45 protein-coding genes, 4 tRNA genes and 3 pseudogenes are annotated in these 47,060 nt (G+C 72.3%); 34 read left to right on the top strand and 18 right to left on the bottom strand.

The window, feature by feature from the left end; genetic code table 11:
• Positions 1-997: M28 family metallopeptidase (locus K7G60_RS27375; protein WP_225803616.1), on the bottom strand; the 997-nt coding region annotated here is incomplete at its 3' end.
• 367 nt (positions 998-1,364) lie between these two features.
• On the opposite strand from K7G60_RS27375, the gene K7G60_RS27370 reads away from it, so the two are divergent.
• Positions 1,365-2,024, top strand: coding sequence for an NADPH-dependent F420 reductase (locus K7G60_RS27370; RefSeq protein WP_225803615.1), 660 nt, complete (start codon positions 1,365-1,367; stop codon positions 2,022-2,024).
• On the opposite strand, the gene K7G60_RS27365 is transcribed toward K7G60_RS27370, so the two are convergent.
• Positions 1,961-2,614 (bottom strand): DUF4291 domain-containing protein, encoded by a 654-nt coding sequence (locus K7G60_RS27365; RefSeq protein ID WP_225803614.1) that lies wholly within the window; start codon positions 2,612-2,614, stop codon positions 1,961-1,963. The genes K7G60_RS27370 and K7G60_RS27365 overlap by 64 nt on opposite strands.
• A gap of 119 nt (positions 2,615-2,733) precedes the next feature.
• Between K7G60_RS27365 and K7G60_RS27360 the strand changes: the two genes are divergently transcribed.
• The gene (locus tag K7G60_RS27360) at positions 2,734-3,051 is read left to right on the top strand and encodes a DUF6401 family natural product biosynthesis protein (protein WP_225803613.1); all 318 of its coding nucleotides are present in this window, start codon (positions 2,734-2,736) and stop codon (positions 3,049-3,051) included.
• A gap of 121 nt (positions 3,052-3,172) precedes the next feature.
• Here K7G60_RS27360 and K7G60_RS27355 read toward each other — a convergent pair.
• From K7G60_RS27355 to K7G60_RS27345, 3 genes and pseudogenes are all read right to left on the bottom strand, one after another.
• Positions 3,173-3,750, bottom strand: a pseudogene (locus tag K7G60_RS27355) (hypothetical protein); the annotation flags it as partial.
• 86 nt (positions 3,751-3,836) lie between these two features.
• The gene (gene rarD, locus K7G60_RS27350) at positions 3,837-4,802 is read right to left on the bottom strand and encodes an EamA family transporter RarD (protein WP_374115696.1); all 966 of its coding nucleotides are present in this window, start codon (positions 4,800-4,802) and stop codon (positions 3,837-3,839) included.
• Between the two features lie 155 nt (positions 4,803-4,957).
• A complete protein-coding gene (locus tag K7G60_RS27345) occupies positions 4,958-5,824 on the bottom strand; it encodes an SDR family oxidoreductase (RefSeq protein ID WP_225803611.1) in 867 nt (288 codons plus the stop codon).
• 96 nt (positions 5,825-5,920) lie between these two features.
• Here K7G60_RS27345 and K7G60_RS27340 point away from each other — a divergent pair, with 96 nt between their 5' ends.
• From K7G60_RS27340 to K7G60_RS27325, 4 genes are all read left to right on the top strand, one after another.
• Complete coding sequence (locus K7G60_RS27340) at positions 5,921-6,301, top strand: helix-turn-helix domain-containing protein (RefSeq protein ID WP_225803610.1); 381 nt, start codon at positions 5,921-5,923, stop codon at positions 6,299-6,301.
• An 83-nt stretch (positions 6,302-6,384) separates the two neighbouring features.
• Positions 6,385-7,227, top strand: a complete 843-nt coding sequence (locus K7G60_RS27335; protein WP_225803609.1) for a hypothetical protein — start codon at positions 6,385-6,387, stop codon at positions 7,225-7,227.
• Entirely contained in the window at positions 7,224-9,458 is a 2,235-nt protein-coding gene (locus tag K7G60_RS27330; protein ID WP_225803608.1) for a bifunctional serine/threonine-protein kinase/ABC transporter substrate-binding protein, read from the top strand. The genes K7G60_RS27335 and K7G60_RS27330 overlap by 4 nt, the downstream gene beginning before the upstream one ends.
• 4 nt (positions 9,459-9,462) lie before the next feature.
• Positions 9,463-11,643 carry a bifunctional serine/threonine-protein kinase/ABC transporter substrate-binding protein gene (locus tag K7G60_RS27325; protein WP_225803607.1) on the top strand — a complete coding sequence of 727 codons (2,181 nt, stop codon included), beginning with the start codon at positions 9,463-9,465 and terminating at the stop codon, positions 11,641-11,643.
• A gap of 45 nt (positions 11,644-11,688) precedes the next feature.
• On the opposite strand, the gene K7G60_RS27320 is transcribed toward K7G60_RS27325, so the two are convergent.
• From K7G60_RS27320 to K7G60_RS27300, 5 genes are all read right to left on the bottom strand, one after another.
• On the bottom strand, positions 11,689-12,741 hold the full coding sequence (locus K7G60_RS27320; RefSeq protein WP_225803606.1) for a 2-oxoacid:ferredoxin oxidoreductase subunit beta: 1,053 nt from the start codon (positions 12,739-12,741) through the stop codon (positions 11,689-11,691).
• The gene (locus K7G60_RS27315; RefSeq protein WP_225803605.1) at positions 12,734-14,671 is read right to left on the bottom strand and encodes a 2-oxoacid:acceptor oxidoreductase subunit alpha; all 1,938 of its coding nucleotides are present in this window, start codon (positions 14,669-14,671) and stop codon (positions 12,734-12,736) included. The genes K7G60_RS27320 and K7G60_RS27315 overlap by 8 nt, the downstream gene beginning before the upstream one ends.
• Before the next feature lie 324 nt (positions 14,672-14,995).
• Positions 14,996-15,709 (bottom strand): response regulator transcription factor, encoded by a 714-nt coding sequence (locus tag K7G60_RS27310; RefSeq protein ID WP_225803604.1) that lies wholly within the window; start codon positions 15,707-15,709, stop codon positions 14,996-14,998.
• A gap of 317 nt (positions 15,710-16,026) precedes the next feature.
• The gene (locus K7G60_RS27305) at positions 16,027-17,313 is read right to left on the bottom strand and encodes a sensor histidine kinase (protein ID WP_225803603.1); all 1,287 of its coding nucleotides are present in this window, start codon (positions 17,311-17,313) and stop codon (positions 16,027-16,029) included.
• 202 nt (positions 17,314-17,515) lie between these two features.
• Positions 17,516-18,697, bottom strand: a complete 1,182-nt coding sequence (locus tag K7G60_RS27300) for a sensor histidine kinase (RefSeq protein ID WP_225803602.1) — start codon at positions 18,695-18,697, stop codon at positions 17,516-17,518.
• 228 nt (positions 18,698-18,925) lie between these two features.
• Here K7G60_RS27300 and K7G60_RS27295 point away from each other — a divergent pair, with 228 nt between their 5' ends.
• The 13 genes from K7G60_RS27295 (at position 18,926) to K7G60_RS27235 (ending at position 30,894) form a co-directional block, all read left to right on the top strand.
• Positions 18,926-19,354 (top strand): NADH-quinone oxidoreductase subunit A, encoded by a 429-nt coding sequence (locus K7G60_RS27295; protein WP_123454568.1) that lies wholly within the window; start codon positions 18,926-18,928, stop codon positions 19,352-19,354.
• Positions 19,345-19,908 carry an NADH-quinone oxidoreductase subunit B gene (locus K7G60_RS39260; RefSeq protein WP_225803601.1) on the top strand — a complete coding sequence of 188 codons (564 nt, stop codon included), beginning with the start codon at positions 19,345-19,347 and terminating at the stop codon, positions 19,906-19,908. Before K7G60_RS27295 ends, K7G60_RS39260 begins: the two co-directional genes overlap by 10 nt.
• On the top strand, positions 19,905-21,401 hold the full coding sequence (locus K7G60_RS27285) for an NADH-quinone oxidoreductase subunit C (protein ID WP_225803600.1): 1,497 nt from the start codon (positions 19,905-19,907) through the stop codon (positions 21,399-21,401). The genes K7G60_RS39260 and K7G60_RS27285 overlap by 4 nt, the downstream gene beginning before the upstream one ends.
• Positions 21,398-22,366: a complex I subunit 1 family protein gene (locus tag K7G60_RS27280; RefSeq protein ID WP_225803599.1), complete on the top strand. Its 969-nt coding sequence runs from the start codon at positions 21,398-21,400 to the stop codon at positions 22,364-22,366. Before K7G60_RS27285 ends, K7G60_RS27280 begins: the two co-directional genes overlap by 4 nt.
• 107 nt (positions 22,367-22,473) lie before the next feature.
• Complete coding sequence (locus K7G60_RS27275) at positions 22,474-22,965, top strand: 4Fe-4S binding protein (RefSeq protein ID WP_225803618.1); 492 nt, start codon at positions 22,474-22,476, stop codon at positions 22,963-22,965.
• Positions 22,962-23,528, top strand: a complete 567-nt coding sequence (locus K7G60_RS27270; RefSeq protein WP_225803598.1) for an NADH-quinone oxidoreductase subunit J — start codon at positions 22,962-22,964, stop codon at positions 23,526-23,528. The genes K7G60_RS27275 and K7G60_RS27270 overlap by 4 nt, the downstream gene beginning before the upstream one ends.
• On the top strand, positions 23,528-23,887 hold the full coding sequence (nuoK, locus tag K7G60_RS27265; RefSeq protein WP_225803597.1) for an NADH-quinone oxidoreductase subunit NuoK: 360 nt from the start codon (positions 23,528-23,530) through the stop codon (positions 23,885-23,887). Before K7G60_RS27270 ends, nuoK begins: the two co-directional genes overlap by 1 nt.
• Entirely contained in the window at positions 23,884-25,863 is a 1,980-nt protein-coding gene (locus tag K7G60_RS27260) for an NADH-quinone oxidoreductase subunit L (RefSeq protein WP_225803596.1), read from the top strand. Before nuoK ends, K7G60_RS27260 begins: the two co-directional genes overlap by 4 nt.
• A gap of 27 nt (positions 25,864-25,890) precedes the next feature.
• Entirely contained in the window at positions 25,891-27,444 is a 1,554-nt protein-coding gene (locus K7G60_RS27255) for a NuoM family protein (RefSeq protein ID WP_225803617.1), read from the top strand.
• The gene (locus K7G60_RS27250) at positions 27,441-28,955 is read left to right on the top strand and encodes an NADH-quinone oxidoreductase subunit N (protein WP_225803595.1); all 1,515 of its coding nucleotides are present in this window, start codon (positions 27,441-27,443) and stop codon (positions 28,953-28,955) included. Before K7G60_RS27255 ends, K7G60_RS27250 begins: the two co-directional genes overlap by 4 nt.
• Positions 28,956-29,002: 47 nt before the next feature.
• The gene (gene mscL, locus K7G60_RS27245; protein ID WP_225803594.1) at positions 29,003-29,452 is read left to right on the top strand and encodes a large conductance mechanosensitive channel protein MscL; all 450 of its coding nucleotides are present in this window, start codon (positions 29,003-29,005) and stop codon (positions 29,450-29,452) included.
• Positions 29,453-29,635: 183 nt separating this feature from the next.
• Positions 29,636-30,499, top strand: a complete 864-nt coding sequence (gene htpX / locus K7G60_RS27240) for a zinc metalloprotease HtpX (protein WP_225803593.1) — start codon at positions 29,636-29,638, stop codon at positions 30,497-30,499.
• Positions 30,496-30,894, top strand: a complete 399-nt coding sequence (locus K7G60_RS27235; RefSeq protein WP_225803592.1) for a YccF domain-containing protein — start codon at positions 30,496-30,498, stop codon at positions 30,892-30,894. Before htpX ends, K7G60_RS27235 begins: the two co-directional genes overlap by 4 nt.
• Positions 30,895-31,123: 229 nt before the next feature.
• Here K7G60_RS27235 and K7G60_RS27230 read toward each other — a convergent pair whose 3' ends face one another.
• From K7G60_RS27230 to K7G60_RS27215, 4 genes are all read right to left on the bottom strand, one after another.
• Positions 31,124-32,362: an APC family permease gene (locus K7G60_RS27230; RefSeq protein WP_225803591.1), complete on the bottom strand. Its 1,239-nt coding sequence runs from the start codon at positions 32,360-32,362 to the stop codon at positions 31,124-31,126.
• Positions 32,363-32,372: 10 nt separating this feature from the next.
• Positions 32,373-33,002, bottom strand: a complete 630-nt coding sequence (locus K7G60_RS27225; RefSeq protein WP_225803590.1) for an alpha-ketoglutarate-dependent dioxygenase AlkB — start codon at positions 33,000-33,002, stop codon at positions 32,373-32,375.
• Complete coding sequence (locus tag K7G60_RS27220) at positions 32,999-33,496, bottom strand: methylated-DNA--[protein]-cysteine S-methyltransferase (RefSeq protein WP_225803589.1); 498 nt, start codon at positions 33,494-33,496, stop codon at positions 32,999-33,001. The genes K7G60_RS27225 and K7G60_RS27220 overlap by 4 nt, the downstream gene beginning before the upstream one ends.
• 106 nt (positions 33,497-33,602) lie before the next feature.
• Positions 33,603-34,094: a YajQ family cyclic di-GMP-binding protein gene (locus tag K7G60_RS27215; RefSeq protein ID WP_123454594.1), complete on the bottom strand. Its 492-nt coding sequence runs from the start codon at positions 34,092-34,094 to the stop codon at positions 33,603-33,605.
• Positions 34,095-34,266: 172 nt separating this feature from the next.
• Here K7G60_RS27215 and K7G60_RS27210 point away from each other — a divergent pair.
• Positions 34,267-34,348: transfer RNA gene (locus K7G60_RS27210), tRNA-Tyr, on the top strand.
• A gap of 62 nt (positions 34,349-34,410) precedes the next feature.
• Here K7G60_RS27210 and K7G60_RS27205 read toward each other — a convergent pair.
• Together K7G60_RS27205 and K7G60_RS27200 are read right to left on the bottom strand one after the other, a co-directional pair.
• A complete protein-coding gene (locus K7G60_RS27205) occupies positions 34,411-35,067 on the bottom strand; it encodes an NAD(P)H-binding protein (RefSeq protein WP_225803588.1) in 657 nt (218 codons plus the stop codon).
• Positions 35,068-35,069: 2 nt separating this feature from the next.
• Positions 35,070-36,350, bottom strand: a complete 1,281-nt coding sequence (locus K7G60_RS27200) for an amidohydrolase family protein (RefSeq protein ID WP_225803587.1) — start codon at positions 36,348-36,350, stop codon at positions 35,070-35,072.
• Positions 36,351-36,556: 206 nt separating this feature from the next.
• Here K7G60_RS27200 and K7G60_RS27195 point away from each other — a divergent pair.
• From K7G60_RS27195 to K7G60_RS27170, 6 genes and pseudogenes are all read left to right on the top strand, one after another.
• Positions 36,557-36,629, top strand: a tRNA-Thr gene (locus tag K7G60_RS27195).
• A gap of 44 nt (positions 36,630-36,673) precedes the next feature.
• Positions 36,674-36,746: transfer RNA gene (locus K7G60_RS27190), tRNA-Met, on the top strand.
• A gap of 89 nt (positions 36,747-36,835) precedes the next feature.
• On the top strand, positions 36,836-37,000 hold the full coding sequence (gene rpmG / locus K7G60_RS27185; RefSeq protein ID WP_003956487.1) for a 50S ribosomal protein L33: 165 nt from the start codon (positions 36,836-36,838) through the stop codon (positions 36,998-37,000).
• Positions 37,001-37,084: 84 nt separating this feature from the next.
• Positions 37,085-37,537 carry a MaoC family dehydratase N-terminal domain-containing protein gene (locus K7G60_RS27180; RefSeq protein ID WP_030687915.1) on the top strand — a complete coding sequence of 151 codons (453 nt, stop codon included), beginning with the start codon at positions 37,085-37,087 and terminating at the stop codon, positions 37,535-37,537.
• Positions 37,538-37,539: 2 nt separating this feature from the next.
• A complete protein-coding gene (locus K7G60_RS27175; protein ID WP_225803586.1) occupies positions 37,540-37,968 on the top strand; it encodes a MaoC family dehydratase in 429 nt (142 codons plus the stop codon).
• Positions 37,969-38,017: 49 nt separating this feature from the next.
• Positions 38,018-39,094: pseudogene (locus tag K7G60_RS27170) on the top strand (UDP-N-acetylmuramate dehydrogenase); the annotation flags it as partial.
• Positions 39,095-39,712: 618 nt separating this feature from the next.
• Here K7G60_RS27170 and K7G60_RS27160 read toward each other — a convergent pair.
• Together K7G60_RS27160 and K7G60_RS27155 are read right to left on the bottom strand one after the other, a co-directional pair.
• Positions 39,713-40,732: an adenosine deaminase gene (locus K7G60_RS27160; protein WP_225803584.1), complete on the bottom strand. Its 1,020-nt coding sequence runs from the start codon at positions 40,730-40,732 to the stop codon at positions 39,713-39,715.
• Positions 40,733-40,850: 118 nt separating this feature from the next.
• Positions 40,851-42,077, bottom strand: coding sequence for a pyridoxal phosphate-dependent aminotransferase (locus K7G60_RS27155; RefSeq protein ID WP_225803583.1), 1,227 nt, complete (start codon positions 42,075-42,077; stop codon positions 40,851-40,853).
• Between the two features lie 204 nt (positions 42,078-42,281).
• On the opposite strand from K7G60_RS27155, the gene K7G60_RS27150 reads away from it, so the two are divergent.
• The 8 genes and pseudogenes from K7G60_RS27150 to K7G60_RS27115 all read left to right on the top strand — a co-directional run.
• A tRNA-Trp gene (locus K7G60_RS27150) sits at positions 42,282-42,354 on the top strand.
• A 103-nt stretch (positions 42,355-42,457) separates the two neighbouring features.
• Positions 42,458-42,742, top strand: a complete 285-nt coding sequence (secE, locus tag K7G60_RS27145) for a preprotein translocase subunit SecE (protein ID WP_225803582.1) — start codon at positions 42,458-42,460, stop codon at positions 42,740-42,742.
• A gap of 43 nt (positions 42,743-42,785) precedes the next feature.
• Positions 42,786-43,646, top strand: a complete 861-nt coding sequence (gene nusG / locus K7G60_RS27140) for a transcription termination/antitermination protein NusG (RefSeq protein WP_225803581.1) — start codon at positions 42,786-42,788, stop codon at positions 43,644-43,646.
• Positions 43,647-43,804: 158 nt separating this feature from the next.
• Positions 43,805-44,239: a 50S ribosomal protein L11 gene (gene rplK, locus K7G60_RS27135; protein ID WP_030687894.1), complete on the top strand. Its 435-nt coding sequence runs from the start codon at positions 43,805-43,807 to the stop codon at positions 44,237-44,239.
• A 103-nt stretch (positions 44,240-44,342) separates the two neighbouring features.
• On the top strand, positions 44,343-45,071 hold the full coding sequence (rplA, locus tag K7G60_RS27130) for a 50S ribosomal protein L1 (protein WP_225803580.1): 729 nt from the start codon (positions 44,343-44,345) through the stop codon (positions 45,069-45,071).
• 113 nt (positions 45,072-45,184) lie between these two features.
• Complete coding sequence (locus K7G60_RS27125; protein WP_225803579.1) at positions 45,185-46,015, top strand: hypothetical protein; 831 nt, start codon at positions 45,185-45,187, stop codon at positions 46,013-46,015.
• 250 nt (positions 46,016-46,265) lie between these two features.
• On the top strand, positions 46,266-46,796 hold the full coding sequence (gene rplJ, locus K7G60_RS27120) for a 50S ribosomal protein L10 (RefSeq protein ID WP_225803578.1): 531 nt from the start codon (positions 46,266-46,268) through the stop codon (positions 46,794-46,796).
• 111 nt (positions 46,797-46,907) lie between these two features.
• Positions 46,908-47,060 (top strand): annotated as a pseudogene (locus K7G60_RS27115) (50S ribosomal protein L7/L12); the annotation flags it as partial.

Genomic DNA, 47,060 nt, shown 5'->3' with positions numbered 1-47,060 from the left:
CGGACACGTCCGCGGTGTTCTCGAAGACCGTGCCGGTCGGCGGGGTCGTCGTCCCCGAGGACAGGTTCCAGACCGCGTACGCGACGGCGTCCGCGTTCCGGTCCAGGGCGGTGTCGTTGATGTTCGCCGTGGTGTCGCAGGACGAGTGGTAGCAGCGGTCGAAGGCCTGGCCGGCCGTACCGCCCCACTTCTGCGCCTGTGCCGAGGTCTTGGTGTAGTCGGCGCCGGAGAACAGACCGCCGACCGGGATGCCCGCGTTCTTGAAGGGCGCGTGGTCCGAGCGGCCGTCGCCCTCGGTCTCGATCTCGGTGGGGATGCCGAGCCCGGCGTAGTAGTCCTTGAAGGTCTGCTCGATCACCGGGTCGTCGTCGTAGACGAAGTAGCCCGGGTTCGGCGAGCCGATCATGTCGAAGTTCAGATAGCCCTTGATCTTCGAACGCTCGGTGCTGGGAAGGTTGTTGACGTAGTACTTCGAGCCGACGAGCCCGAGCTCCTCGGCGCCCCACCAGCCGAAGCGCAGGTGCTTCGTCGGCTGGAGCTGGGCGCGGGAGACGGCGAGCGCGGTCTCCAGGATCGCGGCGGACCCGGAGCCGTTGTCGTTGATGCCGGGACCCGAGGTGACCGAGTCCAGGTGCGAGCCGGACATGATCACCTGGTTCGGGTCGCCGCCCGGCCAGTCGGCTATCAGGTTGTAGCCGGTGGCGCCGTTGTAGCTGAACTGCTGGAGCGTGGTGGTGTATCCGGCGGCGTCCAGCTTCGCCTTCACGAAGTCGATCGAGGCCTTGTAGCCGGTACGGCCGTGGGCGCGGTTGCCGCCGTTGGCGGTGGCGATCGACTGGAGGTCCGCCAAGTGCTGCTTGACGTTGGCCAGCGGGATGTCGGGCGCGGCGACGGCCGCGGCCGGGCTGGCGGAGGCACTGGTGCCGGTGAGTCCGGCGAGGGCGAGCGCCGCGAGCGCGGCGGCCGCGGTGGCGCGTCTGGGCACGGAGATGTTCATGTGGGGGCTCCGGATTCCGAACGGGGATGGGACGGAACGTGCGAGACGCCTCGGGCGTGGGTGCCACGAGGCGGCTGGAGCTGTGCGAGTGCATGTGCGGTGTTCGGTTGTTCTGCTGTGCGTGCTGAATGTTCAGTGAAAATTTGACTCCGCGTCAAGAGCGGAAACCGGTCAGGTGTGTTCGCTCACCGGACAGCGGCCCGGGAACGTGGTATGACGCCCCGTCACGGGACGCGGCGGATCGCGGCCGGACGGTAGAGGGCCGATGCGGGAGATCCCGGGACGGGACGGCGCGGGACGGACGTGGGGGCCGTCCGGGCACTAGGGTCGGGCTCCCCGGCCCGTCGTCCCGAAGGAGCGCACGCACATGAAGATCGCCGTACTGGGAACGGGCGAGGTCGGGCGCCGGCTCGCCACGAAGCTGGTCTCGCTGGGGCACGAGGTGGCCATGGGATCCCGCACGGCGGACAACGCCGACGCCGCCGAGTGGGCGGGGGAGCACGGCGGGACGCACGGGACCTTCGCCGACGCCGCGGGCCCCGCCGAGCTGGTCGTCAACGCGACCGGCGGACTCGTCTCCCTCGCCGTCCTGCAGGCCGCGGGCGCCGCGAACCTGCGCGGCAAGGTCCTGATCGACGTGTCCAACGCGCTCGACTTCTCGGAGGGCTTCCCGCCCAAGGTCGGTCTGCCCGACGGCAGGAGCGTCGCCGAGCAGCTCCAGAGCGCCTTCCCCGAGACGCGCGTCGTCAAGACGCTCAACACCATGACCAACACCGTCATGGTCGAGCCCGGCCGGGTCCCCGGACACCACAACGTGTTCCTCAGCGGCGACGACGAGGAAGCGAAGGCCGTGGTCGCCGAGCTGCTCGCCTCCTTCGGCTGGGCCGCCGACCGGATCATCGACCTCGGCGACCTGTCGAGCGCCCGCGCCACCGAGCAGCTGCTGCCGCTGTGGCTGCGCCTCTACGGGTTGCTGGGGACCGGCGACTTCAACTTCGGTGTGGCCGGGCCCGGGCCCGGGGCCTGAATCCTCAGGTGGTCCAGGAGGCCCTCCGGCTCCGGGTAGGGCTCCTCACGGGGGAGCAGCCGGCCGGCGGCCTCCGTGTCGCCGGCCCGGACCAGGGCGTGGACCTCGTGGGCGAGGGCGGTCACGTCGGTGACGGAGACCGTCCACTCGTCCGCGTACCGGCGGGCCGCCTCGCCCGACAGGCCGAGCTGGAGCGAGCGGTACGGGAGGGGCCGCAGGTGGAGGTCGCGCTCCGGGTCCCACTGGACCCGGGCGGGCGCCTCCCTCAGCTGCCGCTTCCAGGACTTCTGGTCGGCGTGGAAGCCGCGCTCGTAGTGGGAGAGGCAGGCGTTCCGCAGGGCCCACTCGAAGCCCTCGCGGGTGATCTCCACGGCGAGGACGGTCTCCTGGCCCTCCTTCGCCCCCCAGCCGGAGCGGTACATCATCCACAGGAACGACGGCTTGATCCACGTCATCCGGTCCCGCTTCCAGGCCTCCGGGAAACGGCCGTCGCGGGCGGCGGGCAGCCCGATCGCGGGCCGGTACGCCTGGTAGACGGTGACCGTGCGCTCGGTGCGGAGCGCGCGGATCCGGTACTTCGGTTCTTCCATGCGCCTCAGGGTGCGGGGCGACCACCGGGCGGGGCCACCGGATTTCCGCGCTCCCGGGAGCCGGAAGCTGCGACGAACGTCACGGTCTGGACCCTTTGGTGCGCACCTAATGTGGAGGGATGAACGATTCGCCCGGCAGCCCGCTGATCGAGGTCGCCGCCACGTACATGCCCCGGCTCTCGGAGTTCTCCTTCGAGCCGGGTCTCGTGGCCGCCGTCGACCAGCACGCGGCGGCCGTGTGCGACGCGCTGGTCCCTCCCCGGCGGGGCCCGGAGGGCCGGACCGTCCGCCGGGAGGAGCTGGCCGACTACGTCCTCGGGTTCACCGACCGGCTCTCCGAGGTCGACTGGACCGAGCCCGTCGGCCACGACTTCGCGACCCTCCGCCTGACGGCGGTCTGCTGGCTGATCCGGGAGCACGACCTGCTGGGCGTGTGAGCGCCGGGGCCTGTGCCGGGTCCGTGGACGGCTCGTGGGACTCCCGCGCCTGCATCGGGTCCATGGGCGGCTCCTGGGGCCCGCCCCGCTCCTCCCGTTCGCGCCGCGTCGCGCGCTCCTGTGCCGACGGCATCCCGCTCCGGGCGTCCCCGCGGCCCCGCCGGCAGGCCGGGATCCGGTCCCTCGCCCGGCCGGTCTCCTGCTCGGCGGCCGACGGCCGGCGCTCCCAGCGGTCCCGCATCGGGGTGACGAGACCGCCGCCGACGCCGACGATCACGACACCGGCGATCATGGCGAGCACGGCCGTGAGCACCGGGCCGGTGATCGCGGTCGCGATCCCCGCCTGGCCCGGCGCGGCGATGACGCCGAGGCCGACGACGAACGCCCAGGCCGCCGTGGCGAGGACCTTGCCGTAGGAGGCCTGCCCCGGCGCGCCCTCCACGATGTCCCGTACGGCGCGGGCGATGGCCATGGCGACGACGACGATGACGCAGGCGACGATCGCCCGCGGCAGCCGGGCGACGATGCCGTTGATCACGAGGCTGACCGGGTTGGGGCCGAAGACCCGAGGGCCGGCTGGAGGGCGATGAGCAGGATCGCGAGGAACCCGATGAACTCCGGTACGAACTCGGCGACGGCGGACCAGGCGTCCGTGAATCCCCTGCCGAAGTCGACCGAGAGGGCGAGGGGTTGCGACATGGCGCCATCACTCCGCTCAGGAGGGCCCCGTACCGCCGGGGCCTGGACTCCCGACCCGACTACGCGCGCGTGCCGCCCGCCCCCCGTCAGCGTCCGGGGTGGGCCGATGGGGTGGAAACCGCCGTGGCCCCGGTCTCCCCGCCGGCGTGTCCGGTCGCGGGAGCGGTCGTCGCGGGGGCGGCTTCCGTACGTGCGGCGGAGACCGCCGCCTCGACCGCGGCACGGCTCTTCCGGGCCGTCCGGAGCGCGTCCCAGGTGAGGATCGCCAGCGCCAGCCAGACGAGGGAGAAGCCGGCCCAGCGCTCCGGCGGCATCTCCTCGTGGAAGTAGACGACGCCGAGCAGGAACTGGAAGGTCGGCGCGAGGTACTGGAGCAGTCCGAGCGTGGACAGCGGTACGCGGATCGCCGCCGCCCCGAAGCAGACCAGGGGGGCCGCCGTGACGAGGCCGGTGGCGGCGAGCAGCGCCGTGTGGCCGGCGCCGTGGGTGCCGAAGGCCAGGGTGCCCTGGGCGCCGAGCCAGACGAGGTAGCCGAGGGCGGGCAGGAACTGGACGGCGGTCTCGGCGGCGAGCGACTCCAGGCCGCCGAGGTTGACCTTCTTCTTCACCAGGCCGTAGACGGCGAAGGAGAACGCGAGGGTGAGCGAGATCCACGGTGGCCGCCCGTACCCGACGGCCAGGACGAGCACGGCCGAGAAGCCGACGCCGACCGCCGCCCACTGCGCGGGGCGCAGCCGCTCCTTGAGGACGAGGACGCCGAGGGCGATGGTGACGAGCGGGTTGATGAAGTAGCCGAGGGAGGCCTCGACGACGTGGCCCGTGTTCACGGACCAGATGTAGAGGCCCCAGTTCACGGTGATGACGGCGGCGGCGACGGCGACCAGGCCGAGCTTGCGCGGGCTGCGCACGAGTTCGGCCGTCCAGCCCCAGCGGCGCAGCGCGATCAGGGCGGCGCCGACGAAGACCAGGGACCACACCATCCGGTGGGCGAGTATCTCGACGGCTCCGGCGGGCTTGAGGAGGGGCCAGAAGAGCGGGACCAGTCCCCACATGCCGTAGGCGCCGATCCCGTAGAGCAGTCCCGCTCGTCCGTCGTTCTTCTCGGTCTTCACCCTGGACCTCCCGCCCTGTGCCGCGCTGTCCTGTCGAAGGTAGCGCCGCACGGGGCGGGTTGTCATGGCCGTACCGCTATACGGTCATGACAGCGTCACGAGGCGGCGAGCGCCTCCTTGATCGAGTCGGCGATCGGGGTGGTCGGGCGGCCGGTCAGCCGGGCCAGGTCGCCGGTCCGCAGGGCGAGCGCGCCGCCCGCGACGGCCCGGTCGACGTCGACCAGGATCTCGGCGAAGGGCCGCGGGACCCCGGCGCCGGTGAGGATCTCCAGGTGGGTCGCGGCGGGGACGTCGCTGTACGCGATCTCCCGGCCGGTCTGGGCGGCGACCTCGGCCGCGTACTCGGCGAGGGACCAGGCGGTGTCGCCGCTCAGCTCGTACGCCCTGTTCAGGTGCTCCTCGGCCGGGCCGGTCAGGACGGCGGCCGCCGCGGCGGCGTAGTCGGCGCGGGAGGCGGAGGCGATCCGGCCCTCGCCGGCGCTGGCGACGACGGCGCCGTGGGTCAGGACCGGGGCGAGGTTCGCGGTGTAGTTCTCGGAGTACCAGCCGTTGCGGAGGAAGGTGTACGGCAGGCCGGACGCGAGGATCAGCTCCTCGGTCGCCTTGTGCTCGTCGGCGAGCGTGAAGTCGGCCTCCGGGCCGCCGAGGACGCCGGTGTACGCGAGCTGGGCCACGCCGGCGGCCTTCGCGGCGCTCACCACGGCGGTGTGCTGGGCCACCCGCTGTCCGACCTCGCTCCCGGAGATCAGGAGCACCCGGTCGCCGGCCTCGAAGGCGCCCGCCAGGGTCTCCGGCTCGCTGTAGTCGGCGACGCGGAGCTCGACCCCGCGCTCGGCCAGGTCGGCGGCCCTGGCCTTGTCGCGGACGACGGCGACGACGGACTCGGCGGGGACGCGGGCCAGCAGCTCGCTGATGACGAGGCGTCCCAGCTGACCGGTGGCGCCGGTGACGACGATGCTCATGGGTCTCTTCTTCCCGTGGGGTGCGGTGGACGATGCACTCACCGTACGACGTGCGCTAACCATTCGAAAGTACCCACTTTGAAGTAAGGTACTGGCATGGGAGTAAGCAAGCCGCCGAACGTGAACGAGCCGATGTGCCCCTCGCGCCTCGTCCTGGAGCACGTCACCAGCCGCTGGGGCGTCCTCGTCCTCGCGGCCCTCCTGGAGCGCTCCCACCGCTTCAGCGAGCTGCGCCGCACGATCGGCGGCGTCAGCGAGAAGATGCTGGCCCAGACCCTCCGGACCCTGGAGCGCGACGGCTTCGTCCACCGCGACGCCAAGCCCGTCATCCCGCCCCGCGTCGACTACGGCCTCACCGCCCTCGGCGAGGAGGCCGCCCGGCAGGTCTGGGGGCTGGCCCGCTGGAGCGAGCGCAGCCTCGGCGCGGTGGAGGAGGCGCGTGTGCGTTACGACACGGTGCGTGCGGTGTCCCAATGACGTTGTAGCCCGCGCGAGTTGATCTGCGGAGCCGTACGATCTGCTCACCGATCGGGGGAATCCGTGAAGACCGTGGGGGAGCTGTGGCGTACGGGGACCGAAGACTGCTGCGTGCCTGCTGTGCCGTGATGGTGGGCGGGCTGATCGCGACCGGGTGCAGCAGCGGTGGCGAGGGCGAGAAACCCGGAGGCAGGGGCGGCACGAGCGGGACGGCGGCCCCGACCAAGGCCCCGGCCGCGACGCCCACTCCCACACCGACCGCCTTCGACTTCACCCCGGACCCGAAGCGCGCGCCGAAGACCGAGGCCGAGGCCAGGCGCCTCGCCCTCGCCGTCGTCGCGGGACCCGACGCCTGGGGCCCCGAGTACGTCAAGCGCAGCCCGTACCTCAGCGACCCGGAGTACTGGCCGGTGCTCGATGAGACCTGCTCCTGGGAGACCGGCAGCCGTCCCTCGACGGTGCTCTACAGCGTCACCGCCTACAGTGAGATCCCGGCCGCCGGCGGCAAGGGCAACCTTCGGGTCGCCTCCACCGTCACCGTGCACCGCACCGCGACCGACGCCGACTGGGAGATGGCCTCCACCCTCGAAGAGGCGCTGCGCTGCCCCGACCAGCAACTGCGCGCCGGCGAGCGCATCTCCGGGCTCATCTCGGTCGGCAACTCGTTCGGCAGAGACGGCATGTACACCGCCGAGGACTCCCTCGGCGAACGCGGCTTCTACGAGCGCGACGACGTGAAGGGGAAGCAGCAGTACGGCTGGACCCAGTCCCGGATCGGCCAGGTCACCGTCGCCGTCGTGGTCAAGGGCGCCGCAGGCTACAGCGAGACGGCCACGGCCACGACCACGGGCACGATCCAGCCCCAGGCCAACGCCCTCGTCACCATGCTGCATCGCGTCCAGAAGCAGTTGGAGGTCCAGTCGTGAGCACCGCCGCCCCGCAGCCGGGACCCCGGCCCGGCGACCTCCAGCCCCTCCTTCCCTCCGACCCCTCGACGATCGCCGGCTACCGGCTCCTCGGCCGGCTGGGCGCCGGCGGCATGGGCGTCGTCTACCTCGGCCGCACCGCCGCCGGCGAGCTCGCCGCCGTCAAGGTCACCCACGCCGACCAGGCCGACCAGCCCGACTTCCGCGCCCGCTTCCGCCGCGAGGTCGAGGCCGCGCGGCGGGTCTCCAGCCCCTGGGCCGTGCCCGTCACCGGCGCCGACCCGGACGCCCCCGAACCGTGGATGGCCACCGCCTTCGTCGCGGGACCCTCCCTCGGCGAGGCCGTCGCCGCGCACGGCCCGCTGCCCGAGCGGTCCGTCCGCCTCCTCGGCTGGTCCGTCGCCCGCGCCCTCGCCGCCGTGCACGCGGCCGGGCTCGTCCACCGGGACGTCAAGCCCGGCAACGTCCTCCTCGCCGTCGACGGGCCCCGCCTCATCGACTTCGGCATCGCCCGCGCCACCGGAGAGACCGCCCTCACCGCCACCGACATGGTCGTCGGCACCCCCGGCTTCCTCGCCCCCGAACAGGCCGAGGCCCGCACCGACGCGATCGGCCCGCCCGCCGACGTCTTCGCCCTCGGCTGCCTCCTCGCGTACGCGGCGACCGGCCGCCCGCCCTTCGGCACCGGCGCCGTGGACGCCCTCATGTACCGCACCGTCCACGACGAGCCCGACCTCACCGGCGTACCCGAGGGACTGCTCGACCTCGTCCGGGCCTGCCTCGCCAAGGACCCCGCCGCCCGGCCCACGGCGGCCGAGGTCGGCGTACAGCTCGTCGAGGACACCCCGCGCGACGGCGCCGAATGGCTGCCCGCCCCCGTCGTCCGGACCATCGCCGAACGCTCCGCCCGGATGCTCGCCCTCCCCGAGATCGACACCACCGAGCCGGGCACGGCCCCCGCCCCGCCCCCCAAGACCCGGCGCGGCTTCCTGCTCGCCGCGGGTGGCGCCGTGCTCGCCGTGGGCGGCGGCGGCGCCGTCTGGGCGGCGCTCGGGGACGACCGGGACACCCGGGGCGACGGCAAGAAGACCCCGCCGCCCCGCACCAGTTGGACGATCGGAGTCCTCGCCGACCTCTCCGGCCCCGCCAAGGTGATCGGACAGGCCCAGGAGCGCGGCGCGCGGCTGGCCGTCGAACAGTTCAACGCCCGCAAGGACAAGCCCTTCACACTCGAACTGAAGGTGGTCGACGACCGGGGCGACTCGGCCCGGGCCGCCGAACGCGCCCTGGCCCTGACCACCGACCCGGGCGTGATCGCCGTCCTCGGCGCCACCACCGACGCCGTCGGCCTGGCCGTCCTCCCCGCCTTCGAGGAGGCCGGACTCCCGCTGATCACGGTCTCGGCCGGATACAACCTGCTCACCCTGCGGGCCGACGCGAGCCAGCCCAACAAGACGGTCCTGCGGGCAATTCCGAGCCACATCTTCGCCGGCTCCCACCTCGCCAACGCCACCACGCTGCTGCCGGACATCAGCCGCCCCGGCGTCCTGGAGGACCGGACCGAGGACGCGTACAGCTGGCAGGTCACCGGCGGCGTGCGCTTCGGCTTCGGACAGGCCGGGATCACCCCGCACTACCGGGTCGTCCCGGCCCGGGCCGCCACCGCGCGCGACTACCGCCGGGTCCTCGGCGAGATGGTCGACGCCGGAATCGACGCGTACGTCCACTGCGGAATCACCGAGACCGCCGTCCTCGCGGCCCGCGCCCTCAACGAACTCCGCTTCACCGGGCCTAGGTTCACCGGCCAGGCCGTCTTCGGCCCGGACTTCCTCGCGCGCGGCGGGGCGGACGCCGAGGGCTGGTTCGTGTGCGCGCCCGTCGCCGACCCCGCCACGCTCAAGTCGGCCGCCGCCTTCGCCGCCGCCCACCGCAAGCGGTACGGCACCGCTCCCGCGTACTACGCGGGCGAGTCGTACGACGTGATCGCGATGACGATCGCGCAGCTGACCGCCGACGCGAAGGCCGGCCGCAAGCCCGCCCGCAAGGGGCTGTGGGCCGCGTTGCGCAAGCAGAAGTACACCGGCGCCACGGGGTCCCTGATGTTCAACGAGACGGGTGAGCTGAGCCCCGGCGGCACGTACATCTACGCGGTTCAGAACGGGGCGTACAAGCCGATGGGCGCGGCACCCCTGGTGCCGAACAAGCCCGCGCAGAACAGGAAGAAGGCCTGAGTCCGTGCAGCCGCTCCGCAAGGCCGATCCGTCCGCGATCGCCGGCTACCGGCTCCTCGGCCGGCTGGGCGCCGGTGGTATGGGCGTCGTCTACCTCGCCCGCTCGACCGGCGGCGCGCTCGCCGCGCTCAAGCTCATCCGCGCCGAGCACGCCGCCGACCCCGGCTTCCGGGAACGTTTCCGCCGCGAGGCGCGGGCCGCCGAACGCATCGCGGGGCGCTGGGTCGTCCGCGTCCTCGGCGCCGACCCGGAGGCCCGAGAGCCCTGGCTCGCCACCGAGTACGTGCCGGGGCCCTCGCTCGCCGAGGCCGTGGGCCTGCACGGCGCCCTGCCCGAGCCGACCGTACGGGCCCTGGGCGCCCGCCTCGCGGCCGCGCTCGCCGCCGTGCACGAGGCCGGGCTCGTCCACCGGGACGTCAAGCCCGGCAACGTCCTCCTCGCCCTCGACGGGCCCCGGCTGATCGACTTCGGCATCGCCAGGACCGCCGGGGCGACCGCCCTGACCGCCACCGACGCGATGATCGGCACCCCCGGCTTCCTCGCCCCCGAACAGGCCCGGGTCACCGGCTCGGGAGAGGTCGGACCGGCCGCCGACGTCTTCTCGCTCGGCTGCGTCCTCGCGTACGCGCTCAGCGGTGAACGCCCTTTCGGTACGGGCGCGGTGGCGGCCGTCGTCTACCGGACCGTCCACGAGGAACCCGACCTCGACGAGGTGCCGGACACGATCCTGCCCCTGGTCAAGGCCTGCCTCGCGAAGGACCCGGACGACCGGCCCACGGCCGCCGAGGTGCGCGAGGCCCTGGGACGGGCGGACGGCCCGGCGGGGGACTGGCTGCCGGACGGCCTGCCCGCCCTGATCGCCCAGCGGTCCTCCAGGGTCCTCGACCTTCCGGTGCCGGAGCCCACGATGCTCGTGGACGACCAGCCCCCGCAGGGCCCTTCGCGCCGCCGGTTCCTGATCGGCGGCTCGGCGGCGGCCGTCGCGGGCGCCGGTGGCCTGACCGCCTACCTGCTGAGCCGTACGCCTTCCGGAAGCGCGGGCAGCGGCGGCAGCACGGGCGCCCGCCTCGCCACGTACACGATCGGCGTCGTCACCGACCTGAGCGGAGCCACGAAGGCCGACGGGAGGGCGCAGGAGCGCGGGGCGCGGTTTGCCGTGGAGACCCTCAACGCCCGCGCCGACCGCCCCTTCGACCTGGCCCTGAAGGTCATCGACGACGGGGGAGACCCGAAGCGCGCCAAGGCGGCCGCCCGTAGCCTGGCCGGCCTCGGGAACCTGGCCGTCGTGCTCGGTCCGACGGTCGCCGCGACCGACATCGCCACGCATGACGAACTCTTCCTCCACAAGATCCCGTTGGTGAGCGTGGTCGCGTCGGTGCCGGAGTCGGACCTCGTCGGACAGGGCGCCGCCCGGCTCTACTTCGAGGCCCGGACCTCGCCCGACGTGCTGGTCGTGGCCTTCGGCCGGTGGCTGAGCGAGCACGAGCGCCGCAGGACCGCCGTCATCGAGGACAAGGCGGCCGGACGCACGAGCTGGTTCGCCACCAAGATCTTTAAGGAGAACCCGCCTTCGGCCGACGACGGCGGAGTCACCACCGCTCACCCGCTGGAGGCGGACAGCGAGGACGTCGAGTCCGTCGTCCGGCAGGCCCTCGCGACCCGCCCCGACAGCCTGTATTACGCCGGGACTTCACCTCGCAGGGCCGCACTGTGCGCCAAGGCCCTGGCCCGGCAGGGGTACAAGGGCCCCTGCGGCAGCGCGGAGCAGGTGCTCCAGCCCGAGTTCCTGAGTCTCGCGGGTCCGGCGGCGGAGGGCTGGTACTTCGGCGCCAGCTACGTCGACCCGGAGCGCATGCCGGCCGGGAAGCAGTTCGCCGCCGCGTACCGCGCGCGGTGGAAGCTGCCCGCGACGGCACCCTTCGAGTGGTACGCGACGGAGACGTACGACACCGTCCACTGGATCGCTCAGGCGCTGCGCACGGCGGTCGCGAACAAGGCGCAGGACGTGGCCACCGCGGTCGTGAACGCCCTGCGACAGGCCCCGTACCAGGGGATCTCGAAGGCGTACCGGCCCGACCTCAGGAACAGCAAGGAGGCGGCGCTGAAGGCGGTCTTCCTCTGGCAGGTGCGCGGCGGGGTCCCCACCTACCTGGGCCCCTTCGCGACCGCCGCGAAGGAGGACTGACGAAGGGCCCGGCCCGCGGGTGCGGACCGGGCCCTCGCACGGCTGTCAGCCGACGACCGTCCAGGTGTCGCTGCCCGTGAGGAGCTGGCCCAGGTCGCCCTTGCCGTACCGCTCGACGGCCGTCTCCAGCTGCTCGGCCATCAGCGTGTCGTACACCGGCCGCTCCACCGAGCGGAAGACGCCGATCGGCGTCTGGTGGAGGGTGTCCGGGTCCGCGAGGCGCGAGAGCGCGAAGGCGGTGGTCGGAGTGGTGGCGTGGGCGTCGTGGACGAGGATCCGGGCCTCGATCGAAGGAGTGACCGTGACGACCCGGAGGTCGCCGGTGGCCGGGTCGCGGACGACGCCCTTCTCGTTCTCGGCGCCGAAGCGGATCGGCTGCCCGTGCTCCAGGCGGATCACCGCCTCCTTCGCCTGGTCCTTGTCCTTGAGGACCTCGAAGGCGCCGTCGTTGAAGATGTTGCAGTTCTGGTAGATCTCGACGAGCGCCGTGCCGTTGTGCTCGGAGGCCTGGCGGAGCACCTCGGTGAGGTGCTTGCGGTCGGAGTCGACCGTGCGGGCCACGAAGCTCGCCTCGGCGCCCAGGGCCAGCGACACCGGGTTGAAGGGGGCGTCGAGCGAGCCCATCGGGGTCGACTTGGTGATCTTGCCGACCTCGGAGGTGGGGCTGTACTGGCCCTTGGTCAGCCCGTAGATCCGGTTGTTGAAGAGCAGGATCTTCAGGTTGACGTTGCGGCGCAGGGCGTGGATCAGGTGGTTGCCGCCGATGGACAGCGCGTCGCCGTCGCCCGTGACCACCCACACCGACAGGTCGCGGCGCGAGGTGGCGAGACCGGTGGCGATGGCCGGGGCGCGGCCGTGGATGGAGTGCATCCCGTAGGTGTTCATGTAGTACGGGAAGCGGGAGGAGCAGCCGATGCCGGAGACGAAGACGATGTTCTCCTTCGCCAGTCCGAGCTCGGGCATGAAGCCCTGCACGGCGGCGAGGACCGCGTAGTCGCCGCAGCCGGGGCACCAGCGGACCTCCTGGTCCGACTTGAAGTCCTTCATGGACTGGGCGGCCTCGGCCTTCGGCACCAGTTGCAGCAGGGGCTCAGGCATCGATGACCTCCTTGAGGGCGGCGGCGAGCTGCTCGGCCTTGAACGGCATGCCGTTGACCTGGGTGTGGCTGCGGGCGTCGACGAGGTACTTCGCCCGGACGAGGGTGGCGAGCTGGCCGAGGTTCATCTCGGGGACGACGACCTTCTCGTACCGCCTCAGCACCTCGCCGAGGTTCTTCGGGAAGGGGTTGAGGTGGCGCAGATGGGCCTGGGCGATCGGGCTGCCGTCGCGCCGCAGCCGGCGGACGGCCGCCGTGATCGGCCCGTAGGTGGAGCCCCAGCCGAGGACCAGGGTGGCCGCGCCGTCCGGGTCGTCGACCTCGACGTCCGGCACCTCGATGCCGTCGATCTTGGCCTGGCGGGTGCGGACCATGAAGTCGTGGTTCGCCGGGTCGTACGAGATGTTGCCGGTGCCGTCCTGCTTCTCGATGCCGCCGATGCGGTGCTCCAGGCCGGGGGTGCCGGGCACGGCCCAGGGACGGGCCAGGGTCTCCGGGTCGCGCTTGTACGGCCAGAAGACCTCGGTGCCGTCGGCCAGCTCGTGGTTCGGGGTCGTGGCGAACTGCGTCCGCAGGTCGGGGAGCTCCTCGACGTCCGGGATCCGCCAGGGCTCGGAGCCGTTGGCCAGGTAGCCGTCGGAGAGCAGGAAGACCGGAGTGCGGTACGTGAGCGCGATCCGGGCGGCGTCGAGGGCCGCGTCGAAGCAGTCGGCGGGCGTCCTCGGGGCCACGACCGGCACCGGCGCCTCGCCGTTGCGGCCGTACATGGCCTGGAGGAGGTCGGCCTGCTCGGTCTTGGTGGGCAGACCGGTGGACGGGCCGCCGCGCTGGATGTCGACGATCAGCAGCGGCAGCTCGAGCGAGACGGCGAGGCCGATGGTCTCGGACTTCAGCGCCACACCGGGGCCGGAGGTGGTCGTGACGGCGAGGGAGCCGCCGAAGGCGGCGCCCAGGGCGGCGCCGATGCCGGCGATCTCGTCCTCGGCCTGGAAGGTGCGCACGCCGAAGTTCTTGTGCTTGCTGAGCTCGTGCAGGATGTCCGAGGCCGGGGTGATCGGGTACGAGCCGAGGTAGAGCGGCAGGTCCGCCTGGCGGCCGGCGGCGATCAGGCCGTACGAGAGGGCCAGGTTCCCCGAGATGTTCCGGTACGTGCCGGTGGGGAAGGCCCGGGTGGCGGGGGCGACCTCGTACGAGACGGCGAAGTCCTCGGTGGTCTCGCCGAAGTTCCAGCCGGCCCGGAAGGCGGCCACGTTGGCCTCGGCGATCTCCGGCTTCTTCGCGAACTTCTGGCGCAGGAAGGTCTCGGTGCCCTCGGTCGGGCGGTGGTACATCCAGGAGAGCAGCCCGAGCGCGAACATGTTCTTGCTCCGCTCGGCCTCCTTCCGGGACAGGCCGAAGTCCTTGAGCGCCTCCAGGGTCAGCGTCGTCAGCGGCACCGGGTGCACCCGGTAGCCGTCGAGCGAGCCGTCCTCCAGGGGCGAGGTCGCGTACCCGACCTTGGCCATGGCGCGCTTGGCGAACTCGTCGGTGTTGACGATGATCTCGCCGCCGCGCGGCACGTCCCCGATGTTCGCCTTGAGGGCGGCGGGGTTCATCGCGACCAGCACGTTCGGGGCGTCGCCCGGGGTCAGGATGTCGTGGTCGGCGAAGTGGAGCTGGAAGGACGAGACGCCCGGCAGGGTTCCGGCAGGCGCCCGGATCTCGGCCGGGAAGTTCGGCAGCGTGGAGAGGTCGTTCCCGAAGGACGCCGTCTCCGAGGTGAAGCGGTCACCCGTCAGCTGCATGCCGTCACCGGAGTCACCCGCGAAGCGGATGATCACCCGGTCGAGCCGGCGCACTTCCTTCTCGGTGCCGTGGTGGGGCGTCGCCGGGGCGCTGCGCTGCTCCCCGACCAGGGCCTCACCGGCCTCGCTACTGACCTGGCTGGTCACTGAACTGGACCTCCCTCGCGGCAAGGGGACTCTCCGCCGGAGGCGGGGAGAAGGCTCGGGCGCGGCCGGTGACCACCGATCGATCGTCGATCTTCCGTCGATCTTCCGCCGATCCTCGGAGATCACCTTCCGTCCCGAGGCCCACCCTACGACGGTAAGGGGGCCCTTCCCGGGACTTCTCGCATCGTGAACCTCTTTTTGAGATGCCCTCTTGTCTTGAATTGTCAGTTTCTGTCGCTGCCCGGAGGTTCCGGAAGGTCGGATTCCGCCTCATTCTTTGGACCTGGGGCCAGGGACCAGGTTATCTGACGGGGCGTCAGGTAATCAGGACTTCAGGTACGTCAACACCGCGAGTACCCGGCGGTGATCACCGTCACTCGGGGAGAGGCCCAGCTTCAGAAAGATATTGCTGATGTGCTTCTCCACCGCGCCGTCGCTGACGACCAGCGCCTTCGCGATCGCCGAGTTCGTCCGGCCCTCCGCCATCAGACCGAGGACCTCCCGCTCGCGCGGGGTCAGGTTCGCCAGCACGTCCTGCTGACGGCTCCGGCCCAGCAGCTGCTGCACGACCTCGGGGTCCAGCGCCGTACCGCCGCCGGCCACCCGGACGACGGCGTCCACGAATTCCCGGACCTCCGCGACCCGGTCCTTCAGGAGATACCCCACGCCCCGGCTGGAACCGGCCAGAAGTTCGGTGGCGTACTGCTCCTCCACGTACTGCGACAGCACCAGGACCCCCAGCCCCGGATATTCCTTGCGCAGCCGCACCGCCGCCCGCACGCCCTCGTCGGTGTGCGTCGGGGGCATCCGCACGTCCGCCACCACCACGTCCGGCAGCGCGCCCTCGTCCGCGAGTCCCGCCACCGTCTTCACCAACGCCTCGCCGTCCCCCACCCCGGCGACGACCTCGTGCCCCAGATCCGTCAGGAGCCGGGTCAGTCCCTCCCTGAGCAGGACGGAATCCTCGGCGATGACCACCCGTACCCGCCCCGTCACTTCTCGCACGCTCACGCCCTGCAGCCCCCATGCTCCGGTCATCCGATGAGACCTTCAGCATGGCATCCCCACGACCCGCGCCCGGCCCGTACGGGGGTGTCCCCGGCCCCGCCCGCGCTCCCGCCCGTGCGGGCGTCGCACCCGGCGGAGCGGTGCCCCCGCCCGTGCGTGCGCCGCGCCCTGCTGGGCGATGCCCCCGCCCCCACCCGTGTGCCCACCCGTTCCGCCCCAGCGGAACGACCGCCCACAACGGGGGCGCGAGGGGCGGGGGTGGGCACCGCCCCGGCGAAGGACCGCCCACGACGGGGGTGCGGGGTGGGCGCCGCCCCGGCGGAACGGGGGCGCGGACCCCGCCCGGGCTACGGCCGCCAGGGCAGTTCGGCCGTCACCGTCGTCGGGCCGCCGGCCGGCGAGTCCACCGCCAGCACCCCGTCCACCGCCCCCACCCGCTCCGACAGCCCCGCGAGCCCCGCGCCGGCCTCCACGCGCGCGCCGCCCTCCCCGTCGTCCCGCACCTGCAGCATCAGCCGGTCCTCCGTGCGCCACACGTCCACCCACGCCCGCCGCGCCCCCGAGTGCCGGGAGACGTTCTGGAGGAGCTCGGAGACGGTGAAGTACGCGATGCCCTCGATCGCCGGCGCAGGCCGTCCCGGCAGGTCCACGTCCACGGAGACGGGGACCGCGCACCGGGAGGCGACCGCGGACAGCGCCGCGTCGAGCCCCCGGTCGGTGAGGACCGCAGGGTGGATGCCCCGGGCGAGGTCCCGCAGCTCCTGGAGGGCGAGCTTCACCTCGCCGTGCGCCTCGTCGACGAGCACCGCCGCCGCCTGCGGGTCCCGCGCCAGCTTCTCCTTGGCGAGCCCCAGGTCCATGGCCAGCGCGGCGAGCCGGGCCTGCGCGCCGTCGTGCAGGTCGCGCTCGATGCGCCGCAGGTCGGCGGCGGCGGTGTCGACGACGACGCCCCGGTCCGACTCCAGCTCCGTGACGCGCGAGGCCAGCCGGGACGGGCCGAGGAGCCCGGAGACGAGGAGCCGGTCGACGGAGACGAGCCCGCGCAGCACCCACGGCCCGACGAGGACGAACACGAGCCCGATCAGGCTGGTCACGGCCAGTTCGAAGGGCGCGTCGAGGTAGAGGGCGTGGGTCCGGTCGCCGTACAGCTGGATCCCGTCCTGCCCCACCCACGTGGGGAAGACCCACTGCCACAGCGGATACGTGAAGAGGCTCCAGCCCCAGGCCCACAGCGTCACCGTGACCGAGAAGGAGAACACCGCCCACGGCATGTGCAGGACCGCGTACAGCAGGTGCCGCCACGACGCGCCGCTCTTCAGCATGGCCCCCATCCACGAGAACGCCCCGCCGGTCCGCCCGCGCACCGGCTCCGGCGCCGCCACGTCGAGGCCGAGCAGCCCGCGCGCCCGGGCCCGCTCGACCGCGCCGAAGCCCCGGCACATCGCGAGCGTCCCGGCCAGGACCGGCACGCCGAGGAAGGTGATGAGCAGCCCCGCGCCGGCCGAGGCGAAGGCGATGGAGAGCGCGAACCAGCAGATGCTCAGCGGCAGGCCGATCAGCACGTAGCCGAAGGCGCGCCAGGTGCGGGCCTCGAACGGCGCGCGGATCGCGGCGGGGAGCGGGTGGGAGGCCATCGCGGTGTTCCTTCTCTGCTCGGAAGCTCTGCTCGGGGGTCCTGCTCGGAGGCCCTGCCCGGCGGTCCTGCTTCGGAGGGGCGGGCGGTACGCGTTCCAGGGTTCCGTCCCGCGCCCCGCCGGACCATGAGGCGGGTGGGCGTCTGCGGGCGGGGGTTTTCCCTACCCGGGAGCTACCGGAACCCGGGCGCCGCGGGGCGGCTCACGCCCCCGGCCGGGAGCGCCACGGCAGCTCCGCCGTGACCGTCGTCGGGCCGCCCTCGGGGGAGTCGAGGACGAGCAGCCCGTCGACCGCGCCGAGCCGCTCCGCGAGCCCGGCGAGCCCCGTACCGCCGTCGAGGCGGGCCCCGCCGGTCCCGTCGTCGCGCACCTGGAGCAGCAGCCGGTCCCCGGCCCGCCAGACGTCCACGGAGGCGGACCGGGCGCGCGCGTGCTTGGAGACGTTCTGGAGCAGCTCGGACACCGTGAAGTACGCGATGCCCTCGATCGCCTCGGCCGGCCGGTCGGCCAGGTCCACGTTCACCTTCACCGGCACCGTGCAGCGCGCGGAGACGGAGGAGAGCGCGGCGCCCAGTCCCCGGTCGGTGAGGACCGCCGGGTGGATGCCCCGGGCGAGGTCCCGCAGCTCCTGGAGGGCGAGCTTCACCTCGCCGTGCGCCTCGTCGACCATCGCCGCCGCGGCCTCCGGGTCTTCGAGCAGCTTCTCCTTCGCGAGGCCGAGCCCCATCGCGAGCGCCACGAGCCGGGCCTGCGCGCCGTCGTGCAGGTCGCGCTCGATGCGCCGCAGGTCGGCGGCGGCGGTGTCGACGACGACGCCCCGGTCCGACTCCAGCTCGGCGATCCGCCGCTCCAGCTCGTCTGAGGGCGAGAGCAGCCCCCGGACCATGCCCCGGTCGCCGTGGGCCAGGCCGCGGGCCAGGAAGGGCAGGACGGGCCAGAGGACGAAGAGCGAGACCAGCGCGACGGTGAACGTCACGATCCCCCAGGGCAGCCGGATCAGCCCGTACAGCTGGGTCCGCCAGGCCACCGGGTCCTTCAGCGAGGCCCACAGCCAGCCGAAGAAGCCGCGGGGCCGGGGCAGCGGCGAGGGCTCGGCGATCTTCACGCCGAGCAGTGCGCGGGCCCGCGCCCGTTCCGACCGGCCGATGAGGCGGGCGCCGCCGAGGCCGAGGGCGAGCAGCGGCAGCCCGATCACGGTGACGGAGAGACCCACGCCGACCGCGACGGTCACGACCGCGTAGACGAAACCGGCCAGTGCCGTGAAGAGGTTGGAGAGGAGGAAGGAGATCTCCTTCCAGGTCTCCTTCCCGTAGGCGAGCCGCAGCGGCGGACGAGGGGCTTCGACGGCCCCCGAGGACTCGGCTGAATCAAGATCGGCGCTCATGGTCCCCAGCCTGCCGGTCGGGGACGGTGCGACGCCATGGGGGAGGTGGGTGAGCGGAAGGGGGGATATCCCCACTGGCGGAGGCACCCCCGAAGCCACCCGCGGGACACCGGAGAAGCTACTGACGAGGCAACCGCGAAGCTACCGGTGGGGCACCCACGAAGGCACCCGCGCCTGCTTACGGTCCCTTTAGCAGGGCCTAGACTCGCGTCCGTACAGAAGTGACTCATGAGACACCGAGACCGAGGGGCGGACGTGCGGGAACCGACCGTTGTCGCGGCCGACGCGGCGGACTACTTCCAGACGTACTCCGTCGTCGGCGTGCTCGCCGTCGTCGGCGTGCTCTTCGTGGCCGTGGCCTTCTCGGCCAACCGGCTGCTCAGGCCCGTCGTGCCGACGCCCGAGAAGCTCCTCACCTACGAGTGCGGTGTCGACCCCGTCGGGGAGGGCTGGGCCCACACCCAGGTCCGCTACTACGTGTACGCCTTCCTCTACGTCATCTTCGCCGTCGACTCGATCTTCCTCTTCCCCTGGGCGACGGTCTTCGCCGCGCCCGGATACGGCGCCACGACCCTGGTCGAGATGTTCGTCTTCCTCGGCTTCCTGGCCGTGGGGCTGCTCTACGCGTACAAGAAGGGCGTCCTGGCATGGACGTAACACCCCTGCCCGCTCCCAAGCTGGGGCCGCTCGCCCGCCTGGCCCCCGAGCCGATGAAGGTGGTCCTGAACTGGGGCCGCCGCTACAGCCTGTGGGTCTTCAACTTCGGCCTCGCCTGCTGCGCGATCGAGTTCATCGCCGCGTCCATGGCCCGGCACGACTTCATCCGGCTCGGCGTGATCCCCTTCGCGCCGGGGCCGCGCCAGGCCGACCTGATGATCGTCTCGGGCACGGTGACGGACAAGATGGCGCCTGCGGTGAAGCGCCTGTACGAGCAGATGCCGGAGCCGAAGTACGTCATCTCCTTCGGCGCCTGCTCGAACTGCGGCGGCCCGTACTGGGACTCGTACTCCGTCACCAAGGGCGTCGACCAGATCATCCCGGTGGACGTCTACGTGCCGGGCTGCCCGCCGCGCCCGGAAGCGCTGCTCCAGGGCATCCTCAAGCTCCAGGAGAAGATCGCCCGGGAGAGCCTGGCCGAGCGGTACGCGACCGCCGCCACGGTCTCCCAGCTGACGAGCCCCCTGGTCCCGCCGCCGGGAGGCGCCCGGTGAACGGCTACGACTCCCTTCCCGACGCCGTGACGGAGGTCTTCGGCGAGGAGGCGACGGCGGAGCGGGCGTACGACCTGCTGACGGTCGACGTCCCGCCGTCGGCCTGGCTCACGGCGCTCGAGACCGCCAGGGACACCCTCGGCTGCACGTACTTCGACTGGCTGAGCGCCGTGGACGAGCCGGGCACGGGCTTCCGCGTCTGCGCGCACGTGGTGGCGCTGGGGGAGGGGGCTCCGAAGCGCCTCCTGCTGCGCACGACGGTCCCGCACGAGGCCCCCGCCCTCCCCACGGCGATCGGGGTGTACGCGGGCGCGGGCTGGCACGAGCGCGAGACGCACGAGATGTTCGGCGTGACCTTCGAGGGCCACCCGCACCTCGTCCCCCTCCTCCTCCCCGAGAACTTCGAGGGCCATCCCCTGCGCAAGGACTTCGTCCTGGCGGCCCGGGTCGCCAAGGCGTGGCCGGGCGCGAAGGAGCCGGGCGAGTCGCACGACGGCGGCGGCCCCAAGCGCCGCCAGATGCTTCCTCCGGGCGTCCCGGACCCCAATGAATGGGGCCCCCTGAAGGGCCAGCTCCCGCCGGCCCCCGCCCGCCCCGCCCGCGCGGCGGCCGGCGACCGCCCGGTCCGCCGGACCCGCACGGCCACGGAGGGCTCGGCGAGCCAGGCGGAGCCCGCCGCTCCGGTCCGCCGCTCCCGCTCGGCGTCGGAGGGCTCGGCGAGCCAGGCGGCCGCGGAGCCGGGCGCTCCGGTCCGCCGTTCCCGCTCGGCGGCCGAAGGTTCCGCGAGCCAGGCGGCGGCTGCGGCGGCAGAACCGGATGCCGCGCCGGACGCCCCGGCGGCCCGCCCGCCGCGCCGCTCCCGTTCGGCCGCGGACGGCTCGGCGAGCCAGACGGCGCCGGAGACCGGCGGCCGGACGGCCCCGGACACGACCGGCCCCGCGCCCAGCGCGGCGGCCGCCGCTCCGCGTACCCGCAGCTCGGACGCCCCGTGGCACCACGCCCGCCCGGCCTTCGACGACGAGACGCAGCCCCCGGCCCCCAAGGAGCCCACGGCCGCGACCCCGGCACCCACGGCCGCGACCCCGGCAACGGAAACCCCGTCCGCGACCCCGGCAACGGAAACCCCGTCCGCGGCCCCCGCAACGGAAACCCCGACTCCCGAGCCCGAGGCCCCGGCCGCGCCGGTCGCCCCGCCCCCCGGACCGGAAGCCCCCGCTCCGGCGGCCGCCCCGGCCCCCGGGCCCGAGGCTCCCGCCGCGGAAGGCGCTCCTGCCCCGGAGCCGGAAGCCCCCGCCCCCGAACCCGAGGCCCCGGCCGCGCCAAGCACCCCGGCCTCCGAGCCCGAGGGCCAGGCCCCGGCCGCCACCCCGGCCCCCGGGCCGGAAGGCGCCCGCGCCGCCGGTGCGGACGAAGACCGCACCCACGAGCCGCCCGCCGGGCGGGACCGTGGCACCGACACCCCCAACGACCCCGCCGGAGGCGATCCCGCGTGAACGACGTACTCGACGTCGCCCTCCGGCTGATCGTCGTCTTCGTGTGCTTCCTCGTGCTGCCGCTCGTCGTCGGGCAGACCGAGCACAAGGTCATGGCCCACATGCAGGGCCGTCTCGGCCCCATGTACGCGGGCGGCTTCCACGGCTGGGCCCAGCTCGTCGCCGACGGCGTGAAGTTCGCGCAGAAGGAGGACGTGGTCCCGGAGAACGCGGACCGGCGGATCTTCCAGCTCGCGCCGGCCGTCGCCCTCCTCCCGTACCTCCTCGTCCTCCTCGCGATCCCGATCGGCCCGGGCGAGGGCGCGGTCGGCCAGGTCGTCGACGCGGGAGTCTTCTTCGTGCTCGCCGTCATGGGCGTCGGCGTCCTCGGCAGCCTGATGGCCGGCTGGGCCTCGGCGAACAAGTTCTCGCTGCTCGGCGGCCTGCGCACGGCCGCCCAGCTCCTCGCGTACGAGCTGCCGATGCTGCTCGCCGCCGCGTCCGTCGCGATGGCGGCCGGCACCGTCTCGCTCCCGGGCGTCCTGAACGCCTTCGAGTGGTGGTGGGTGCCCTGGCAGATCGTCGGCGCGCTGGTGTTCTTCACCGCCGGGCTCGCCGAGCTGCAGCGCCCGCCGTTCGACATGCCCGTCGCCGACTCGGAGATCATCTTCGGCGCGTACACCGAGTACACCGGCCTCCGCTTCGCGCTCTTCCTGCTCGCCGAGTACGCGGGCATCGTCGTCCTCTGCGGTCTCACCACCGTCCTCTTCCTCGGCGGCTGGCACGGCCCCTTCGGCGCCGACGGCCTCGGCTGGGTCTGGACCCTCCTCAAGACGGCCGTGCTCGCGTTCCTCGTGATCTGGCTGCGGGTCTCCTACCCGCGGCTCCGCGAGGACCAGCTGCAGAAGCTGGCCTGGACGACGCTCGTCCCGCTCGCCCTGGCGCAGATCGCGCTCACCGGCATCGTGAAGGTGGCGATCCAGTAATGCCCACCGCGTCTCCCGACCCCCGCCCCTCGTCGACACCCTCCGGGCGGCCCCGTTCGTTCCCCGGCTCCGGCCTCGCCAAGGGCCTCGCCGTCACGCTCCGCACGATGACGCGCAAGACCGTCACCGCGCAGTACCCGGACGTGCAGCCCGAGCTGCCGCCCCGCACCCGCGGGGTCATCGGCCTGTTCGAGGAGAACTGCACGGTCTGCATGCTCTGCGCCCGTGAGTGCCCCGACTGGTGCATCTACATCGACTCCCACAAGGAGACGGTGCCCCCCGCCGCCCCCGGCGGCCGCGAGCGCAGCCGGAACGTCCTCGACCGCTTCGCCATCGACTTCTCGCTCTGCATGTACTGCGGCATCTGCATCGAGGTCTGCCCCTTCGACGCGCTGTTCTGGTCGCCCGAGTTCGAGTACGCGGAGACCGACATCCACGAGCTCACCCACGAGCGGGACAAGCTCCGTGAGTGGATGTGGACGGTCCCCGAGCCGCCCGCGCTCGACCCGCGCGCGGAGGAGCCGAAGGAGGTCGCCGCGGCCCGCAAGGCGGCGGAGAAGGCCGCCGCCCAGGCGGCGGCCACGGAGGACCAGCAGTGAACCTCACCGCAGCAGCCGCCACCGCGGCCGAGGCCCACGGCTTCCTCTCGCCCACCGGCGTCGAGGTCGCCTTCGTCCTCGTCGGCCTCGCCACCCTCGGCGCCGCCCTCGTCACCGTCACCACCCGCCAGCTGGTGCACGCCGCCCTCTGGCTGGTCGTGGCGCTCGGCGGGCTGGCCGTCGAGTACCTGCTCCTGACCGCCGAGTTCATCGCCTGGGTCCAGGTCCTGATCTACGTCGGCTCCGTCGTCGTCCTCCTCCTCTTCGGTCTCATGCTCACCAAGGCCCCCATCGGCCGCTCCCCGGACGCCGACTCGGGCAACCGGCCGGTCGCCCTCGCCGTCGCCCTGGCCGCGGCGGCCGCCCTCGTCTGGGTCGTCGTCGACGCGTTCCGCACGACCTGGATCGATCTGGACGGGCCCGCCCAGGGCTCCACGGACGTGACCGGCCAGATCCTCTTCCGACACTGGGTGCTGCCCTTCGAGGCGCTGTCGGTGCTGCTCCTCGCCGCCCTGGTCGGCGCCATCGTCCTGTCGCGGAAGAAGAAGGAGGACGAGCGCTGATGCACCTCGCCTACCCGGCCGTCCTCGCCGCCCTCCTCTTCGCCGTCGGCCTCTACGGCGTCCTCGCCCGCCGCAACGCGATCCTGGTCCTGATGTCCGTCGAGCTCATGCTCAACGCCGTCAACCTCAACCTGGTCGCCTTCGACGTCTGGCTCCGCGACACCCTCCACGCCGGCCAGGCGCTCACCCTCTTCACCATCGCCGTCGCCGCCGCGGAGATCGGCATCGGTCTCGCCATCGTCCTGATGGTCCACCGCAACCGCGGCACCTCGGACGTCGACCGCCTGCGCGACACCAAGGAACAGCCGTCCGCCGAGGAACAGCCGTCCGCCGAGGAGAAGGCCGAGGCCGCCGCGTGACCACGACCACCCTCGCCGTCCTCGTCCCCCTCCTCCCCTTCCTCGGCTCCGCCGCCGGGCTCCTCCTCGGCCGCGCCGCGCCCGGCTTCGTCCGCCCGCTGGCCGTGCTGCCGACGCTCGCCGCCGCCGTCCTGGCCGTCCTCGTCGCCGCCCGCCAGGGCGGGGGCAAGGCGATCGACGCCGCCACCCAGCTCACCCCGACCGGCTCGGTCCCCGTCGACCTGGCCCTCCACATCGACGGCTTCGCCGCGCTCGTCGCCGTCCTCGTCGGTGTCGTCGCCACCTGTGTGCAGATCTACTCGACCGGCTACCTCCGCGAGGACCCGCGCTACCCCTCGTACGCCGCGCTCGTCTCCCTCTTCACCTCCGCGATGCTGCTCGTCGTCTACTCCGGCGACCTGATGGTGCTCCTGGTCGGCTGGGAGATCATGGGCATCTGCTCGTACTTCCTCGTCGGCCACTACTGGGAGACCCCCGAGGCGCGGTCCGCCTCCCTGAAGGCCTTCCTCGTCACCAAGCTGGGTGACGTCCCCTTCCTCATCGGTCTCTTCGCGCTCGCCGCCGACGCGGGCACGTTCCGGATCACGGGCGTCCTCGGCGCCGTCGCCGGCGGCGGCCTCGACCACCCCACCCTGATCGCGCTGCTCCTGCTCGCCGGTGTCGCCGGCAAGTCCGCGCAGTTCCCGCTCCACACCTGGCTCCCGGACGCCATGGCCGGCCCCACCCCCGTCTCCGCGCTCATCCACGCGGCGACGATGGTCGCCGCCGGCATCTACTTCACGGCCCGTCTCCTCCCGGTCTTCGCCGCCTCCGCCGCCGCGATGACCGTGCTCGCCGTGATGGCCGCGGTCACCATGGTCGGCTCGGCGCTCGCCGCGCTCGCCCAGGACGACATCAAGCGGGTCCTCGCCTACTCGACGATCGGACAGCTCGGCTACATGGCCGGGGCCCTCGCCGTCGGCGACCGCGGGGCCGCCGTCTTCCACCTCCTCTCGCACGCCGCGTTCAAGGCACTGCTGTTCCTCGCCGCCGGCGCGGTCATCCACGCCGCCGGCACGAACTCGCTCACCGCGATGTCCCGCATGAGCGGCCTCGCCAAGCGGATCCCCGACGCGTACTGGACGATGACCGTCGCCCTCCTCGCGCTCGCCGCGATCCCGCCCTTCGCCGGCTTCTTCTCCAAGGAAGCCGTCCTCGTGGCCGCCGAGCACACCGCCCTCGGCGAGCGGGACGTCGCCCCCGCCGGGGCCGGCTGGACCGTCCTCGTCGCCGGACTGCTCACGGCCCTGCTGACCGCCGCGTACGCGCTCCGGCTCTGGCTGCGGACCTTCCGCGGCCGCGGCGCCGAAGCCCCCGACCACGGCCGTCAGCCGATCGCCATGACCAGCGTCCTGTGGGTCCTCGCGATCCCCTCCCTGGGCTTCGGGCTGACCGCCGCCTACCTCGACGACTGGTTCGACGGGCACGCCCTCACCCCGACCCTGACCACCGCCGTCCTCGGCACGGGCCTCGCCGCCGCCGGAGCCGTGATCACCTACGCGGTCTGGCGCACCCTCGCGGCCCGCACCCCCGCCCCGGTCCCCGTCCCGCACGTGGCGCACCCGGACGCCGAGGCGGGTCAGGTCGAGGCAGAGGCGCTGCACCTGCCGCACCCCGCCGAGGACCCGGCCGACCCCGGCCGCGCCCTCCTGGGACCGCTGCACGGACCGGCCGCCGACGGCTTCCACCTGGACGCCGTCTACCGGACCGCCTTCGTCCGCCCCGTACTCGCCGCCGCCTCCCTGGTCCGCTTCCTGGACCGCGAGGTCGTCGACACCTACGTACGGGCCGCGGGGGACAGCGCCAAGGGCCTCGGCTGGCTCGTCCGCCGCGCCCAGACCGGCAACGTGCAGACCTACCTGAGCGCCCTGCTCGCCGGCTCCGTCGTCCTGGCGATCGTCGCCGTCGCCCTCGCCAACGCCGTCGCCGGAGCGTGATCCGTGATCGATATCAGCGAATCCGTGATGCAGTTCCTTCTCGCGTTGATCGTCGTCGGCCCGCTGGCCGGCGCCGCCGCCGCCCTCCTGCCCGCCCCGCCCGGACTGAAGGGGAAGTCACCCGACCAGGCCGTGCTCCGCCACGGCGTCACCGTCACCGGCGTCATCCTGCTGGCCGCGCTCGTCCTCGCGCTCGGCTTCGACCACGACCACCCGTCGAAGATGCAGGCCACGACGGACATCAGCTGGATCAGGGCACTCGACGTGCGCATCCACCTCGGTGTCGACGGCATCTCCCTCCCCCTCCTGGTCCTGACCGCGCTGCTGACCTTCCTCTGCGCGCTGTACAGCTACTTCAAGATGCCGGCGGGGCCCTCCCCCAAGGCCTTCGTCGCGCTCCTGCTCGTCCTGGAGTCCGGCACCCTCGCCACCTTCGCCGTCCTCGACCTCGTCCTGTTCTTCCTGGCCTTCGAGATGGTCCTCATCCCGATGTACTTCCTCATCGCCCGCTGGGGCGGCGAGGGCAGGCAGGCCGCCGCCTGGAAGTTCATCCTCTACACGCTGCTCGGCTCCGTCGTCATGCTGCTCGGCCTGCTCCTCATCGGCGTGAAGGCGGGCACGTTCGACATGGTGGCACTCGCCACCGACAACGGCCGCGGACTGACCACGTCGGTGCAGGTCATCGCCGTTCTCGCGATCGGCCTCGGGCTCGCCGTGAAGACCCCGATGTGGCCGCTGCACAGCTGGCTCCCGGACGCCCACACCGCCGCCCCGACCGTCGGCTCCGTCCTCCTCGCCGGCGTCCTGCTCAAGATGGGCACGTACGGCTTCGTCCGGATCGTCCTGCCGATCACCCCCGACGGCATGGCGACCTTCGCCCCGTACCTCGCCGCCTTCGCCGTCGCCGGGATCATCTACGGATCGCTCGCCTGCCTCGCCCTCGCGAAGCCCGGCAACAAGGGCGACCTCAAGCGCCTCATCGCGTACTCCTCCGTCGGCCACATGGGCTTCGTGCTCCTCGGCATCGCCACCATGACCCCCACCGGGGTCAACGGCGCCCTCTTCGCCAACATCGCCCACGGCCTCATCACCGGCCTGCTCTTCTTCCTGGTCGGTGCCGTCAAGGACCGGTACGGCACCGCCGACCTCGACACCCTCGCCGGCGTCACCGGAGCCGCCCTCTACGGCCGCGCCCCCCGCCTCGGCGCCCTCCTCGCCTTCGCCTCCGTCGCCTCCCTCGGCCTGCCCGGCCTCGCCGGCTTCTGGGGCGAGATGCTGGCCCTCTTCGGCGCCTTCGCCCCGGCCGAGGGCCTCAGCCGCCCCGCCTTCCTCACCTTCATGGCGATCGGCGCCTTCGGCACCCTCCTCACCGCCGCCTACCTCCTCGTGGTCGTCCGCCGCGTCTGCATGGGCGGCCCGCGGCCCGCGGGGGAGACGGCGATCGCCGACGTCCAGGGGTACGAGTTCGCCGCCTGGACCCCGCTCGTCGTCCTCACCGTCCTCGCCGGACTCTGGCCCGCCGTCCTCCTCGGCCTCACCGACCCGGCCGTCCAGAAGCTCCTCGCGGGAGGCACCCAATGACCCCAGTGACGACGCTCGCCGGCGAGTCGCTCGTCCAGTCCGTCGACTGGCTGGCGATCGCGCCCCCCACCCTCACCGCCGTGGTCGCGCTCGTCGTCCTCGTCGCCGACCTCTTCGTCCCCGACGAGCGCAAGCAGCTCCTCGGCTGGACCGCGATCGGCGGCCTCACCGCCGCCCTCGCCCTCCTCCTGCCGCTGCGGTCCGGCGACCGCGAGACCTTCTGTCTCACCGCCGCCACCCGGTCCGGGGCGTGCAGCTACACCGCCGACCACTTCACCCTCGTCATCCAGCTGCTCGTCCTCGCCGGCGCGCTGCTCACCGCGCTCCTCTCCCTGGACGCGACCCGCGAGAAGCTCCCGGCCGGCGAGTTCTGGTTCCTGCTGCTCTCCTCCGCCGCCGGCGCGGCGCTGCTGCCCGCCTCCCGCGACCTGGCGACCCTCGTGGTCGCCCTGGAGGTGGCCTCGCTGCCCGCGTTCGCGCTCGTCGGCCTCAAGCGCGGCGACCGCATGTCCGGCGAGGCCGCGCTCAAGTTCTTCCTCTCCTCCGTCACCGCCACCGCCGTCACCCTGCTGGGCGTCAGCTTCGTGTACGCGGCGACCGGCACCCTCCACCTCACGGAGGTCGCCCAGCGCCTCGACGACGTCCCCGGACAGCTCCAGACCCTCGCCGAGGCCGGCGTCGCCCTCACCCTCGTCGGCTTCGCCTTCAAGACGGCCGCCGTCCCCTTCCACTTCTGGGTGCCCGACACCTACGTCGGCGCCCCGCTGCCCATCGCCGCCTACCTCTCCGTCGTCGGCAAGGCCGTCGGCTTCACCGGCCTGATCCTGGTGACCGTCGTCGCCTTCCCGTCGTACGCGGACGTGTGGGGCCCGGCGCTCGCCGTCCTCGCCGCGCTCACCATGACCGCCGGCAACGTCGCCGCCCTCCGCCAGGTCTCCACGCGCGCGTGGAGCGCGGTGCGGCTCCTCGCCTGGTCCTCCGTCGCCCAGGCCGGCTACCTCCTGGTGCCGGTCGCGGCCGCCGCGTACTCCGGCGACGACCAGATCGGCGCCACCGTCGCGTACGCCCTCATGTACGCCGTCGTGAACCTCGGCGCCTTCGCGGTCGTCGCGCTCGTCGCCCGCGCCCACCCCGAGAACCGGATCGCGGACTACCGGGGCCTGTACGCCGCCAGCCCCGCGGCGGCCCTCGCGCTCGGGTTCTTCCTCCTGAATCTGGCCGGTTTGCCTCCGGGTATCATCGGCCTCTTCGCCAAGGTGACCGTCTTCTCGGCGGCCGTCGACGCGGGCCTCGGGTGGCTGGCCGTGATCATGGGCGTCAACGTCGTGATCGCGCTCTACTACTACCTGCGCTGGACGGCCCTGCTCTTCCGCGCGCCGGAGGGCGCCCCCGTCGCGCACAGGGCCCCCGCGCCGCTCACCCTGGCGATCGTGCTGACCGCCGCCATCGGAGTCGTGCTGTCGGGCTACCCGCAGTTCGTTCTCCGCTTCGCGGCGACGGCCCTGTTCTGACCCCACGCCCCGCCCCCCCACGCAGAGAGACCGAGGAACGACACCCCGTGCTGAACGGATTCAAGGACTTCATACTTCGCGGGAACGTCGTCTCCATGGCCATCGGCCTGGCCGTCGGCTCGGCCTTCACGGCCGTCGTCACCGGCTTCAGCAAGGCGTTCATCACCCCGCTCATCGGTCTGGCGACCGGCTCCGTCGGCGACTTCAGCGAGGCCAAGTTCACCATCGGCAAGACCGACTTCCCCTACGGTCTGGCGATCGCCGCCGCCATAGCGTTCGTCATCACCGCCGCGGTCCTCTACTTCCTCATCGTCGTCCCCATGACGAAGATCCAGGAGAAGTTCGCCAAGGAGGAGGCGAAGGACCCGAAGTCGGAGAAGCGCGACTGCCCCCGCTGCTTCACCGAGATCCCGGCGATCGCCTCCCGCTGCGCCCACTGCACCAGCGAGGTCGAGCCCGTCGCCCTCGGCCTGGAGAAGATCCCCGCCGCCCGCTAGAAACCGGCCGCTCACCCGTACGGCCCACACGGCACCCCGTGCGAGCCGGGGAACCCGAGCCTCCCGCCTGGCGTTGACCAGTACGGAAGGGTCCACTGGACATGGAGGTCCCCCGGACGAATTCCGGGAGAGGACCACCACGAGAAAAAGGGTTCCCCTGCCGCACCACCTGGAGGGCGTACCGTGCACCGCCGGCACAACGGGCTGAGGACCGCCGTCCTCCTCGGAGGGCTCTCGGCCCTCATCATCGTCATCGGCAGCTTCTTCGGGCGTACGGGGCTGATCGTCGCGCTGCTCGTGGCGCTCGGCACCAACGCGTACGCGTACTGGAACAGCGACAAGCTGGCGCTGCGGGCCATGCGCGCCCGCCCGGTGAGCGAGTTCGAGGCCCCCGCGCTCTACAAGATGGTGCGCGAGCTCTCCACGCAGGCGCGCCAGCCCATGCCCCGGCTCTACATCTCGCCGACGCAGGCGCCCAACGCCTTCGCGACCGGCCGCAACCCGCGCAACGCCGCCGTCTGCTGCACCGAGGGGATCCTCGCGATCCTCGACGAGCGCGAGCTCCGCGGGGTCATCGGACACGAGCTGAGCCACGTCTACAACCGGGACATCCTCATCTCCTCGGTCGCCGGAGCGCTCGCCTCCGTGATCATGTTCCTGGTCAACTTCGCCTGGCTGATCCCGGTCGGCCGCTCCGACGACGACGACGGCCCCGGCATCCTCGGCTACCTGCTGGTCCTCATCCTCGGTCCGATCGCCGCCTCGGTCATCCAGCTCGCCATCTCCCGCTCCCGCGAGTACGAGGCCGACGCCTCCGGCGCCCAGCTCACCGGGGACCCGCTCGCCCTCGCCGGCGCCCTCAGGAAGCTTGAGGCGGGCACCAAGCAGCTGCCGCTGCCGCCCGAGCCGAGGATCGAGACCGCGAGCCACATGATGATCGCGAACCCCTTCCGGCCCGGACAGGGCCTCTCCAAGATGTTCTCCACGCATCCGCCGATGGCCGAGCGGATCGCCCGGCTCGAACAGATGGCAGGTCGACGCCCGTGAAGACGATCCTCAACGTCATATGGCTGGTCCTGTGCGGGTTCTGGATGTTCCTGGGCTACATCGCCGCGGGCGTCCTGCTCTGCGTCACCATCATCGGCATCCCCTTCGGGCTGGCTGCTTTCCGCATCGGCCTCTACGCGCTCTGGCCCTTCGGCCACACGGTCGTCGACCGGCGCGACGCGGGCGCGCCGTCCTGCGTCGGCAACGTGCTGTGGCTGATCCTCGCGGGGTGGTGGCTCGCGCTCGGTCACATCACCACCGGGATCGCGCTGTGCATCACGATCATCGGCATCCCGCTGGGCCTCGCGAACTTCAAGATGATCCCGGTGTCGCTGTTGCCGCTGGGCAAGGAGATCGTCCCGACGGACCAGCCGTACGGCTACACGGGCCACTGACGCGCCGCGCCTCCACCGCCGGGCCGGCGGCCCCGCCCGTGTGGCCCGCGCCCGCCAGGCCGGTGCCCCCGCCCCCGCCCGCGCCCGTGTGGGCAGTCGTCCCGCTGGAGCAGGGGGATCCCCTTGCCCCAGCGGGACGACTGCCCACACGGGCGCGGGCGCCGGCCCGGCGGAGCGAGTGCCCACAACGGGGGCGCGGGCGCGGAGCGGCTGGCTGTGGCGGCGAACTTCACCCGCGCGGCGGCACCGCGCGCCCCCGGCTGATCGCCCACGCCACCACACCCGCCGCCACGACCCCCGAGCCCGCCAGGACGGAGCCGACGGGGAGGGCGAAGGCCAGGGCTCCGCAGCCGGCGAGGCCGAGCGCGGCCAGGTGGCGGTTGCGGCCGCCGAGGGTCCAGGCGGAGGCGTTCGCGATCCCGTAGTAGACGAGGACGCCGAACGACGAGAAGCCGATCGCGCCCCGCACGTCCACGGTCGCCGCCACCACGGCCACCACCGCGCCCACCGCGAGCTCCGCCCGGTGCGGCACCTGGAAGCGCGGGTGCACGGCGGCGAGGGCCGTCGGCAGGTACGCGTCGCGGGCCATCGCCAGGGTCGTACGGGACACCCCGAGGATCAGCGAGAGCAGCGAACCCAGGGCGGCGACGGCCGCGCCGACGGTGACGAGCGGCACCAGCCATCCGGCGTCCGCCGCGCGGGCCGCGTCGGCGAGGGGCGCGGGGGAGTCGGCGAGGGCGGAGGGGCCGAGGACGGTGAGGACGCCGACCGCGACGAGCGCGTAGACGGCGAGTGCGATGCCGAGGGCGAGGGGCACCGCCCGGGGGATGGTGCGGGCCGGGTCGCGGACCTCCTCGCCGAGCGTGGCGATCCGCGCGTACCCCGCGAATGCGAAGAAGAGCAAACCCGCGGCCTGGAGGACCCCGCCGGTGGTGAGCTCCCCGCCGGGGGCCGCGAGTCCCTCCCCGCCGGCTCCCAGGGACACCGTGACCACGCACGCGAGCACGGCGAGGACGAGCGCCACGATCATCCGGGTGAGGAGCGCCGACTTCTGAACTCCCCCGTAGTTGACGGCGGTCAGGGCCACGACGGCGGCGACCGCCACCGCGTGGGCGTGCTCCGGCCAGGCGTACGCCCCGACGGTGAGCGCCATCGCCGCGCACGAGGCCGTCTTGCCGGCGACGAACGCCCAGCCGGCCAGGTACCCCCAGAACGAACCGAGGCGTTCGCGACCGTACACGTACGTACCGCCGGAGGCCGGGTAGAGGGCGGCGAGCCGCGCCGAGGCCATGGCGTTGCAGTAGGCGACGACGGCGGCGAGTCCGAGCGCCCAGAGCAGCCCGGCCCCGGAGCCGGCGGCGTCCGCGGCGGGACCGAGCGCGACGAAGATCCCCGCTCCGATCATCGAACCGAGGCCGATCACGACCGCGTCGAAGAGGCCCAGGGAGCGGCGCAGTTCCGGTGTCATGCCCCGCACATTAAACGCTGAGGCCGGTCTCCCTGAGCGTGATGTTCAGCCGACCCGTCAGTCCGAGCGCCGGCTCGGCCGTCCCCGGGAACACCTTGGGGACGCCGTGGTGAACCCAGCGCGAAGCCCCGCCGAAGACGAAGAGGTCCCCGGAGAGCAGCTCGACGTCCCGATACGGCCGGCCGCGGTTCTCCTCGTTCCCGAAGCGGAACACGCACCGGTCCCCGAGGCTCAGCGACACCACCGGCGCCGGGGAGCGCTCCTCCCGGTCCTGGTGCATGCCCATCCGCGCGCCGGGCGCGTAGAAGTTCACGAGCGCGGTGTCGGGGGCGAAGCCGCCGTGGTCGCCGTACGCCTCGACGAGCGCGTCCCGGCCCAGTGCGACCAGCCAGTCCGGCAGTTCGGCCCCGACCGCGTCGAGGTAGCGGTAGGGCACCCACTGGCGGCCCAGGGCCAGCGAGCGCACCGACATCACGCCGCCGCCGGGCAGCACGGTGTGCCGGTACGGGACGGGCCCGCGCCCCCACTCCCGGCAGGCGTCCACCAGCTCCCGCTGTCGCGCGAACGGCAGCCACGCGGGCACGTGCACCGCCCCGGGCGCCACCGTGGCCCGCTCGCGGGGGAAGAGCCCCTCGCTCACACGAGGGCGCCTTCGAGCCCGAGGAGCCGTTCTTTCCGCTCAAGGCCGGCGGCGTACCCGCGCAGGCTTCCGTCGGCGCCGATCACCCGGTGACAGGGCCGCACCACGAGCAGCGGATTGCGTCCGATGGCGGTGCCCACGGCCCGTACCCCGGCGCCGGGCGAACCGACCCGCCGGGCGATCTCCCCGTACGAGACGGTGGTCCCGTACGGGATCTCCTCCAGGGCCCGCCAGACGCGCCGCTGGAACTCGGTCCCGGCGTCGTCGGCGAGCGGCAGGTCGAAGCGGTCGCGGCGGCCGGCGAAGTACTCGCCCAGCTGCCCGGCGGCCTCGACGAACGCCTCGGGTGCGGGCGTCCAGCCGTCCTCGACCCCGACGGCGCCCTTCTGCCCCGGCAGGGACAGCGAGCGCAGCACGGCCCGGCCCCCTTCGGCGAGCTGCCCGACGAGCAGCATCTCGCCCAGGGGGCCGTCCACGTACGCGTACACGGTCATGACTGGTTCCTCTCCCCGCACGGGTCTTCCGGAGACCCAGTGTGCGGGGGCCGCCCAGCCCCGGGCTGGCGGTTTTCGGACACGACCCTCATGACCCGCTACGGGGTCAGCGGTAGTTCACGAACTGGATCGCGAAGTCGAAGTCCTTGCCCTTGAGCAGCGCCTGCACGGCCTGCAGGTCGTCCCGGCTCTTCGAGCTGACCCGCAGCTCGTCGCCCTGGACCTGCGCCTTGACGCCCTTGGGGCCCTCGTCGCGGATGGTCTTCGCGACCTTCTTGGCGTTCTCCTGCGAGATGCCCTCCTGGACGGAGGCGAAGAGCTTGTACTCCTTGCCGGACAGCTGCGGCTCGCCCTCGACGTCCAGCGACTTCAGCGAGATGCCCCGCTTGATCAGCTTGGACTGGAAGATGTCGAGGATCGCCTTGACGCGCTCCTCGCCGTTCGCCTGCATCAGGATCTTCTCGCCCGACCAGGAGATCGAGGCGTTGGTCCCCTTGAAGTCGTAGCGCTGCGAGATCTCCTTCACGGCCTGGTTGAGGGCGTTGTCGACCTCCTGCCGATCGACCTTGGAGACGATGTCGAAACTGGAGTCGGCCATGACTCGTGGCTCCTTGCTCGGGTGCTGTGGGGTACCCCAGAAGCCTAGGGGGTGAGCCGCGGGCCGAACCGCTGATCAATCGGGTGGCGAAGCACCCCCGGGGATCAGGTATTGTTTACGTCGTTGCCGGGGAACACCGCAGAAAAGCGGTGAACCAAGGCAGCGAACCCATGGCGATGTGCCCGAGTGGCCAATGGGAGCGGACTGTAAATCCGTCGGCTTAGCCTACCCAGGTTCGAATCCTGGCGTCGCCACGTGAAGAAGGTCCCCGGTGCTTGCACCGGGGACCTTTCTCGTTTCTCGGCGGACCGCGGGCTCAGTTGCCGGCCACGTCCTTCACCGCGACCGAGAGCGGGACCGAGCCGGCGATCAGTTCCAGGGTCAGGCCGGCGGTCGCCGGGGTGTCGAGGAGTTCGGCGAGGACCGCGGCCACGTCGTCCCGGGGGACCGATCCGCGGCCCGTGCGGGCCTCCAGGCGGACCATGCCCGTGCCCGCGTCGTCCGTCAGGGAGCCGGGGCGCAGGATCGTCCAGTCCAGGGCCGTGCGGGAGCGGATGTCGTCGTCGGCGGCGCCCTTCGCGCGGAGGTAGGCGTCGAAGATCCCGTCGCCCGGGTGGGAGGCGTCCGCGCCCATCGAGGAGACGACGAGGTACCGCCGCACGCCCGCCCGTTCCGCCGCGTCCGCGAACAGCACCGCGGCCGCCCGGTCCACCGTGTCCTTGCGGTCGGCGCCGCTGCCCGGACCCGCACCCGCCGCGAAGACGGCCGCGTCGGCGCCCTGCAGCACCGCGGCGACCATCTCGACCGACGCCGACTCCAGGTCCAGGACGACGGGCTCGGCGCCCGCCTCCCGCAGGTCGGCGCCCTGCTCCGGTCTGCGGATGATCCCCGCGACCTCGTGCCCGGCCGCCGAGAGCAGCCTCTCCAGGCGCAGGGCGATCTGTCCGTGTCCTCCAGCGATGACGATGCGCATACTCACGACCGTACGTCGGGTCCGGCCGGAGGGCTTCCCGGCTCGGGCGGCCGCTCCGGGCGCGCCTGACGCGGCAGGTCCAGGGCCGCCGCCGAGTCGCAGTACTCCCGCACCGCGCTCGTCCGGGCCACCACCCGCCCCCGGTGCACCACGATCCGGCTGTACGCGAGGGAGAGCACGCCCGCCATGCGCTCGCCGCGCACCGCGAGCAGCTCCGCCGGGAAGCCGGCCTCCACCCGCACCTCCGGCAGGCCCATCGCCGCCCGCGGCTCCGCGCTCACCGTCCCGTAGGCCTCCTCGGGCGGCAGCCCGCCGAGCGAGGCGAGCAGGTAGGCCGACTCCAGCGGGTCCCCGCGCCCCACCGGGTTGGCCACGTCCCGCAGCGTCCCGCTGCCCGCCGCGACCCGCACCCCGGCCGCCCGCAGCAGCCGCACCGGCGCCGCCCCGCGCAGCTCCGTGCCCCCGCAGCCGCCCTGGGGCAGGCAGACCACCGTCACCCCGGCAGCCGCCAGCCGGTCCGCCGCCCGGCTCGCCGCGTCGGAGGGGAGCCGGGCGAGCCCGGCGCACGGTCCGATGGTGACCCCGGGCCGCAGGCCGCCGGCCATCGCCGCGAGCCGGGCGAGCCGGGCCGGGTCGTCCCCGTCGGTGTGCAGGTCGACCGGGACGCCGTGCTCGGCCGCGACGTCGAGGACGGCCTCCACGTATCCGGCCGGGTCCGGGTCGAGGTCCGGGCAGCCGCCGACCACCCCGGCGCCCATCTTCACCGCGTCCCGCAGCATCGCGAGGCCGTCCGCCCCCGCGACGCCCGTGAGCAGCCGGGGCACGGCGACGGCCGTCAGGTCGGCGAGGCCGCGCAGCGAGCGCCGGGCCTGCAGCACCGCTTCGAGCAGGCAGAGCCCGTGGACGTCGCCGATGCGCACGTGCGCGCGGAGCGCCGTCGCGCCGTGGCCGAGCTGGAGCAGCGCGGCCTCGGTGGCCCGTCGCTGCACCTCCTCGGGGGCGTACGAGACGGGGCCGGGGGTGTCGGCGGAGAGCGCGGTGTCGGCGTGGGCATGGGGTTCGGCGGCGGCGGGCACCAGGAGGTAGCCGTTGAGGTCGACGCGGGCGCCCACGGTGGTGAGGCTGCCCGCGGTGCCGACGGCCTCGATCCGCCCGCCGACGAGCCGTACGTCCACGATCCGTCCGTCGGCGAGCCGTGCGCGGGAGAGCAGGAGCGAGGTCGAGTCGGCGGTGGTGGCGGCCCCGTCCTCGGGCGGCTGGGGCTGCTTGCTGTCGGCTGACATCGGGCTCCTCAAGGCTCCTCAAGATCAAGATCGCGCAGCGTGGGGCCGAGCCTAGGGGCGCTCGGAGCGACCTTCGAGGAGGAGCGCAATAGTCGTACCGATGAGGCCACGAGTGGCGTACGGGACGCCTGGTGAGGGCTGTCGCGAGGGGCCGGGGAAACGGATTTGGGTGATGGGCCGCAGACCGTGTAATGTCTTCCTCGCTCGCCCCAATAGCTCAGTCGGTAGAGCGTCTCCATGGTAAGGAGAAGGTCTACGGTTCGATTCCGTATTGGGGCTCTGGTGAGAGGGATCCCGCCTTCGGGCGGGATCCGGATCATCAAAGCGGTGTAGCTCAGTCGGTAGAGCAAGCGGCTCATAATCGCTGTGTCACCGGTTCAAGTCCGGTCACCGCTACACACGGTAGCCGATTGTGGGGTCGGTCCTGCGATCGGCTACTCTTTCATGCGTTAATCCATCCTATCCGTCCGTCAAGGAGCACTCACGTGGCTGCCACCGACGTCCGCCCGAAGATCACGCTGGCCTGCGTGGAGTGCAAGGAGCGGAACTACATCACCAAGAAGAACCGGCGTAACAACCCGGACCGTCTTGAGATGAAGAAGCACTGCCCTCGCTGCAACTCGCACACCGCGCACCGCGAGACGCGCTAATCAGGCTCGTACACGAGGCCGTCCCCACCAGGGGGCGGCCTCGTGTCGTTTATCGCAACAGATCCAGCAGGAGGTATCGAGTCCATGGCGCTCGACCAGTCCTTCGTGGGCCGGACCTATCCGCCCACCGCTCCCTACGAGGTCGGCCGCGAGAAGATCCGCGAGTTCGCCGAGGCGATCGGTGACGCCAATCCCGCGTACACCGACACCGAGGCGGCCAAGGCGCTCGGACATTCCGATGTGATCGCCCCGCCCACTTTCGTGTTCGCCATCACGTTCAAGGCGGCCGGCGCCGTCATCGAGGACCCGCAGCTGGGCCTCGACTACAGCCGCGTCGTCCACGGCGACCAGAAGTTCGCCTACACCCGGCCCGTGCGCGCCGGGGACCGGCTCTCGGTCACCTCCACCATCGAGGCGATCAAGTCCCTCGCCGGCAACGACATCCTGGACATCCGCGGCGAGGTCCACGACGCCTCCGGCGAGCACGTCGTCACCGCCTGGACCAAGCTCGTCTCCCGCGCACCCGAGGGGGCCTGACCATGACCGCGAAGATCGCCTACGACGAGGTCGAGGTCGGCACCGAGCTGCCCGCGCAGACCTTCCCCGTGACCCGCGCCACGCTCGTGCAGTACGCCGGCGCCTCCGGGGACTTCAACCCGATCCACTGGAACGAGAAGTTCGCGGTCGAGGTCGGCCTCCCGGACGTCATCGCCCACGGCATGTTCACCATGGCCGAGGCGGTCCGCGTCGTCACCGACTGGGCCGGCGACCCCGCCGCCGTCGTCGAGTACGGCGTCCGCTTCACCAAGCCGGTCGTCGTCCCCAACGACGGGACCGGTGCCCTGATCGAGGTCTCCGCCAAGGTCGCAGCCAAGCTGGACGACCGGCGGGTGCGGGTCGACATCACGGCCGTGAGCGCCGGGCAGAAGGTCCTGGGCATGAGCCGGGCCGTGGTCCGCCTCGCCTGACCGTACGAGCCGCCGCACGAACGTCACGGGCCCGTCGCCGAAGCGACGGGCCCGTACCCTTGAGCCCGTGCAGCAGATCGCAGACGCCCCCCTCGCGCCCCTGACCACCTTCCGGCTCGGCGGGCCCGCCACCCGGCTCGTCACCGCCACCACCGACGAGGAGGTGGTCGAGGCGGTCCGCGCGGCCGACGCCGCCGGGACCCCGCTGCTGATCATCGGCGGCGGCTCCAACCTGGTCATCGGGGACAAGGGCTTCGACGGCACGGCGCTGCGCATCGCCACCACCGGCTTCGCCCTGGACGGCACGAGCCTGGAGCTCGCCGCCGGCGAGGTCTGGACGGACGCCGTGGCGCGGACCGTCGAGGCCGGGCTCGCCGGGATCGAGTGCCTGGCCGGCATCCCCGGCTCGGCCGGCGCGACCCCCATCCAGAACGTCGGCGCGTACGGACAGGACGTCTCCGCCACCGTCACCGAGGTCGTCGCGTACGACCGCAGGGCCGAGGAGACCGTCACCCTCACCAACGCCGAGTGCGCCTTCTCGTACCGGCACAGCCTCTTCAAGGACCAGCCCGACCGGTACGTGGTGCTGCGGGTCCGCTTCGAGCTGGAGGACGCCGGCGGGCTCTCGGCGCCGATCAAGTACGCCGAGACCGCCCGCGCCCTCGGCGTCGAGGCCGGTGACCGGGTGCCCCTCGCCGCAGCCCGCGAGACCGTCCTCGAGCTCCGCGCCGGCAAGGGCATGGTCCTGGACCCGGAGGACCACGACACCTGGTCCGCGGGCTCCTTCTTCACCAACCCGATCCTCACGGCGGGGGAGTACGAGGCCTTCCTCGCGCGCGTGGCCGGACGGCTCGGGCCGGACGTCACCCCGCCGGCCTTCCCCGCGGGCGAGGACGGCGCCGTGAAGACCTCGGCCGCCTGGCTCATCGACAGGGCCGGCTTCACCAAGGGCTACGGCACCGGCCCCGCCCGGATCTCCACCAAGCACACGCTCGCCCTCACCAACCGCGGCGAGGCGACCACCGAGGACCTCCTCGCCCTCGCGCGCGAGGTCGTCGCCGGGGTGCACGAGGCCTTCGGGATCACCCTCGTCAACGAGCCGGTGACGGTGGGCGTGGAGCTCTAGCCGCGACCCCGACGCCCCGCCGGACCGTCGCGGGGTCGTCGGGCACCACCGGCATCGCGTGCGCCACGTCCGCGCGGGCCAGGGAGCGGCCCCGGGGCGGGGTGCCGCCGACGCCCCTGCGGTACCGGCCGGTGCCCCGCCTGTCCGTCGGCTCGGGCGCACGGACGTCCGGTCGGCGCTGCTCGCGGCGAGCTCCGCCTCCATGGCCCGCAGGTCGGCGTGGACGTCCTCCAGTACGTTGTCGACGACCGCCAGGACCGCCTTGTCGACCAGGGCCCGGCAGTCCGGGACCGGGCCCGGCGGGGCCGCGCCGACCACCAGGAGCCGGCGCCTCTTCTCGGCCTCCGTCGCCGCGGGCACCGAACGGGTCAGCCGGGCGGTCACGCCCGCGTCCGCCCTGGTCCGGGCGCCGAGGCCCGAGAGCACCGAGTCCCGTCCCGCGACCGCCCCGAGCAGCGGCACGGCCGCATCGGCCCCGACGCCGACGGTGGCCGCCGCGCCCCTCCTCCCGGGCCTGCGCGCAGCGCTCCTTCGCCCGGGAGACGAGCCCGGGCCGAAGGCCGCCGGACTCGCTCGACGACTTCGCGCGCTCGCTCGCCCGCACCCTGATCCGGGGGATCAGCCGGCGAGCCAGTGGTCGATCCCCGCGAGGAGCTTCGCCCGGACGTCCTCGGGCGCCGCCGAGCCCCGCACCGACTGCCGGGCCAGCTCCGCCAGCTCCGCGTCCGTGAACCCGTGGTGCCGACGGGCGATCTCGTACTGCGCCGCGAGCCGCGAGCCGAAGAGCAGCGGGTCGTCCGCGCCGAGCGCCATCGGCACGCCGGCCTCGAAGAGGGTCCGCAGCGGCACGTCCTCGTGCTTCTCGTACACCCCGAGAGCCACGTTCGACGCCGGGCAGACCTCGCAGGTCACGCCCTTCTCGGCGAGCCTCCGCAGCAGCCTCGGGTCCTCCGCCGCCCGCACCCCGTGGCCGACCCGCGCCGCCCGCAGATCGTCCAGGCAGTCCCGTACGGACGAGGGGCCCGTCAGCTCGCCGCCGTGCGGGGCCGCGAGGAGGCCGCCGTCCCGCGCGATCGCGAAGGCCCGGTCGAAGTCCCGGGCCATGCCCCGCCGCTCGTCGTTGGAGAGCCCGAAACCGACCACGCCCCGGTCCGCGAACCGCACCGCGAGCCGGGCCAGGGTCCGCGCCTCCAGCGGGTGCTTCATCCGGTTCGCCGCGACGAGCACCCGCATCCCGAGCCCGGTCTCCCGGGAGGCCGCGTCGACCGCGTCCAGGATGATCTCCAGGGCCGGGATCAGACCGCCCAGGTGCGGGGCGTACGAGGTGGGGTCGACCTGGATCTCCAGCCAGCCGGAGCCGTCCCGCACGTCCTCCTGGGCCGCCTCGCGCACCAGCCGCTGGATGTCCTCCGGCGCGCGCAGGCAGGAGCGGGCGATGTCGTAGAGCCGCTGGAAGCGGAACCAGCCGCGTTCGTCGGTCGCCCGCAGCTTGGGAGGCGTACCGCTGCTCAGCGCCTCCGGGAGGTGCACGCCGTACTTGTCGGCCAGCTCGATGAGCGTCGTGGGCCGCATCGAACCGGTGAAGTGCAGGTGCAGATGGGCCTTGGGCAACAGGGTGAGATCGCGTACATGCTCCATTGGCCGATACTGCCGCACCCGAATGGACGAATACAGTCCGTTTCCCCGATCGGGATCCCGCTAGAACGCAAAAACGGGCCCCCGGTTCCGGAGAACCGGGGGCCCGCACCTCGAGAGGTCAGTCGCGCGCCTCGGCGAGGAGCTTCTGGATCCGGGACACGCCCTCCACCAGGTCCTCGTCGCCCAGCGCGTACGACAGGCGCAGGTAGCCCGGCGTGCCGAAGGCCTCGCCCGGGACGACCGCGACCTCGGCCTCGTCCAGGATCAGGGCGGCCAGCTCGACCGAGGACTGCGGGCGCTTGCCGCGGATCTCCTTGCCGATCAGCCCCTTCACCGACGGGTACGCGTAGAACGCTCCCTCCGGCGTCGGGCAGTACACGCCCTCGATCTCGTTCAGCATCCGCACGATCGTCTGGCGGCGGCGGTCGAAGGCGGTGCGCATCTCGGCGACCGCGTCCAGGTTGCCGGAGACGGCGGCGAGCGCGGCCACCTGCGCGACGTTGCTCACGTTGGACGTGGCGTGCGACTGCAGGTTCGTCGCGGCCTTCACGACGTCCTTCGGGCCGACGATCCACCCGACGCGCCAGCCCGTCATCGCGTACGTCTTCGCCACGCCGTTCACCACGATGCACTTGTCGCGCAGCTCGGGCACGATCGCCGGCAGCGAGGTGAACTTCGCGTCGCCGTAGACCAGGTGCTCGTAGATCTCGTCCGTCAGGACCCACAGGCCGTGCTCGACGGCCCAGCGGCCGATCGCCTCGGCGTCCGCCTCGCTGTAGACCGCGCCGGTCGGGTTCGAGGGGGAGACGAAGAGGACGACCTTGGTCTTCTCCGTGCGCGCCGCCTCCAGCTGCTCCACCGAGACCCGGTAGCCGGTGGTCTCGTCGGCCACGACCTCCACCGGGACACCGCCCGCGAGACGGATCGACTCGGGGTACGTCGTCCAGTACGGCGCCGGGACGATGACCTCGTCGCCCGGGTCGAGGATCGCGGCGAAGGCCTCGTAGATCGCCTGCTTGCCGCCGTTGGTCACCAGGACCTGGGAGGCCTCGACCTCGTAGCCGGAGTCGCGCAGCGTCTTGGCGGCGATCGCGGCCTTCAGCTCGGGCAGGCCGCCGGCCGGCGTGTAGCGGTGGTACTTGGGGTTCTTGCAGGCCTCGACGGCCGCCTCGACGATGTAGTCCGGGGTCGGGAAGTCGGGCTCACCCGCGCCGAAACCGATCACCGGGCGACCGGCGGCCTTGAGGGCCTTGGCCTTGGCGTCGACGGCGAGGGTGGCGGACTCGGAGATCGCACCGATCCGGGCGGAGACCCGACGCTCGGTGGGAGGGGTAGCAGCGCTCATACGGGCCATCGTCCCAGACCGCGTCGAGGCCCGGCACACAGGTTTCACGGACCGGACAGGAACGGTCATTCCCGGTCGTACGCGCGTCCGGCGGCAGGTCGGCGCGCTTTCTGTTCGACGTGAGGGCCCATGACCACGTATGCTCACTCCTCGTTGGCCCGCACGACCACATCTCACGATGCGGTACGTTGGGGGCACCGACAAAGGGTCGTAGCTCAATTGGTAGAGCACCGGTCTCCAAAACCGGCGGTTGGGGGTTCAAGTCCCTCCGGCCCTGCTACACACACCGCCAGGTGTTGTGCGCATGTACGTACTTCATTGCACCGCCGTGCGGCTCCACCCGGGCGCGGCACGGCCGACCCGGAATCAGGTGAGAGATCGTGACGGACGCCGTAGGCTCCATCGACATGCCTGATGCCGAAGAGACCGCAGAGTCGAAGAAGAAGTCCCGCAAGGGCGGGAAGCGCGGAAAGAAGGGCCCCCTGGGCCGTCTCGCGCTCTTCTACCGCCAGATCATCGCCGAGCTCCGCAAGGTCGTCTGGCCCACGCGCAGCCAGCTGACGACGTACACCACCGTGGTGATTGTCTTCGTCGTCATCATGATCGGCCTTGTCACCGTGATTGACTATGGCTTCCAGGAAGCAGTCAAGTACGTCTTCGGCTGACTTTTTGTTCCACCCATCTGTATCGCAGGAAGAAGCAGCCACCGTGTCTGACGCGAACCTGAACGACGCCTTCGAGTCCGAGTCCGTCGAGGACGAGCTGGACATCGTCGAGGCCGCCGACGAGGACGTCGAGGACGTCGAGGTCGACGCTGCTGAGGACGCTGCGGACGAGGACGTCGAGGCCGACGAGATCGACGAGGACGAGGCTGACGAGGACGACGCCGTCGAGGCCGAGGTCGAGGACGCCGAGGAAGAGACCGAGGAGGAGGCCGAGCCGGCCGCCCCGGTCGACCCGGTCGCCGCGCTCCGCGAGGAGCTCCGCACCCTCCCCGGCGAGTGGTACGTCATCCACACCTACGCGGGCTACGAGAAGCGCGTGAAGGCCAACCTCGAGCAGCGTGCCGTCTCGCTCAACGTCGAGGACTTCATCTACCAGGCCGAGGTCCCCGAGGAAGAGATCGTCCAGATCAAGGGCGGCGAGCGGAAGAACGTCAAGCAGAACAAGCTTCCCGGCTACGTCCTCGTCCGCATGGACCTGACGAACGAGTCCTGGGGCGTCGTCCGCAACACCCCCGGCGTCACCGGCTTCGTGGGCAACGCCTACGACCCGTACCCGCTGACCCTGGACGAGATCGTCAAGATGCTCGCCCCGGAGGCCGAGGAGAAGGCCGCCCGCGAGGCCGCCGAGGCCGAGGGCAAGCCGGCTCCGGCCCGCAAGCTGGAGGTCCAGGTCCTGGACTTCGAGGTCGGCGACTCGGTCACCGTCACCGACGGCCCGTTCGCGACCCTCCAGGCCACGATCAACGAGATCAACCCGGACTCGAAGAAGGTCAAGGGCCTCGTCGAGATCTTCGGTCGCGAGACCCCGGTCGAGCTCAGCTTCGACCAGATCCAGAAGAACTGATCTCACCGTCTTCCGAGCAGGTCAGAACGGCTCCCGTAGCCGTTCTGACCTGCTCGGTTTTTAGCCGCGCCGCTATACCCGTTATCGTTGTGCGGTATGCCTGCATCCGGATGACCGGATGGCGGGCTGAACACTCTCACTAGGACCCGGAGAGAGCAATGCCTCCCAAGAAGAAGAAGGTCACGGGGCTTATCAAGCTCCAGATCAACGCCGGTGCGGCCAACCCGGCCCCGCCGGTCGGCCCCGCGCTGGGTCAGCACGGCGTCAACATCATGGAGTTCTGCAAGGCCTACAACGCCGCGACCGAGTCGCAGCGTGGCATGGTCGTGCCGGTGGAGATCACGGTCTACGAGGACCGCACCTTCACCTTCATCACCAAGACTCCGCCGGCCGCCAAGCTGATCCTCAAGGCCGCGGGTGTGGAGAAGGGCTCCGGCGAGCCGCACAAGACCAAGGTCGCCAAGCTCACGGCCGCCCAGGTCCGCGAGATCGCCACGGTCAAGCTCCCCGACCTCAACGCCAACGACCTGGACGCCGCGTCCAAGATCATCGCTGGCACCGCCCGCTCCATGGGCATCACGGTCGAGGGCTGATCACCCCCGTTTGACCTCTGTGGTAGGGCCGGCGCGGCCCGCACCACGACTCCATACCTGCCACGCGGCGACAGCCGCATGGTGTAACTGCACAGGAGAAGCAGTGAAGCGCAGCAAGGCTCTCCGCTCCGCGGACGCCAAGGTCGACCGCGAGCGGAACTACGCCCCCCTCGAGGCCGTCCGTCTCGCCAAGGAGACCGCCACCACGAAGTTCGACGGCACCGTCGAGGTCGCCTTCCGCCTGGGCGTCGACCCGCGCAAGGCCGACCAGATGGTCCGTGGCACCGTGAACCTTCCGCACGGCACCGGTAAGACCGCCCGGGTCCTGGTCTTCGCGACCGGTGACCGTGCCGAGGCCGCGATCGCCGCGGGCGCCGACATCGTCGGCTCCGACGAGCTCATCGACGAGATCTCCAAGGGCAACCGCCTGAACGAGTTCGACGCCGTGGTGGCCACCCCGGACCTCATGGGCAAGGTCGGCCGCCTCGGCCGCGTCCTCGGCCCGCGTGGTCTCATGCCGAACCCCAAGGTCGGCACCGTCACCCCCGATGTCGCGAAGGCTGTCAACGACATCAAGGGCGGCAAGATCGAGTTCCGCGTCGACAAGCACTCGAACCTGCACTTCATCATCGGCAAGGTCTCCTTCGACGAGACGAAGCTGGTCGAGAACTACGCCGCGGCCCTGGAGGAGATCCTCCGTCTGAAGCCGTCCGCCGCGAAGGGTCGCTACATCAAGAAGGCGACCATCACCACGACGATGGGCCCCGGCATCCCGCTGGACGCCAACCGCACCCGCAACCTCCTCGTCGAGGAGGACCCGGCCGCGGTCTGAACCTCACCGGTTCGCTGAGTGGTCAGCCGGCCCCGCACCTCTCCGGAGGTGCGGGGCCGGCTTCTTGTTACGGTCCGGGGACGTACGAGTGTGATCAAGGGGTGGGGAGCAGCATGAGCAGGTCCGCGTGGAAGCGCGCCGCCGTCGTCCTGGCGGCCGTGGCCGTCGTGACGGGGCTCGCGGGGTGTCAGGAAGGCGACGGCGGTACGGAGAAGGGCGCCGCCGCCTCCGCCACGGCGCAGCCGGGCGCGCAGGCCACGCAGAGCCCGGAGGCGGCCGCGAAGGCCGTCCGGGCGGCATACGCCAAGGTCTCGGCGGCGAAGAGCGCCGAGGTCGAGATGCGCCTCAACGTGGACAGCGAGAAGGCGCCCGGCGGCAGCACGTTCACCGGCGTCCAGTCGTGGGGCCCGCAGGCGGCCGACCTGAAGATCTACGACTCGTCGTATCTGGCCGACATCCCCGGCGCCCCCGTGGAGACGCGCGTGCTCACGGTCGGCGGGGCCACCTACGTGGACCTGGGCGCGGACCTGGTCGCGCAGACGGGCGGCAAGCGCTGGCTGAAGGTGGACGCCGAGGGCGCCGCCGGGGACGAGCTGTCGCTCCAGCTGACCGGCGGCCTGGCCGCCGTGAACACGGACCTGCCCAAGGAGCTGGGCCTCCTCGCCGGGTCGTCGGCGGTCAAGCACCTCGGCCCCGGGACGCGCGGCGGCTTCAAGGGTGCGCAGGGGTACGAGGGCGAGCTCCCCGACGGCAAGTTCGTGCAGGTCTGGATCGGCGCGGACGGCTATCCGCTGCAGACCGTCGTCCACGCGGAGGCCGGCGGGGTCTCGACGTCGCTCACCACGAAGTACTCCGGCTACGGCGCCAAGGCCGCGGCCCAGGCGCCGCCCGCCGAGGACACCGTCGGCTTCCCGGACCTCCTGAAGCGCCTCGGTCAGGCCTGATTTGCACCTGGCGCGAGCCATCACGTACGCTTCCACAGAAGCCAAAGACCGCTGGTCGTTGCTGTGCCCTCACCGGGTGCGGTGGCCGAAGGATCCGCTGACGACGGACGACCCGCGCAGGTGACTGTGGAAAGTTCCCGGACCTTTACGGTTCGGTCGAGCTCAGCCCCGTGCGCCTGCGCCGGGGCGTTTTGTTTTGTTCAGCCTCCTTCTGAGCGGTCCTCATCACCCGGAAGGAGGCTGACGCACTATGCCGACGCCCAACAAGGCTGCATCGGTGGCCGAGCTCAAGGACGCGTTCCAGAGCTCCAACGCCGCCGTGCTGACCGAGTACCGGGGTCTCACCGTCGCGCAGCTCAAGACGCTGCGTCGCTCTCTCGGTGAGAACGCCCAGTACGCCGTGGTGAAGAACACGCTGACCAAGATTGCGGCCAACGAGGCCGGGATCACCGCACTGGACGAGCACTTCGCTGGTCCGACCGCGGTCGCCTTCGTCACCGGTGACCCGGTGGAGTCGGCGAAGGCCCTGCGTGACTTCGCCAAGGAGAACCCGAACCTCATCATCAAGGCCGGTGTCCTTGACGGTAAGGCTCTCTCCGCCGACGACATCAAGAAGCTTGCGGACCTCGAGTCCCGCGAGGTTCTGCTCAGCAAGCTGGCCGGTGCCTTCAAGGGCAAGCAGACTCAGGCTGCTCAGCTCTTCCAGGCGCTGCCGACGAAGCTCGTCCGCACCGTGGACGCGCTTCGCGCCAAGCAGGCCGAGCAGGGCGGTGCCGAGTAATTCGGCTCGCGCATTGATCCGCGCCGCCTAGTGCGCGGGTCGTAGCGGGCCGATACGCCCGCCTCTTTAGACACATCGGCACCTGCCGAATTAGTGGAAGGATCGCCCATCATGGCGAAGCTCTCTCAGGAAGACCTCCTCGCCCAGTTCGAGGAGATGACCCTCATCGAGCTCTCCGAGTTCGTGACGGCCTTCGAGGAGAAGTTCGACGTCAAGGCTGCCGCGGCCGTCGCCGTCGCCGCCGGCCCGGCCCAGGGTGGTGGC

Origin of the sequence: Streptomyces sp. NK15101 (assembly GCF_020400725.1) — a bacterium.
Lineage (GTDB): Bacteria > Actinomycetota > Actinomycetes > Streptomycetales > Streptomycetaceae > Streptomyces.
The sequence above is the reverse complement of the archived record's forward strand: the minus strand, read 5'-3'. Positions and strand labels throughout refer to the sequence as shown.

Coding starts and splice junctions, on each gene's coding strand:
- K7G60_RS27370 (WP_225803615.1), top strand. CDS start 1,365: ATGAAGATCGCCGTACTGGGAACGGGCGAGGTCGGGCGCCGGCTCGCC.
- K7G60_RS27305 (WP_225803603.1), bottom strand. CDS start 17,313: ATGGCCTCCCACCCGCTCCCCGCCGCGATCCGCGCGCCGTTCGAGGCC.
- K7G60_RS27310 (WP_225803604.1), bottom strand. CDS start 15,709: ATGACCGGAGCATGGGGGCTGCAGGGCGTGAGCGTGCGAGAAGTGACG.
- K7G60_RS27125 (WP_225803579.1), top strand. CDS start 45,185: ATGAGCAGGTCCGCGTGGAAGCGCGCCGCCGTCGTCCTGGCGGCCGTG.
- K7G60_RS27220 (WP_225803589.1), bottom strand. CDS start 33,496: ATGACCGTGTACGCGTACGTGGACGGCCCCCTGGGCGAGATGCTGCTC.
- K7G60_RS27160 (WP_225803584.1), bottom strand. CDS start 40,732: ATGGAGCATGTACGCGATCTCACCCTGTTGCCCAAGGCCCATCTGCAC.
- K7G60_RS27180 (WP_030687915.1), top strand. CDS start 37,085: ATGGCGCTCGACCAGTCCTTCGTGGGCCGGACCTATCCGCCCACCGCT.
- K7G60_RS27155 (WP_225803583.1), bottom strand. CDS start 42,077: ATGAGCGCTGCTACCCCTCCCACCGAGCGTCGGGTCTCCGCCCGGATC.
- K7G60_RS27295 (WP_123454568.1), top strand. CDS start 18,926: ATGAGACACCGAGACCGAGGGGCGGACGTGCGGGAACCGACCGTTGTC.
- K7G60_RS27175 (WP_225803586.1), top strand. CDS start 37,540: ATGACCGCGAAGATCGCCTACGACGAGGTCGAGGTCGGCACCGAGCTG.
- K7G60_RS27200 (WP_225803587.1), bottom strand. CDS start 36,350: ATGTCAGCCGACAGCAAGCAGCCCCAGCCGCCCGAGGACGGGGCCGCC.
- K7G60_RS27250 (WP_225803595.1), top strand. CDS start 27,441: ATGACCCCAGTGACGACGCTCGCCGGCGAGTCGCTCGTCCAGTCCGTC.
- K7G60_RS27300 (WP_225803602.1), bottom strand. CDS start 18,697: ATGAGCGCCGATCTTGATTCAGCCGAGTCCTCGGGGGCCGTCGAAGCC.
- K7G60_RS27365 (WP_225803614.1), bottom strand. CDS start 2,614: ATGGAAGAACCGAAGTACCGGATCCGCGCGCTCCGCACCGAGCGCACG.
- K7G60_RS27345 (WP_225803611.1), bottom strand. CDS start 5,824: ATGAGCATCGTCGTCACCGGCGCCACCGGTCAGCTGGGACGCCTCGTC.
- nuoK (WP_225803597.1), top strand. CDS start 23,528: ATGCACCTCGCCTACCCGGCCGTCCTCGCCGCCCTCCTCTTCGCCGTC.
- rarD (WP_374115696.1), bottom strand. CDS start 4,802: ATGTGGGGACTGGTCCCGCTCTTCTGGCCCCTCCTCAAGCCCGCCGGA.
- K7G60_RS27320 (WP_225803606.1), bottom strand. CDS start 12,741: ATGCCTGAGCCCCTGCTGCAACTGGTGCCGAAGGCCGAGGCCGCCCAG.
- K7G60_RS27255 (WP_225803617.1), top strand. CDS start 25,891: ATGCAGTTCCTTCTCGCGTTGATCGTCGTCGGCCCGCTGGCCGGCGCC.
- K7G60_RS27340 (WP_225803610.1), top strand. CDS start 5,921: ATGGGAGTAAGCAAGCCGCCGAACGTGAACGAGCCGATGTGCCCCTCG.
- K7G60_RS27275 (WP_225803618.1), top strand. CDS start 22,474: ATGACGCGCAAGACCGTCACCGCGCAGTACCCGGACGTGCAGCCCGAG.
- rplJ (WP_225803578.1), top strand. CDS start 46,266: ATGCCGACGCCCAACAAGGCTGCATCGGTGGCCGAGCTCAAGGACGCG.
- K7G60_RS27230 (WP_225803591.1), bottom strand. CDS start 32,362: ATGACACCGGAACTGCGCCGCTCCCTGGGCCTCTTCGACGCGGTCGTG.
- K7G60_RS27360 (WP_225803613.1), top strand. CDS start 2,734: ATGAACGATTCGCCCGGCAGCCCGCTGATCGAGGTCGCCGCCACGTAC.
- K7G60_RS27205 (WP_225803588.1), bottom strand. CDS start 35,067: ATGCGCATCGTCATCGCTGGAGGACACGGACAGATCGCCCTGCGCCTG.
- rplK (WP_030687894.1), top strand. CDS start 43,805: ATGCCTCCCAAGAAGAAGAAGGTCACGGGGCTTATCAAGCTCCAGATC.
- K7G60_RS39260 (WP_225803601.1), top strand. CDS start 19,345: ATGGACGTAACACCCCTGCCCGCTCCCAAGCTGGGGCCGCTCGCCCGC.
- K7G60_RS27215 (WP_123454594.1), bottom strand. CDS start 34,094: ATGGCCGACTCCAGTTTCGACATCGTCTCCAAGGTCGATCGGCAGGAG.